Below are 57,671 nucleotides of genomic sequence, written 5' to 3' on the forward strand. Positions count from 1 at the left end.
TTTCCCGGCAAAAGTACGCTCAGGCAACTCTCGCATTGGCCGGCGCGGCGTAAATTCCCGATAATCCTCGCTTTCGATCATGAGCATTCTTCATCTGAAGTGCTTCTGAAGCCCCACCTGCCCTACTTTCACAGGATCCAACGATGACCGTCTACTTCATCGGCGCCGGCCCCGGCGACCCGGAATTGATCACTGTCAAAGGCCAGCGGTTGATCCGCAGTTGCCCGGTGATCATCTACGCAGGTTCGCTCGTGCCGACGGCGGTGCTGGAAGGTCATTGTGCTGAAACCGTGGTCAACAGCGCCGAACTGCACCTGGAACAGATCATCGAGCTGATCAAGACAGCCCACGCCAACGGTCAGGATGTGGCGCGGGTGCATTCAGGTGATCCGAGCCTGTATGGCGCCATTGGCGAGCAGATTCGTTATCTGCGCGAGCTGGATATTCCGTTCGAGATCATCCCCGGCGTAACCGCCACCGCCGCGTGCGCCGCACTGTTGGGCGCCGAACTGACCCTGCCGGACATCTCGCAAAGCGTGATCCTGACCCGTTATGCGGACAAGACTGCGATGCCTGCCGGCGAAGAGCTCGGCAACCTGGCGCAGCACGGGGCGACCATGGCGATTCATCTGGGGGTCAATCATCTGGAGAAGATCCTCGCCGAGCTGCTGCCGCATTACGGCGCGGATTGCCCGATCGCGGTGATTCACCGGGCGACGTGGCCGGATCAGGACTGGGTGGTCGGGACGCTGGAGGACATTGCCGAGAAGGTGGCGGCCAAAGGGTTTCGGCGTACGGCATTGATTTTGGTGGGTCGGGTGCTGGGCAGCGATCATTTCAGTGAATCTTCACTGTATCGCGCGGGGCATGCGCATCTTTACCGCCCATGACGGCTCTTTCGCGAGCAAGCCCGCTCCCACATTTGGAATGCGATCCAATGTGGGAGCGGGCTTGCCCGCGAAGGCGTCATTGAATCTCACGCATAAAAAAACGGCGCTCACGGGGCGCCGTTTTTTTGTCTCGCAGCGAACACCTTAGTAGTAGGCGTTTTCTTTCTGCGTGTGGTCGGTCACGTCGCGAACGCCCTTGAGCTCCGGAATGCGCTCGAGCAAGGTGCGCTCGATGCCTTCCTTCAGGGTCACGTCCGCCTGGCCGCAGCCCTGGCAACCGCCACCGAACTGCAGCACGGCAATGCCGTCTTCAACCACATCGATCAGGCTGACCTGACCGCCGTGGCTGGCCAGCCCCGGGTTGATTTCGGTTTGCAGGTAATAGTTGATGCGCTCGTTGATCGGGCTGTCGGCGTTGACCATCGGGACTTTGGCGTTCGGCGCCTTGATGGTCAGCTGGCCGCCCATGCGGTCGGTGGCGTAGTCGACGACGGCATCATCGAGGAACGCTTCGCTGAACGAGTCGATGTAGGCAGTGAAGCTTTTCAGCCCCAGCGCGGTGTCCTCAGGTTTCTCTTCGCCCGGCTTGCAATAGGCAATGCAGGTTTCGGCGTACTGGGTGCCAGGCTGGGTGATGAAAACGCGGATGCCGATGCCCGGGGTGTTCTGCTTGGACAGCAGATCGGCCAGGTAATCGTGGGCGGCGTCGGTAATGGTAATAGCGGTCATGGAAACTCCTCGCAGGCTTGAGGCGGAGTTTACGCCAATCGGCGCGCGGCACAAAGTCCCAGTATTTTCGTAGGAATAGTTCACAATCGCCTAATCCGCAGGTTTGCCGTCGATACGCGCTCTAAGCCATTGATAACTGCGCTTTTCCACCCAGTGATAACTCAGCCAGGAACCCACGCCAATCGCCACGGCACAGAGGATGAACATCAAATAGGGGTTGATCCCGAAGCGATGGGCCACAAATCCGCCAGCAGACAGCACCAGAACATGCATCAGATAAACCGAGTAGGAACAGTCTCCCAGCAGCTTGAGCACTCGGTTGTGTTCAACATGCCGCTCCAGCGCCATACACGCCATGACCAGCACCGCGCTCGGCGTCCCCCAGCTCAGCAGCCGGGGCGATGGCGGCAGATAATAGATCGCCAGTAACGCCGCGCCGATCCCCGTCAGCGGCATCCACAAGCCCTGTCCGATCCAGCCCTTGCGATACAGCATGCCGATACCGATCCCGAGCAGAAATTCATAGACGATATCCGAGCGATAAAACTCGCTGACCCAGCCAAACCCGGTCCAGGTCTGGCACACCGCAAACAGCAGCGCCGCGACCACCAGCAAACGGACTTGCAGTCGAAACAACAGTGCCCAGGCGAACAACACGTAGAACAGCATTTCGTAATTCAGCGTCCAGCCGACATTCAGGGTTGGGTAGATCCCGTAGCCGCCGGGGTTTTCGGTCGGGATGAACAGCAACGACAGCAGCAAATGACGCCAGTCCACCGTCTGATCCGGCAGCAGCGGCCGGGCAAACACCACCAGCAACGCCATCAGCACGGTGTAGAGCCAATACGCCGGGACAATACGGAACAGTCGATACAGCAGAAACCGCGCAGGCGGCAGCGACCTGCACTCAGTGGACAGGAAGATCACCAGCCCGCTGATCACGAAAAAGATATCGACACCCACGGCCCCCTTGTCGATGAACAACTGCCCTATCGGCCCGCGCGCCTCGAAGTCGAAGAAAATCTGCATGAAGTGATGGCAGACCACCGCCCACGCGGCGAGCGCTCGCAGGGCCTGCACTGAAATCAACATCGATGGTGCTCCCGATCCCTTACTTCACAGGATTGGGACAATCGCCATCGCTCAAACGATCAAAGATTCTCGTACCGGTTCATGTCCAGCACGCCCTCTTCCACCGGGTCGGTTTCATGGATGTACTGGCTAAGATCGTGAAAATAGAACCAGAACTGCGGATGACTGCGGCGAATGCCCCAACGTTCGACGATTTTCTCGAACTGCGGCGCATCCTTGGCGCTTTCCATGGCATCGACAAACGCCGGCACCTGATCTGCCGGGATGTTGAACATGAAATTCGGATAACTGCTGAGCACGCCCGGATAAATGGTCAGGGTGTCGAGCCCCGGCTGATAGCGCAGCGACTCGCCCAGCAGGAACGCCACGTTGCTGTGGGCCCGGTTACGCAGCAGGCTGTAGACCTCACGCTGGCCGCTGCGGGTTTCGATGCGCAGCATGCTGGCTTCCGGCAATTGATCGATCACCTTCAGCCCCGCCGCCGGACGCGCCGTCAGGCGGCTCAGCGCCTGCTCGGCGTTTTGCAGCGCCGGGTCGATGTTCGGCCGCGAACAGTAGGCATCCACGCAGCGGTTGATCGGATCGGGCCGTGCGTTGAGGTCACCGTAACGGGCAAGCAGCTGCATGGCGAAATCGTGTTTCGGGTCTTTCTCGTCGAGTTTCAGCGCGGTCGGTTTGTCGTCGTCGATAGACTCGTAATCCAGCCACATCTTGAACTGGCCGCTGCTCTGATACCAATCGTCGAGGTAATCCTCGCGGGAATCGGCCGGCATCAGGCGCAGGAAGTTCTGCTCGGCGCCGTTGCGGATCAGGTCGAAATACAAGCGGGTCTGCGCCTGATGAGAGACGTTGCCGAACACGTCGAAATTCACCGCCAACTGGTAATAGGTGCGTTCGAGCAACGGATAGTCGAACAGCCACATCGTCTGTGGCACCTCGCCAATCAGGCCCTTGGTCACCGAAGCGCTGTCGAAGTGGCGGAAGATACTCAAGAGTGCGTTGTCGTTGCCCGCCCACAGGGTCGACCAGCTCGGCGCCGGCAGTTCGGCGTAGCTGTCACGGCGCAAGGCTTCGTACTTGTTGCGCTTGTTGCGGTAGTCGTGCCACAGACTCAGGACACTGCCGACATCGTCGTTCTGCCCCGGCATGGCCAGCAATGGCGTGGCCTGGCCGCGATAGTTCGGGTCGGTGATGTACAGGTCATGTTCCGGGGCCTGGAACAGCGCCCAGAAGTTGTCGCGGATCACGTCGGTTGCGATCTGCCCACGGCACACCGGGCCGCGAATGAACGTGCGCACGAAATATTCGGCGTTATCGAGCATGAACTGATAACGCGCCTGCGCCGGAATCGCCTCGAAGGTGGCGAACGGATTGGCCCGGCTCTGCGGCCCGTAGCCCGGCAGCGCATGCACCTGCCAGTTGCCGTTGTAGAACAGGCTCTTGACCCGCGCCATCTTCGCCGCGCTCAGCGGATAGGTGATGTGGGTCTTGTGCACGATCACGCCCTGCACCGGCCACAGGCGGTAATACACCTGGGTGCCCGGATCGTCGTTCGGGCGACGGGTGGCAATCAGGTCGATCGGCTGACCGGTCGGCGTGCGTGAACGCACCCACTGGAAAAAATGCCCCGGCTCGCCGTCCTTGAAGTAGATGTGCGCCAGGAACCAGTGTTCGAACAGCCAGCGTCCGACCATGCTTTCACGCGCGCCGGGCTGATTCAGCAGGTTTTCCCACTGGACGATCTGCAGCGCCTCTTTAGCGCTAGGCGACAGGCCTTGCTCATCGATCGGCGCGCCGGACGCCAGCCAGCGTTGCAGCGTCTGGTATTGCTGGTCGGTCAGGCCGGTCACCGCCAGCGGCATGCCTTCTTTCGGATGGGCGCCGGCATAGCCGTCGAATTCGGCAGGCATCGCGCAAAGGTTCTCGCGGTTGAGGCCCAGCACGATTTCTTCCGGCAGTTTGGCGTTGGGTGTCAGCGGCGTTTTGTGTCCCAGCTCCAGCATGCGTGCCATCAGAGCGGCCTGGCTGCCTTGGGCGTCGAGCACCGAATAAAAGTCTTTTTGCTGCCAGGCGCGTTTGCCGAAGGCGTCATAGAACAACCGGGTGGTCGGTGCAGCTTGGGTGCGCTCGCCATCGTAGACCGGCATCTTGCTCGCGCCACGGGCCGCGCCTTCGCCGCTGCCAAGGTTCAACTGACAGGCAGAGTCGTAACACGCATGGCAGGCCACGCACTTCTCGGTGAAGATCGGCTGGATGTCTCGGGTGTAGGAGATAGAAGAAGAAACAGCGGGACTCTGCGCCGCCGCGCCAAAGCTTAAAAACAGCAATGCAATGCTGATGACGCGGTACGACATGTCCCTGATCCTGATCCTGAAGAAAAACGCCGCGATTCTACCGTTATGACGCCCGTACCAACATGAGCGATATTCATGCAAAAGCCGCGCATGCTCTAAATCGGCGCAGGTTTGTTATGATCCGGCCCCTTAGTCATGGTCTTTTTCGAGTAGCCCCAATGTCCGATCGCAGCGTCCGCCTTCAAGCTCTCAAGCAAGCTCTCAAAGAGCGCATCCTGATTCTCGACGGCGGCATGGGCACGATGATCCAGAGCTACAAGCTCGAAGAGCAGGATTATCGCGGCAAACGCTTCGCCGACTGGCCGAGCGACGTCAAGGGCAACAATGACCTTCTGGTCATTACCCGTCCCGACGTGATCGGCGGCATCGAGAAAGCCTACCTGGATGCCGGTGCCGACATCCTCGAGACCAACACCTTCAACGCCACCCAGATCTCCATGGCCGACTACGGCATGGAAGAACTGGTCTACGAACTCAACGTAGAGGGCGCCCGTCTGGCGCGCAAGGTCGCCGACGCGAAAACCCTCGAGACCCCGGACAAGCCGCGTTTCGTCGCCGGCGTGCTCGGCCCGACCAGCCGCACCTGCTCGCTGTCGCCGGACGTCAACAACCCGGGCTATCGCAACGTCACCTTCGATGAGCTGGTGGAAAACTACACCGAGGCCACCAAAGGCCTGATCGAGGGCGGCGCCGACCTGATCCTGATCGAAACCATCTTCGACACCCTCAACGCCAAAGCCGCGATTTTCGCCGTGCAAGGCGTGTTCGAAGAGCTGGGCTTCGAATTGCCGATCATGATTTCCGGCACCATCACCGACGCCTCCGGCCGTACCCTGTCGGGCCAGACCACCGAAGCGTTCTGGAACTCCGTGGCCCACGCCAAGCCGATTTCGGTCGGTCTGAACTGCGCCCTCGGCGCCCGTGAATTGCGTCCGTACCTGGAAGAGCTGTCGGACAAGGCCAGCACCCACGTCTCGGCGCACCCGAACGCCGGCCTGCCGAACGAATTCGGCGAGTACGATGAACTGCCGGTGGACACCGCCAAAGTCATCGAAGAATTCGCCCAGAGCGGTTTCCTCAACATCGTCGGCGGTTGCTGCGGCACCACCCCGGGCCACATCGAAGCCATCGCCAAAGCCGTCGCCGGCTACGCGCCACGGCAAATTCCGGACATTCCCAAGGCTTGCCGCCTGTCGGGCCTCGAGCCGTTCACCATCGACCGCAGCTCGCTGTTCGTCAACGTCGGCGAACGGACCAACATCACCGGCTCCGCGAAATTCGCCCGTCTGATCCGTGAAGACAACTACACCGAAGCCCTGGAAGTCGCCCTGCAGCAGGTCGAGGCCGGTGCCCAGGTGATCGACATCAACATGGACGAAGGGATGCTCGATTCGAAGAAGGCCATGGTGACCTTCCTCAATCTGATTGCCGGCGAGCCGGACATTTCCCGCGTACCGATCATGATCGACTCCTCGAAATGGGACGTGATCGAAGCCGGCCTCAAGTGCATTCAGGGCAAGGGCATCGTCAACTCGATCAGCATGAAAGAAGGCGTCGAGCAATTCATCCACCACGCCAAACTGTGCAAGCGCTACGGCGCGGCAGTTGTAGTGATGGCGTTCGACGAAGCCGGCCAGGCCGACACCGAAGCGCGCAAGAAAGAGATCTGCAAACGCTCCTACGACATTCTGGTCAACGAAGTCGGCTTCCCGCCGGAAGACATCATCTTCGACCCGAACATCTTCGCCGTGGCCACCGGCATCGAAGAACACAACAACTACGCTGTGGACTTCATCAACGCCTGTGCCTACATCCGTGACGAGCTGCCGTATGCCCTGAGTTCCGGCGGCGTGTCCAACGTGTCGTTCTCGTTCCGCGGCAACAACCCGGTGCGTGAAGCGATCCACTCGGTGTTCCTGCTGTACGCGATCCGCGCCGGCCTGACCATGGGTATCGTCAACGCCGGTCAGCTGGAAATCTACGACCAGATCCCGCAGGAACTGCGCGATGCCGTTGAAGACGTGATCCTCAACCGGACGCCGGAAGGCACCGACGCCCTCCTCGCCATCGCCGACAAGTACAAGGGCGACGGCAGCGTCAAGGAAGCCGAAACCGAAGAATGGCGCGGCTGGGACGTCAACAAGCGTCTGGAGCATGCGCTGGTCAAGGGCATCACCACCCACATCGTCGAAGACACCGAAGAATCCCGTCAGTCCTTCGCCCGCCCGATCGAAGTGATCGAAGGTCCGCTGATGTCCGGCATGAACATCGTCGGCGACCTGTTCGGCGCCGGCAAAATGTTCCTGCCGCAAGTGGTTAAATCCGCCCGCGTGATGAAACAGGCCGTGGCCCACCTGATCCCGTTCATCGAACTGGAAAAAGGCGACAAGCCGGAAGCCAAGGGCAAGATCCTCATGGCCACGGTAAAAGGTGACGTGCACGACATCGGCAAGAACATCGTCGGCGTGGTGCTGGGTTGCAACGGCTACGACATCGTCGACCTTGGCGTGATGGTGCCGGCAGAGAAGATCCTGCAGGTGGCCAAGGAGCAGAAATGCGACATCATCGGCCTGTCCGGCCTGATCACCCCGTCGCTGGATGAGATGGTCCACGTGGCCCGCGAGATGCAGCGCCAGGACTTCCACCTGCCGCTGATGATCGGCGGCGCGACTACCTCCAAAGCGCACACGGCGGTGAAGATCGAGCCCAAGTACAGCAACGACGCGGTGGTGTATGTCACCGACGCCTCCCGCGCCGTGGGCGTGGCGACGCAGCTGCTGTCCAAGGAACTGAAAGCCGGTTTCGTTCAGAAGACCCGCGAAGAGTACATCGACGTCCGCGAACGCACCGCCAACCGCAGCGCCCGCACCGAGCGCTTGAGCTATGCCGCCGCGATCGCCAAGAAACCGCAGTTCGACTGGGCCTCTTACACGCCGGTCAAACCAACCTTCACCGGCACCCGTGTGCTGGACAACATCGACCTCAACGTTCTCGCCGAGTACATCGACTGGACGCCGTTCTTCATCTCCTGGGACCTGGCCGGCAAGTTCCCGCGCATCCTCGAAGACGAAGTGGTCGGTGAAGCCGCCACCTCGCTGTACAAGGACGCCCGCGAGATGCTGACCAAGCTGATTGACGAGAAGCTGATCAGCGCCCGTGCCGTGTTCGGCTTCTGGCCGGCCAATCAGGTGCACGACGACGATATCGAACTGTACGGCGATGACGGCAAGCCAATGGCGCGCCTGCACCACCTGCGCCAGCAGATCATCAAGACCGACGGCAAGCCGAACTTCTCCCTGGCCGACTTCGTTGCGCCGAAGGACAGCGAAGTGACCGACTACGTCGGTGGTTTCATCACCACCGCCGGGATCGGCGCCGAAGAAGTGGCCAAGGCCTATCAGGACGCTGGCGACGACTACAACTCGATCATGGTCAAAGCCCTGGCCGACCGTCTGGCCGAAGCCTGCGCCGAGTGGCTGCACCAGCAGGTGCGTAAAGAGCACTGGGGTTACGCCAAGGATGAAGCCCTCGACAACGAGGCGCTGATCAAAGAGCAATACTCCGGCATCCGCCCGGCCCCAGGCTACCCGGCGTGTCCGGATCACACCGAGAAGGCCACGCTGTTCGCCCTGCTCGACCCTGAGGCCCAGGAAATGCGCGCCGGCCGCAGCGGCGTGTTCCTGACCGAGCACTACGCGATGTTCCCGGCGGCAGCGGTCAGCGGCTGGTACTTCGCCCATCCGCAGGCGCAATACTTCGCCGTGGGCAAGGTCGACAAGGATCAGGTGCAGAGCTACACCTCGCGCAAAGGCCAGGAACTGAGCCTGACCGAGCGCTGGCTGGCGCCTAACCTGGGTTACGACAACTAAGCAGAAGCCTGATCAAAAGACCGCAGCCTGCCCCGCAGGCTGCGGTCTTTTTTCATGGGTTGACTATGCTTGTCTGACACACACGGCAGACGAGGGATTTATGGACGATCCAGTCGACAACAAGCCACCCACCTTCTGGCAGATGCTGCACAGCGTCATGGCGGCGGCGTTCGGGGTGCAAAGTGGCAAGAACCGGGCAAGGGACTTCACCCATGGAAAGCCCAGCCACTTCATCTTTCTGGGCATTGCGTTCACGGCAGTGTTCGCCCTGACGCTGTTTGGCATCGTGCAACTGGTGGTGCATCTGGCAGGCGCTTGACCGGGCTCAGTGCATCAGGGTTTGAAAATCGAACGGGTAGCGGTACGAGGCCGGGCGGCCTTTCGCCGAGAGCTTGCGAAAGTGCACGCCGTAGTCCGGCAACGCGCCCATGGCCAGCATTCGGCGGGCATGCTCCTTGTCGATCAATTGCAACAAGGGAATCTGCCGGTCGCGACCACCGTACTGGTTCAAGTCGACACCCTGCGCATGATCGTGCACCTCTACCAACGCCCAGCCACCGAGAGTGAAATGGCCGCCGAGCAAGGCGCTCAAACGCCCGTCGACCAAGGCCTGCAACGCTGCGGGCGACGTATTGACCGCGCTGAACAGAACGTCTTTGCCAGGCACTTTCCCGATTTCTGAGACCGCTCGCATCGCACCGAAGGCCATTTCGTCGTTCGCGGCCCACACCAATGAGATCCCGGGGTAACGAACGAGCAACTGACGGGCCTGCTCATAGGCCCGCTGCTGCGTCCAGCCGCCGTAGACCAGTTGCCGCAAACGGACTTCAGGGTGCTCGGCCAGCGCCCGTTGCATGCCTTTCTCGCGCAACTGTGATGAGGGGGTGATCTTCAGGCCGGAGAACGCCAGCAATTCGATGCTGCTGCCGGGGGCGACAGGTGGATGCAGACGAATCAACTCCTTCATCAACAGATAACCGCCCTCCTCGTCATTGGGCACGAGGCTGCCGATCCGGTCGGCCCGGTCCCCGACCAGCGCTTGCTGATTGGGGGTCAGCGAGGTATTGACGATAAACAGCTTCACTCCGCTATGGTTGGCCATGCGCAGGATCTGTGGCGCGATGTATTGCTCATTGGCGAACATCAGGTAATCGGGGCGATCGGGCCCCTGCAGGGCTGTCCGCGCCTGGGCCAGGGTCAGCTCGGGCTGGCGCTCTGAATAGAGAATGCGCAGGTCGACTCCCAGATCCCGGGCGGCAGCCTGCATGAATTGCGAATAGCTGACCCAGAACGCTTCATGGGTGGAGCCCGGATTCAAAAACAACACAGATTCCGCCCGCGCGCCGGTCCCGAAGGCCAGGCTCAGCAACAGCAGACTAATGTGGAGAAACTTGAACATGAAGCATCCGGGCCCCGGAAAAAATGGCCGCGCATTATAGCCATTCAATCGCCGGCCATTAGCGCCTGATCCCGTTTTTTGTCCGACAATCGTCGGAAACAGGCCCGGAGGGGTCGTTTTATTGATGACTGACCCAGAACACCGCTGTGCCCACGACCAGAATGATCAGGAACAGAATGGCCCACGCATCGACACTGCTATCGCTTTTCCTTGCCTTGGTTGGATTGCTCATTGCATCGCCTCTTGTCGGTTTTATCGGTGATTGCAGAAAGACTCGACCACAGTTAAGACGATGATTGTCCGCACGACAAATGTGGGTTAGTTGACACTCGTTACTGTTAGGCGATTTGGTTCTTTACATATACTCAAACATCACTTTTGCGCATAACTGCAAACGGGTATATTGCCCCGGCTCCATTAAGGAGTGCGCGGCCGTGCGCGCGTAATTGCCGAGGCACCATCGGACTCCAGCAAGCGAAAACGCAGCGTTTTCCGAGTAGCCCAAAGCCTGAGAACAGGACTTATATGTACGTATACGACGAGTACGATCAGCGGATCATCGAGGACCGCGTCAAGCAGTTCCGTGATCAGACCCGACGCTATCTGGCAGGTGAGCTGAGCGAAGAAGAATTCCGCCCCCTGCGCCTGCAAAATGGCCTTTACATCCAGCGTTTCGCGCCGATGCTGCGGGTGGCGGTGCCTTACGGCCAACTGACCTCGCGTCAGGTGCGCATGATGGCGAAGATTGCCCGCGACTACGACAAGGGCTACGCCCACATCAGTACCCGCCAGAACGTGCAGTTCAACTGGCCGGCAGTCGAAGACATCCCGGACATCCTCGCGGAACTGGCCACCGTGCAGATGCACGCGATCCAGACCAGCGGTAACTGCCTGCGCAACGTCACCACCGACCAGTTCGCCGGTGTGGCGTTCGATGAGCTGATCGACCCGCGGCCATGGTGCGAAATCGTTCGTCAGTGGACCACGTTCCACCCGGAATTCGCCTACCTGCCGCGCAAATTCAAGATCGCCGTCAACGGCTCGACCTCCGACCGTGCGGCCATCGAAGTCCACGACATCGGACTTGAACCGGTGCACAACGCCGCTGGCGAGCTGGGCTTCCGCGTTCTGGTCGGTGGCGGTCTGGGCCGTACTCCGGTCGTTGGCGCGTTCATCAACGAGTTCCTGCCATGGCAGGACCTGTTGAGCTACCTCGACGCGATCCTGCGGGTCTACAACCGCTACGGCCGTCGCGACAACAAATACAAGGCGCGGATCAAGATCCTCGTAAAAGCGCTGACTCCAGAAGTCTTCGCGCAGAAAGTCGATGCCGAGATGGAACACCTGCGCGGCGGCCAGACCACGCTGACCGAAGCCGAAGTTCATCGCGTCGCCAAACACTTCGTCGACCCGGACTACAAGGCGCTGAGCAATCATGACGCCGAACTGGCCGCCCTCGACAAGGAACACCCGGGCTTCGCCCGCTGGCGCACCCGCAACACTCTGGCGCACAAGAAGCCGGGCTACGTGGCCGTGACCCTGTCCCTGAAGCCGACCGGCGTTGCACCGGGCGACATCACCGACAAGCAGCTCGATGCCGTCGCCGATCTGGCGGACCGCTACAGCTTCGGTCAACTGCGCACCTCCCACGAGCAGAACATCATTCTGGCCGATGTCGAGCAAAGCCAGCTGTTCACCCTGTGGGGCGAGTTGCGTGAAGGCGGTTTCGCCACGCCGAACATCGGCCTGCTGACCGACATCATCTGCTGCCCTGGCGGTGATTTCTGCTCCCTGGCCAACGCCAAGTCGATCCCGATCGCCGAATCGATCCAGCGCCGTTTCGATGATCTGGACTACCTGTTCGATATCGGTGAACTGGACCTGAACATCTCCGGCTGCATGAACGCCTGCGGTCACCACCACGTCGGCCACATCGGTATCCTCGGGGTGGACAAGAAAGGTGAAGAGTTCTATCAGGTCTCCCTCGGCGGCAGCGCCAGCCGTGATGCGAGCCTGGGCAAGATCCTCGGCCCGTCTTTCGCTCAGGAAGACATGCCGGACGTGATCTCCAAACTGATCGACGTGTACGTGGAACAGCGCACCGAAGACGAGCGCTTCATCGACACCTACCAGCGTATTGGCATCGACCTCTTCAAGGAACGCGTCTATGCAGCGAATCATTAAGAACAACGAGGTCGTCGACGAAACCTGGCACCTGCTGCCCAAGGATTTCAACATCGACGAGATCAGCAACTGCGACGACCTGATCGTCCCGCTGCAGCTGTGGCGTGAACACAGCCGCATGCTCAAGGCCCGCGACGGTGGTCTGGGTGTGTGGCTGGACGCCGACGAAGAAGCCGAGGAAATCGGTGACGACGTGAATGAGTTCCAGGTCATTGCCCTGAACTTCCCGGCGTTCACCGATGGCCGCAACTACTCCAACGCCCGCCTGCTGCGCGACCGTTACGGTTTCAAAGGCGAACTGCGAGCGATTGGCGACGTGCTGCGCGACCAGTTGTTCTACATGCGCCGCTGCGGTTTCGACGCCTTCGCCCTGCGCGCGGACAAAGACCCGTACGACGCCCTTGAAAGCCTCAAGGACTTCTCGGTGACCTATCAGGCCGCCACTGACGAACCGCTGCCGCTGTTCCGTCGCCGGTAAATCCCCGGGGCATAAAAAAACGCCGGTCATTCGACCGGCGTTTTTTATGCCCGCTTTACCAGAACCGTTGCTGGGTCAGCCGGCTCCACCAGTTCAACAGCACACGATCCAGCGAACCGCTGGCCGCCATGCCGATGCGCTCCTGCAGGCTTTTGCGCTCGGCGTAGTGCAGGTGATAGACCTCGGACTTTTTCGCCCGGTCCGCCAGGTACTCGTCACTGGTCTTGAGCTCGTCCACAAGTTGCTTGTCCAGCGCCGCGAGGCCGAGCCAGACTTCACCGGTGGCGACTTCGTCGATCGCCAGCTGTGGGCGATAACGGGCAACGAAGTTCTTGAACAGCTGATGGGTGATGTCCAGGTCTTCCTGGAATTTCTCCCGGCCCTTCTCGGTGTTTTCGCCAAACACGGTCAGGGTGCGTTTGTATTCGCCGGCTGTCAGCACTTCAAAATCGATATCATGCTTTTTCAGCAGGCGATTGACATTCGGCAACTGCGCAACCACGCCGATGGAACCAAGAATGGCGAACGGTGCGCTGATGATCTTCTCGCCAATGCACGCCATCATGTAGCCGCCGCTGGCCGCCACCTTGTCGATGCACACGGTCAACGGCACGCCGGCTTCGCGGATACGCGCCAGTTGCGACGACGCCAGGCCGTAGCTGTGCACCATACCGCCACCGCTTTCCAGACGCAGGACCACTTCGTCCTTGGGTGTGGCAAGCGTCAGCAACGCGGTGATTTCATGGCGCAGGCTCTCAGTGGCGGACGCCTTGATGTCACCGTCGAAATCCAGCACGAACACCCGGGATTTGCTTTCGGGATTCTTCTTCTGTTTCTTCTCGGATTTGGCCTCGCCCTTGCGCAGGGCCTTGAGCTGATCCTTGTCGAGCAGGCTTTGCTCCAGGCGTTCACGCAAGCCTTTATAGAAATCGTTGAGCTTGCTGACCTGCAACTGGCCCGCGGCTTTGCGCCGGCCCTTGCTGCGCAACGCTGCAAAACTCGCCAGCACCACCAATATGGCGATGACCAGTGTGACGGTCTTGGCCAGGAAACTGGCGTATTCAGTCAAAAACTCCACAGTGACTCCTTCAAACGATGCGCGGTCGTGAAACACACGCGGGAATTGGCTCCAGCATACCCATGCACCGGCCGGTCGGCCAGCCGTGAAACCTCTGGCAACAAGGCTGGAACGGGCATTTCAAACAAGCGTATGTTTTTTCATTGACAGCTCACCGTCATCCCCATAACCTCGCCACAACCTTCAACGTACCAGGATGACGCGGACGTGGGCAGCATCTACTTGATTCGACATGGCCAGGCCTCCTTCGGTGCAGACGACTATGACGTCCTGTCGCCGACCGGTGTTCGCCAGGCAGAAATCCTCGGCCGTCACCTGGCCGAACTCGGAATCAGCTTCGACCGCTGCCTGTCGGGCGATCTGCGTCGTCAGCAGCACACGGCCAACAGCGCGCTGGAACAGTTCGCGGCTGTCGGCCTGCCGGTTCCGGTTCTGGAAATCGATTCAGCCTTCAACGAATTCGACGCCGACGCCGTGATCCGCGCCCTGCTGCCGGCCATGCTGCCCGAAGAACCCGAAGCACTGGAGATCCTGCGCAACGCCGCACAGAACCGTGGCGAATTCCAGCGCATCTTCGCCCTGATCATCGAGCGCTGGCTCGCCGGCACCTACGACACACCCGGCCTGGAAAGCTGGCTGGGTTTCGTCGAGCGGGTCCAGGCCGGTCTGCACCGAATACTCGAACAAGCCGACAACACCCAGAAAATCGCGGTGTTCACTTCCGGCGGCACAATCACCGCCCTGCTCCACCTCATCACTCAAATACCTGCGCGACAGGCCTTTGAACTGAACTGGCAAATCGTCAACACCTCGCTCAACCAGCTGAAGTTTCGCGGTCGCGAGGTGGCGCTGGCTTCCTTCAACAGTCATGCACATCTGCAACTGCTGAAGGCCCCGGAACTCATCACGTTTCGCTGAGTCCGGATTACTGTGACCCTGCTGCAATCAACCAAAAAGGATCGAACCATGACCTCCGTAGCTGATGCCGTAAAAGCAATGCAAGCCAAGTTCAACCCAGCCGCCGCTGCCGGTCTGGATCTGGTCTTCGGTTTCAACATCACTGACGAAGACAAGCAATACGCCCTGATCGTCAAAGACGGCACCTGCGACATCCAGGAAGGCGAAAACCCGGACGCCAACTGCACGCTGGTGCTGGACAGCGAAACCCTCAAAGGCATCGTCAGCGGTGAAACCGACGGCATGCAGGCCTTCATGGGCGGCAAGCTGCGCGTTGAAGGCGACATGATGCTGTCGATGAAACTGTCCGAGCTGTTCCCGGCGTAAGTCGGCAGCCAGACTGCGAACAAATCCCGCCCCTGTGGCGGGATTTGTCGTTTCAGGCACTCGAACCGGCAAACGACGCTGCCAGCAACTCCTGTGTATACGGATGCCGCGCCGAGCCGAACAACTTGTCCGTTTCCCCTCGCTCCACCACCTCGCCGTCCTTCATCACGATCAGATCGTGGGCCAGTGCCCGCACCACCGCCAGGTCATGACTGATGAACAGATAGGTCAGGCCGTGCTCCTCCTGCAATCGCCGCAACAGTGCGACGATCTGTTTCTGCACCGTGCGATCCAGCGCCGAGGTCGGCTCGTCCAGCAGGATCAGATCCGGCTTGAGTACCAGCGCCCGGGCGATAGCGATGCGTTGCCGCTGCCCGCCGGAAAACTCGTGGGGATAGCGATGGCGTGTCGCCGGATCAAGGCCCACGTCGCGCAAGACATCGATCACGGCCTGTTCGCGCTCCCGCACGTTCAAGTCACTGTGCACCTGCAAGCCCTCGGCGATGATCTGCTCCACGCACAAACGCGGACTGAGGCTGCCGAACGGATCCTGAAACACCACTTGCAGACGCTTGCGCAACGGCCGCAATTGTTTGCCGCTCAAGCCCTCCAGCGCCTCGCCTGCGAAACGGATGCTGCCCTGGGCGTCGATCAGCCGCAGAATCGCCTGACCCAGCGTGGACTTGCCCGAACCGGACTCACCGACAATGCCCAGCGTCTTGCCCCGCTGCAGGTTCAGGTTGATGCCATTGACCGCGTGCAGATACGCCTTGGCCCGCAGCCATCCGCCACCCAGTGGAAAACGCACATTCAGATTGCGAACCTCAAGCAAATCCTCCGCGGCATCACGGCACAACGCCGCGCCACCGGGTTCGGCATTGAGCAACTCGATGCTGTAGGGATGCTGCGGTGCGCTGAACAATTGCTCGCAGCTTGCCTGTTCGACGATTTCGCCCGCGCGCATCACCGCCACTCGCTGGGCGATGGTGCGCACCAGATTCAGGTCGTGACTGATGATCAACAGTGCCATGCCCAACCGCTGTTGCAATTCCTTGAGCAGCAGCAGAATCTTGCGTTGCACCGTGACATCGAGGGCCGTGGTCGGCTCATCGGCGATCAGCAATTGCGGCTCGCAGGCCAGCGCCATGGCGATCATCACCCGCTGCCGCTGCCCGCCGGAGAGCTGATGCGGATACGCCTTCAGCCGTTCGCGCGGACGTTGAATGCCGACCAGTTCCAACAGTTCCAGAATCCGTTTGCGCGCCGCCGCGCCCGCCAGGCCTTTGTGCAGCGCCAGGCTTTCGCCGAGTTGCCGCTCGATGCTGTGCAACGGGTTGAGCGAACTCATCGGCTCCTGAAAAATCATCGCGATGCGGTTGCCGCGCAGTTGCCGCAAATAACGCTCGTGCACACCCAGCAACTCTTCACCGCCATAACGAATGCTGCCGTCGATCTGCGTGATGTTCGGGTCCAGCAGTTGCAGGATGCTGTGGGCCGTCACCGACTTGCCGGAGCCCGACTCGCCCACCAGCGCCAGGCATTCACCCGGACGGATGTCGAGATCGATACCGTGCACCACTTCCTGGCCTTTGAAGGCGACCCGCAGGTCGCGTATTTCGATCAAATGTTCACGCATATCAAGTCCTGGGGTCGAAGGCATCACGGCAGGCTTCGCCGATGAAGACGAGCAATGAAAGAATCAGCGCGAGCGCAAAGAACGCCGTCAGGCCCAGCCACGGCGCTTGCAGATTGTTCTTTCCCTGACCGATCAGTTCGCCCAGCGAAGCACTGCCGGCGGGCATGCCGAAGCCGAGAAAGTCCAGCGCCGACAACGTGGCAATTGCCCCGGTCAGAATGAACGGCAGGTACGTCAACGTCGCACTCATGGCATTGGGCAGAATGTGTCGCACGATCACCTGCGCATCGCCGACGCCCAGCGCCCGCGCTGCCTTCACGTACTCCAGGCCCCGGCTGCGCAGGAACTCGGCGCGCACCACGTCCACCAGGTTCAGCCAGGAAAACAGCGCCATGATCCCCAGCAGCCACCAGAAATTCGGCTCGACGAATCCGGACAGAATGATCAGCAGATACAACACCGGCAGCCCCGACCAGACCTCCAGCAAACGCTGCCCGATCAGATCGACCCAGGCGCCGTAATAACCTTGCAGGGCACCGGCTGCGATACCGATCAGCGCACTCGCGGCGGTCAATGACAAGGCAAACAGCAACGAAACCCGCGTACCAAAGATCACCCGTGCCAGCACATCCCGCGCCTGATCGTCGGTGCCCAGCCAGTTTTCGCCGGAAGGCGGGCTCGGTGCCGGTTGGGTCAGGTCGTAATTGACCGTGTCGAAACCGAACGGGATCGGCGCAAACCACATCCGTCCGCCCTGCCCCTCGATCAGTTCACGCACCTGGGCACTGCGGTAGTCGGGCTGGAACGGCAGCTCGCCGCCGAAATCCTGCTCGGTGTAGCGTTTGAACGCCGGGAAATACCACTCGCCCTGATACGTCACCAGCAACGGTTTGTCGTTGGCGACCAGCTCGCCGCCCAGGCTCAGGCCGAACAGTGCGAGAAACAGCCACAACGACCACCAGCCGCGCCGATGAGCCTTGAACCGCGCCCAGCGGCGCTGCCCGATGGGAGAAAGTGTCAGCATCAGGCAGCCCTCGCGGAAAAGTCGATACGCGGATCGACCAGCGTGTAACAAAGGTCGCCCAGCAGTTTTATCAAGAGCCCGAACAGAGTGAAGATGAACAGCGAACCGAACACCACCGGGTAATCCCGCGACACCGCCGCTTCGTAGCTCAGGCGGCCGAGGCCGTCGAGGGAGAAGATCACTTCGATCAAGAGCGAACCACCGAAAAACACCGTGACCAATGCCTGAGGCAATCCAGCCACCACCAACAGCATCGCGTTGCGAAACACATGCCCGTACAGCACCTGCCGCTCACTCAGGCCCTTGGCCCGGGCCGTGACCACGTACAGCCGCGAGATCTCGTTGAGAAAACTGTTTTTGGTCAGGATCGTCAGCGTCGCGAAACCGCCGATTACCAGCGCGCTGACCGGCAGCACCAGATGCCAGAAGTAGTCCGCCACCTTGCCCCACAGCGACAGCTCGGCGAAGTTGTCCGAGACCAGCCCGCGCACCGGAAACCAGTCCAGCGCCGTACCGCCGGCGAACACCACGATCAGCAGCAGCGCAAACAGAAAACCCGGCATCGCATAGCCGACGATGATCGCCGCGCTGCTCCAGACATCGAACGCCGAGCCGTTGTGCACCGCCTTACGGATGCCCAGCGGAATCGACACCAGATAAGTGATCAGCGTCGCCCACAAACCCAGCGACAGGGTCACCGGCAGCTTCTGCCAGATCAGTTCGGTCACCGACGCGCCTCGAAAAAAACTCTTGCCGAAGTCCAGTTGCGCGTAGCTCTTGAGCATCAGCCACAGACGCTCACCGGCACCTTTGTCGAAGCCGTACTGGCGCTCGATCTCGGCCACCAGTTTCGGGTCCAGGCCACGGGTTGCGCGGGACTCGCCGCCAATGGTTTCGACATGACTGGCACCCACCGCGGCACCGACACCAATCCCCTGCAATCGAGCGATGGCCTGCTCGACCGGGCCACCGGGTGCGGCCTGCACGATCACGAAGTTCACCAGCAGAATCGCCAGCAGGGTCGGCACGATCAGCAGCAGTCGTCGCAGGCTATAACCCCACATGTGCGTACTCCTTTTGCTGTTGCTGCATCTGCGTCGAGGTCAGCGCGGTCGGGCTGATTTCCCACCAGGTGTCGAGTCCGGCGTCGTACAGCGGCGCAATTGCCGGGCGACCGAAGCGGTTCCACCAGACCGTGGAAATCCCCGGCGGGTAGTAGTTGGGAATCCAGTAATAGCCCCACTGCAACACCCGGTCCAGAGCATGGGCATGGCGCAGAAGGCTCTCGCGGTTGTCGGCCTGCACCACGCCTTCAAGCAGCGCATCCACCGCCGGGTCGCGCAGCACCATGTAGTTGTTGGAGCCAGGATCGTCGGCGCCGTCGGAGCCGAAATAGTTGAACAGCTCGCGCCCCGGCGCCTGACTCACCGGGTAACCGACGACGATCATGTCGTAGTCGCGGCTGCGCACGCGGTTGGTGTATTGCGCGGTGTCGACCTGACGAATATCGAAGCCGATACCGATCTGCGCCAGGTTGCGCTTGAACGGCAGCAGCAGGCGTTCGAATCCTTTCTGGCCGTTGAGGAAGGTGAATCGCAACGGTTCGCCGGCGGCATTCACCAATTGATCGCCACGGGGTTTCCAGCCGGCGGCCTCCAGCAATTTCAGCGCCTGCAACTGTTGCGCACGGATGTTGCCACTGCCATCAGTGCGCGGCGCTTCGAACACCTGGCTGAACACCTCATCGGGAATCTTGCCGCGCCACGGTTCGAGGATTTTCAGTTCTTCGGCATCCGGCAGTTCGGTGGCCGACAATGCACTGTGGGAAAAGAAGCTGCGCTGGCGCAGGTACAGGCTGCGCATCATCTGCCGGTTGCTCCATTCGAAATCCCAGAGCATGGCGATCGCCTGCCGCACTCGGCGATCCTGAAACACCGGATTCTGCAAGTTGAACGCAAATCCCTGGGCACCTTGCGCGGCGCCGGGTGCGAGGTGTTCACGCAGCAACTTGCCCTGCTCCAGCGCTGCGCCGGCATAACCGATGGTGTAACTGGTGGCGGAGAACTCGCGGTTGTAATCGAAGCCGCCGGCCTTGAGCACTTGTCGTGACACGTCCGTGTCGGCAAAGAACTCCACGCTCAATTGATCGAAGTTGTAGAGCCCGCGAGTGATCGGCAGATCCCTGCCCCACCAGTCCTTGATCCGCTGAAACTTCACGCTGCGCCCGGCATCCACCGCGCTGACCTTGTACGGCCCGCTGCCCGGCGGAATCTCGAAGCCTGCGCCATCGGCGAAATTGCGTGTACGCCACCAATGCTCGGGCAACACCGGCAATGTCGCCAGATCCAGCGGCAAGGTTCGGCTCTCGTTGTTCTTGAACATGAAACGCACCTGGGTCGGCGACTCGACCTGCACCTCGGCGACATCACGAAATTGCTGGCGATATTTGAGGCTGCCCTGAGTGGTGAACAGCTCGAAGGTGTAACGCACGTCTTCGGCAGTGATCGGCGCGCCGTCCTCGAACCGTGCCTTGGGGTTGAGGTAAAAGCGCAGCCAGCGCCGGTCCGCGTCCAGCTCTATCCTCTGCGCGACCACACCGTAGACGCTGTAAGGCTCGTCCTTGCTGCGATAGGCCAGCGGCGCGTAGAGCCAGCCATCGATTTCGGCGACACCTGTGCCTTTGTCGATGTAGGGAATCAGGTGATCGAACGGACCGCTCTCCAGCGAAGAACGGCGCAAGGTTCCACCCTTGGGCGCGTCGGGGTTGGCGTAAGCCAGGTGCTGGAAATCCGCGGCGTATTTCGGCGCTTCGCCGTAGACCGTGAGGGCGTGTTGGGGCTGCGCAAATATCGCCGGGCTCAGCAGAAGACATACGCCCAGCAAAGTGAGTCTGGAAAACATGGGCAGATCCTTTAACCGCGTGCCTGCCTGTCTGTGATGTGCAACAGGCCGGCATTTTTTATAGGGCCGGTTTTAGAACGATGAGTTACTAAAACCGGCCATGTCTGGTCACTCTCAGAACTTGTAATTGACCCGCGTGTACAACGTGCGGCCAAACGGGTCGCCATATTTCGGGTCGTAGCCGCTCTGGAACGTGTAGGTCTGATTGCTGAAGGGCGGCTCGCGGTCGAACAGGTTTTTCACCCCGAGGGTCACCGCCAGAGTCTTGCGCCAGGTGTAGGTGCCGGCCACGTCCCAGACGTTGTACGAACCGACGTAATCGTGAGTCTCGCGATCCGAGTCGTGGTAACCGCTGGTGTAGCGGTTGGTCAGGCTCGCGCCGAACGGGCCATGACTCCAGCTGCCGGTCAGGCTGTGACGCCAGCGGGCCACCGCGCCCGCCGACGCGAAGACACCCCCGCGAAAATCCCCGAGCTTGTCGATGAAATCGCCCTTGAGCTGCTGCTGATACTCATAACGGCTGACATAAGTCCCTTGCAGGCCGATGCCGAAATCACCGAAGGACGTGCTCGGCAGGCGATAGTCGAAACTGACGTCGACGCCGTTGGTCTTGATCTTGCCGAGGTTGGCCAGACCGGTGACCACGTGATCGATAGAGCCGTCAGGCTTGCGGATCAAACGCTCCGGATACAGTTCCGGGTTCTCGAACACCGCCGATTCGGGGAATTCGGCGATCTGATTGGCGATGCTGATCCACCAGAAGTCCAGCCCGGTGGTCAGGCGATCAAACGGCTGATAAACAAAACCGACGGTGACGTTGCGCGCGGTTTCCGGGCTAAGGTCAGTATTGCCGCCCGTGGTGCGGTTGAACTGCTGGGCGCAGTCGCGGTTGGCAATGCCGCCATTGCTCGGATTGCCACCGGCACACAGGCGCGGGTCGTTGTAATTGGCGTTGGTGAAGGTGGTGAAGTTCGGGTTGTAGAGTTCGTACAGCGACGGCGCCCGGAAGCCTTCGCTGTAGGCGCCTCGCACCACCAGTTCCTTGAACGGCTGGAAGCGGAACGAGTATTTCGGATTGGTGGTGCTGCCGAAATCGCTGTACTTGTCGTGTCGCACGGCGGCGGACAATTCCAGGCTGTCGAACACCGGCACATTGACCTCGGCATATTGTGCCGAGACGCTGCGATCCCCTGACACACTGCCGTTCGGGTCGACGCCAAGGCTCTGCACATCCCCGGCAAATGCGGCGAAGTCCTGATGGAAATCTTCCTTGCGGTACTCGCCACCCAGCGCCAGCGCCGAAGGACCGGCGCCAAACCAGTCACCGATCTCGCGGCTGACTCGGCCATCAATCGCCTTCACCCGGCCCACGGCGGTTGCGTAATCACCGTCCACAGCGTTGGCCGCCAGCAATGCTGAACCGGCAGCCGTCTGCGGACCGAACGGGTTGATCACGCCGTTGGCGATCCCCTGGCTGACGGCACGGTCGTTCACGTATCCGCTGCGGATCGTGTTGACCACTTTGTTCTGGTTGTACGACGCGCCGAGGTTGTAATCCCATCCGACCAGCGTGCCGTCGAAGCTCAACAGCAGGCGCTGACCGGTGTTGTCATCCTCATGCTGACGGGCGCCGACCGTCGTTTCGCGCCAGTTCACGTCCACCGGTTGCGTCGGGTCGAGGGCGAAACCGCTCGGCCCTGGCGTGATGCCGTTACCCGGATAGAACGCAGTGCCGGGATTGACCTGATTGCCCATCAAAGTGCCAGGGCCGATCTGCGTCCGGTTTTCGTTGCGCGCCCAAAAGTATTCGAGGCTGACGTTGTGATCGTCCGACAGCTTGCCAGTGGCCTTGGCGAACGCGGAGGTCTTCTCGGTTTCCGGCACCAGATCCAGGTAATTCCACAGGCTCTGACGGCAAATACCGTTGCGCGACAGCAGCCCCGGCGCATTGCAACCGGAACCGGCCAATGGGTTGGTGGCGTTGCTGCCCTGGCTCCAATTGGCGGGCGACGCTGTGCCCGAGGTGTAATCCAGACCGCGCCCCGGCTGATAGTTGTAGGTGTAGGCGCGATCATCGGCCGCGAGGCGCTGCTGCTTGTCGTAGCTCACCACGCCGAAAACGTTGAAGCGATCGTCCTGCAAATCACCGAAACCCCAACTGCCGCTGAAGTTGCGGCTTTCACCGCCACCGGAATGAGTCGGCGTGTCGTAGCTGGTGCTGATCTGGCCTTCGGTGAGGCTGGTCTTGGTGATGAAGTTGATCACCCCACCGATGGCATCTGTGCCGTACAGCGCCGAGGCGCCGTCGCGCAGCACTTCCACCCGGTCGATGGCGGCGAACGGGATGGTGTTGAGGTCGACGCCGGAACCATTGATGGCGTTGGTCGCGTTATTGCTCAAGCGTCGACCGTTGAGCAGCACCAGGGTCTTGTTCGGGCCGATCCCGCGCAGGTCGGCGTAAGACGCCCCGCCACTGCTCGACCCCACCGAGCGCCCGGAACCGACGGAAGACTGGTTGGCCGAGATGCGGTTGACCAGCTCTTCAGTGGTGGTCACGCCCTGCTTCTGCAACTCCTCGACCCGCAGGATGGTGACCGGTACGGCGGTTTCGGCATCGACCCGGCGGATCGCGGTACCTGTGACTTCGACCCGCTGCAATTGGGTGGTCGGCTCGGTTGCCGTGCTGTCTGCAGCCACGGCCGGTAACGTGTTGATTGCCAGCAGCAAGGCCAGGCTTAAAGGGGATTTAACGGGTGAAAAATGGATCATGAACAGCCATCCCTGCGTTTTGGTTTATGCAGGGATGTGCGACGAGTGTCGGGGATTTATAGAGCCCGATTTAGACCGTTGAATGCTGACGTTATGCCAAAAGCAGCGTGATGACAGGCTTCATGCAATCGCCAGGGAGGGCCGCTTATCCCCCAAAGTGATAACTCACATCCAGCCACCACTGTCGCCCGTACGGGTCGTAGTTGCCGGTCGGGTAATACGGCCAGCCTGCGGAGTCGTCATGCTTGACCTGATTGAGCACGTTGTTCACGGTCAGCCCGACGCTCGCCCGCTCGTTCAAGCGATAGCGCGCACTGGCGTTGAACACCGTCCATGGTGACAGACGCCCGTCGCCCGCGCCGTTGGTGACCGAGCCATAGCGAATGCCCATCAGGGTCGCTGTGGCCTTCTGGTAATCCCAGGTCAGGCTGGCGTTGACCTTGCTGCGCCAGTCGTAGTTGGTGCGCGAGGTGCGCCAGTCCTGGGTCGGGGCTTCGTCCGACTCCTTGTAGTTATGCGAGAGCACCAGGGTGTAGCCCAGCGCCGAACTGAACGCACCGTACTGCCCGGCGCCCCAGCGGATGTTGCTCTTGAAGTCCAGGCCGCTGACCCGTTCGCTCGCCGCGTTGATCGCATTCACCCGTACCCGCTGCAACTGATTGGGATCGACGGCGGCATTGCCGGGATTGCGATCGACACGAGCGAGAGTCGATTGGCAGTTGGCCGAGTTGATGTCCTGGGTGCCATTGCGGCATTCGTTCTCTTGCTGCAACAGGCGGTTTTCGTCGACGGTGGTCAGCAGGTCATCGATCTCCACCCGCCAGAAGTCAGTGGAAAAATCGAAGTTGCGCGACGGCGACCAGACGAAGCCGTAGGTCCAGGATTTGCCGCGTTCGGATTGCAGATCCGCCGTGCCGCTCTGGGTGTAATCGACCCGCCCGCGATCACACGCGCCCTCCACGCCCTGGCTGCAACCGTAATAGTCGATCTGCGCCGGGTAGTAACCGTTGCTGTCGGACTGATAGATGTAGTTCAGGTCCGGGGCGCGGAAACTGGTGCCGTAACTGCCGCGCACCAGCAGGCTGGTCACCGGCCGCCATTCCAGGCCGAGGTTGTAGGTTTTCTGTTGTTCGGTGCGGCCGCTGAATTTGTATTGGTCCCAACGCCCTGCGGCTGTCGCCAGCACCGTGTCGGTGACCGGAATGCTGAATTCGCCACCGGCCGCGTATCGTTTGCGAGAGCCGCCGGAGCTTTGTGCCGGGGTCACGCCGTAGAAACTGCCGTCGTTGAGGCTGTCATCCGGGTCGATGCGGTATTCCTGTTTGCCCGCCTCCAGCACCCCGGCGAATCCCACCGGGCCAGCCGGCAGGTCAAACAGATCGCCATTGACCGAGGCGTTGTAACTGGTGGATACCGACTTGCTGCTCTGGGTCAGATTGCCGCGAAACTGCTCCCACTCCTGGGTTGTCAGTGGCCGGTCGAGGCGCGAGGCATCCGGCGCGAACACGGGGTAGCCGCCACGGGTACCGAGCTGCGGTCCGAGGTAGAAATCCTGGATCGACGACAGCGGCGTATAGCGTGTGGTGCGCACGCTTTTGTATTCCGAGCGATTGACCGCCAGATCATAGTGCCAGCCGGTGTCGGCGATTTTGTCCGAAAGCCCCAACGTGCCGGTCCATGAGGTGTCGCGCCACTTGCTGTTGTTGCTGGTACGCCCGCCGATTTCCTCTTCACCGAAACGCCGGTACCAGCGCTCCAGATTGCCGCTGTTCTGGTTGATGAAATCCGGCGAGGTGAAGCTCGGGCCGCGTGTGTTGTTCTGGATGTGATCGAGGCCGTACATCAGGTCGGCGAAGACCTGGCCGCTGTCGCTGAAATGCCAGGTGCCACGGGTGTAGCCGTCGTAGTTTTCCTTTTGCGTCTGGATCGTCCAGTAATCGTTGTACATCTGGTCGGTGCGGCAGCGCCCGGCGCTGTTGAACAGCTTGTTGTCGAACGTGCCCTGATACGCGCCGCAGCCCGGTCCCAGGTAACGGTTGTTGGTCAGATCGCGACGGTAACCGACATCCGCCAGCGGCCCGCTCTGCATGAAGCCGCGATCATCGGCCCAGATCGGGTCGCGGTTGGTCAGCTCAAGCCCGAACAAGCCATCGAAGTCGCCCCAACTGCCGCCGCCGCTAATCTGCAACCGCTGGTTGTCGCCGCCGCCGCGCTCACTGGTGCCGCCCTTGAGGTTGACATCGACACCATTCATCTTGTCCTTGAGGATGATATTCACCACCCCGGCAATCGCGTCCGAACCGTAGATCGCCGAGGCGCCGCTGCTGAGCACTTCAATGCGGTCGATGATCGCCGACGGAATGTTCGCAAGGTTGGTGAAGTTGACCTTGCCATCGTACGGCGTCGGGTAATCGGCGACCCGCCGGCCGTTGATCAGCACCAGCGTGTGGTTGGGGCCGAGGCCGCGCAGGTTGAGGGCGCTGGCGGCCGGCTGCCAGGTGTTGCCGTAGTCTTCGCCCTGGGTCATGCCGGTGTTCTGGGTTTGCGTGGCGAGCGCGTCGTAGACGTTCTTGTAGCCCCGCGCTTCCATTTCTTCGTGGGTGATGACGTTGACCGGCGTCGCACCATCGCTCTGCGCACGGGCGATCCGCGAGCCGGTGACCGTGACTTTTTCCATGCGGTAATCGGCGCTGCTGGCGGGCACCTCGGCGGCGGCTTTCACGGGCACCGCGCTCGGCACATCGGCCTGACGAATGCTCAAACCCTGAGTGCCCTGCTCGACTTGCAGACCGCTGCCGGATAACGCCTTTTCAACTGCCTGCCTGCCACCCAACGCACCCCGCACCGCACTGCTGCGCTTGCCCTGCACCAGATTCTGGCTGAAGGAAATCGGCACGCCGGTCTGACGCGAGATATCCAGCAGTACCTCGTCGAGCGCACCCGGGGCGATATCGAAAGTGAACACCTGAGCGGCGTCTTGCGCCAGAACGGCGCAAGGAGCGATGCCCATCGCCAGCGCGGCGGCCAGCGTCAGGCGGGTTGATTGTTGTTTGAATGAGAACATCGAAGGGCTTCCCTGTTGAAGGCGTCTGCAGGGAATGAGCAGCAGGCCGGCGCTTTTTATAGGGGGACGGATAGACCGGGAAGTTATGGTTTTATAACCGTGCTTCGATGCTCACCCAGTACGGGTTGTGCCAGGTCACGCGAATCGGCAGCGAGCGTTCGAGCAACTGCAACGTTCGGTCGCTGTCGTCCAGCGAATAGAGACCGCTGAGGTGCAGACCAGCAACGTCGGGACTCAGGTGCAGGATGCCGCGACGGTAGCGGCGCAGGCTGTCGATGACTTCGCTCAAGGGGCGGTCGCGCACTTCGAGTCGGCCCTGAACCCAGGCACTTTCCTGCCCCTTGCTGCGTTCCAGCACGAGGACTTCCCGGCCGTTGAACAACAGACTCTCGCCCGCCTCCACCACCTGCCGCGCACCGCTGGCAGTGACCACTTCGACTTGCGAATGCAGCATCACCAGCCGCGTCGAATCCTCTGCACGCTGCACCAGGAATTTCGTCCCGAGCGCACGCATCCGCCCATGCCCGGTTTCGACCACAAACGGCCGGGTCAGATTTTTCGCCACATCGATCAGCAGCTCACCGCTGCGCAGGTCCAGCAAACGCTCGAGACTGTTGAAGCGCGGCACCACGCGGCTGCGGGCGTTCAACGTCAGGGCGCTGCCGTCCTCGAGTGTGAATTGACGTCGCTCGCCGGTACCCGTCGACAACTCGCCAGCCTCGGGCAACCAGCCATAACGTCGCCCGAGCAACCCGGCCAGCACCGCGACGGCGAGTACGCTCAGGCTACCGCTGATGAATCGGCGACGACTGCTGGAGGGAGCATTCAGGCTGTGCAGCACGCTTTCACGGGGCAAACCCCGCAGGTTCGCATGGCGCAAAAGGTTCAGCCCGCCGCCCATCTGCTCGATGATCTGCTGATGCCGTGGATCCGCCGCACGCCAGGCTTCGAACGCTGCACGTTCCTGAAGGCTGACGTCCCCCGACTGCAGCAGCGCCATCCATTGCGCCGCTTCATCGATCAATGTTTCGTCCGGCCTCATGCCTGCATCGCCTGATAGCAACGCTTGAACGCCTCGACCATGTATTGCTGCACACGGCTGGTGGACACGCCGAGGCGTTCGCCGATTTCGCTGTAGGTCAGGCCATCGAGCTGATGGTAGAGAAACGCAGCCTTGGCCTTGGCCGACAAGCCGTTGAGCAAGCGATCCACCGCCAGCAGCGTTTCGATCACCAACTCCCTTTCCTCAGGCGACGGATGCACCGGCTCCGGTGCCAGCGCCAGGCTTTGCAGATAGGCACGCTCCAGATCCTGCCGGCGCCAGCCTTCATAGACCAGACGCCGGGCAATCGTGGTCAACAGCGCGCGGGGCTCGCGAATGGCCAGCGGATCGGGCAATGCCAGCACTCGCAGAAAGGTTTCCGAAGCAATGTCCTGTGCACTGTGCGGGCAGCCGAGGATACGGCTGACTGCGGCGCACAACCATCGGTAGTCCTTTTGGAACATTTGCCCGATGAGCTGGTAATGCGGGTTGTGACTCCCCATGCCTTACTCCCTGAAAACGGGCTCCACCCGCTGCGAAAATCCATGGATACGCCGGGATCGTCCGGCGTTGATCAGGGTTGCGACTGTGCAATAGCGTCGCCGACATTTGAAGTAATAAAAAAACAGGATAAGCAAACCATTGAGCATAAGACGTTTTATCGCCCCGGCAACATTGGCTGACACAACGTTGATCTCGATCAGTGGCGCGCGCCACGCCACTCTCTAACCTTGCGCCTCCATCGATAGCCACGGACGGCTCACCGGGAGCCTGCGGCTGATCCTTCAAGGAAGAGCAATCATGCGATCACTCAACATCATTCTTTTGTCTTCGGCGTTCAATGGTCTGACCCAACGTGCCTGGCTGGACCTGCGCCAGGCGGGCCATTCGCCCAGCGTGGTGCTGTTCACCGACGAAACCACCGTGTGCGAACAGATCGAAAACAGCGGCGCTGACCTGGTGATCTGCCCGTTCCTCAAGGACCGTGTCCCCCACGCGTTGTGGAGCAACCTGCAGCGTCCCGTGGTGATCATTCACCCCGGCATCGTCGGCGATCGCGGCGCCAGCGCGCTGGACTGGGCGATCATGCGCGAGCTGCCGTCCTGGGGCGTGACCGCCCTGCAAGCGGTGGAAGAAATGGACGCCGGCCCGGTCTGGGCCACCTGCGAATTCAACCTGCCGGCCGGTCTGCGCAAATCCGAGCTGTACAACGGCCGGGTCAGCGACGCAGCAATCCGTTGCATCCGCGAAGTGGTGGAAAAATTCATCGACGGCTTTGTCCCCATGCCTCTGGATTACGCCGATCCCAAGGTTCGCGGCTGCCTGCAACCGAACATGAAACAGGATGACCGTACCTTCAGCTGGCACGACTGCTCGCGCTTCATCAAGCGCTGCATCGACGCGGCGGACGGCCAGCCCGGCGTGCTCGCCAGCCTCGCCGGCGGACAGTATTACGTGTACGACGCCCACCTTGATCAACGCACCGGCATCCCCGGCGAGATCCTCGCGGTACACGACGACGCCGTGCTGGTAGCCACCGGTGATCACAGCCTGTGGATCGGCTCGTTGCGACGCAAACCGCAACCGGGCGAGGAAACCTTCAAGCGTCCGGCGCGGCATGTGCTGGCCGGGCAACTGGCGCACGTACCGGTACTGGACTGGTCGATTGCCAACGCTCCGTTCAGCGATGAGGCGTATCAACCGATCCGCTACCGCGAATCCGGGCAGGTCGGCGAGCTGACCCTGGAGTTCTACAACGGCGCCATGAGCACCGAGCAGTGCCAACGCATGGTCCAGGCCCTGCGCTGGGCCAAATCCCGCGATACGCACGTGCTGCTGATCAAGGGCGGACGCGGCAGCTTCTCCAACGGTGTGCACCTGAACGTGATTCAGGCCGCCGAAGATCCGGGTGCCGAAGCCTGGGCCAATATCCAGGCCATCGATGATGTGTGCGAAGAATTGCTCAGCGCACGGCAACTGGTGGTCAGCGGCGTCACCGGCAATGCCGGCGCGGGCGGTGTGATGCTCGCCCTGGCGGCTGACATCGTGTTCGCCCGCGCTGACATCGTGCTCAACCCGCATTACAAAAGCATGGGCCTGTACGGCTCGGAATACTGGACCTACAGCCTGCCCCGCGCCGTCGGCCCGGCCATGGCCGAACAATTGACCCAGGCCTGTCTGCCGGTCAGCGCTGCTCAAGCGTTGCAACTGGGCATGGTCCAGGAAATCGGCCCGCGCTGCCCGGACGAGTTTGGTTTGTGGTTGCTGCAACGGGCTAATTCGGTACTGACCGATCCGACGTATGCGGCGGTGCGTGAGCGCAAGCTGCGGGTCGATCACGAGTTGATTCGCCGGTGCCGCGAAAGCGAGCTGCAAGAGATGCAGGAAGACATGCTGTACAACCGCAATCAGTTTGCCGAGAAGTGCCGCAACTTCGTGTACAAGCGCAAGACTTGCTGTACGCCGGCGCGGTTGGTGGAGGATTGGGCGCGGGTTCGGGAGGCTGAGCTGGCCAGTTAGTCCGCGGCGTCTGCTTTTCCCCTCACCCTGACCCTCCCGAAACGTCGGACCGCCCGGAGGGAGAGGGGACTGACCGAGATGTCTTGCGCTATGCATCGACCTGAAAAATCGTGTCGATTATGGATTCAAAGCCGAACTTTCAGGTCGATGTATCTCGTCAATATCCCCGAATCGGTCCCCTCTCCCCCCGGGCGGTCCGACGTTTCGGGAGGGCTAGGGTGAGGGCGCTTTTGACTTACAATGCCGGCACCTCAACCTCCGGCCCGCCCATGGACATCGACCTCGCCCGCACCTTTCTGGAAATCGTCCGCCACGGCAGCCTCGCGGCGGCGGCCGAGAAGCTGTTCGTCACCCAGACCGCAATCACCGCCCGTGTGCAAAAACTCGAAAGCCAGTTGGGCAGCACGCTGTTCGTGCGCAACCGCGCCGGTGCGCGGCTGACCGCCAATGGCGAGGCCTTCGTGGTCTACGCCAATCAACTGGTGCAGACCTGGGAAGCCGCCCGCCGCGACCTGCCGCTGCCCGAGGGCTACGACAACGTGCTGCACATCGGTGGCGAGGTCAGCCTGTGCAACCCGTTGATGCTCAGCTGGGCCGCCGAACTGCGCGAGAAAATCCCCAGCCATGCCCTGCGCATGGACATCCGCGACGGCGAGAACCTGCTGCGTCAGCTCGAACTCGGCGTGCTCGATGCCGCGCTCGTCTACCAACCGGAATACTGGCCGGGCCTGCAGGTCGAGCAAGTGCTGGAAGAGAAACTGATTCTGGTCCGGACACCCAACCGCCCCGCCCCCTATGTGTACATCGATTGGGGCGAAGACTTCCGCCGCCAGCACGACGCCGCACTGCCGGAAAAAGCCAAGGCGGCCCTGAGCTTCAACCTCGGCCCGCTGGCACTGCAATACATTCTGGAGAACGGCGGCAGCGGCTATTTCCGTACCCGTGTCGTTCGCACCTACCTGGAAAGCGGCGCACTGGAAACCGTCACCAAAGCGCCGGAGTTTGGCTATCCCACCTACCTCGTATACTCCCGCGACCGCGACTCGGCGATCCTGCAGCAGGCGTTCGATCTGCTGCGCGAAGTGATCAAGGCCGATGACGACTGGTCGCAGCGCTGGAACCCGTTGAGCTGACGACCGCTATGCACCGGAGCATGGCAGTTGTGACCTCAAGGTAGACCCTGCACAAACGGCGGGATCGGCTAATCTGCCGGGATAACGACAATATCCGCAGGTGACCGCAGTGAGGCAGACCACCGAGGCATTTCGCAGCCGCTACCGTGCGGCGATTCATCCGCTGTACAACCCGTGGCTGCACGGTGCGTTCGTGCTGCTGTTCGGCATGCTGGCCATCGGCGCGTTCTGGAGCAGCGTGAAGCAGGTTCACCCGCTGGAATGGCTGACGGTGCCGCTGACGTTGCTGTTCTTCAACTTCGGCGTATATGTGGTGCACCGCCATCTCGGGCATCACAAGAAAGCCTTCGCCAAGATGTTCTACGCCCGCCATGCCGGCGACCATCACAGTTTCTTCACCCCCGGCCACATGACCTGGGACAGCGCCCGCGACTGGCGGGTGATCCTGTTTCCGGCGTGGCTGATCGTGGTGCACACACTGATGATCACCCTGCCCTTGTGGTGGCTGTTTGCGCAGGTCAACGCCAACGTGGCCGGGCTGTTCGGCGGCTGCATGGTACTGGGTTACCTGACCTACGAGGTGTTCCACGCCTGCGAACACTTGCCGGAAAAACATCCGCTGAGCCGCCTGCCCTGGATTCGCCAGATGCGTCGTCTGCACGAATTGCATCACCGGCGTGAACACATGCAGGAGCGCAATTTCAACATCGTCCTGCCGTTGATGGATTACCTGTTCGGCACCCTCTACCGGGAACCGGAACCCATCCCCCTCACCGATTCGAGAACGCCCATGACCCGCATGCAGCATCCGATCGATATCACCGGCGACGCGATTGCCGTACTCGCCTACGCCGCCACGGTCAGCCGTTGGCCTGAGTGGCATCCGTCCTCGCTGAAAATCGACGGTCCCGCCGGCCCGTTGCATGCCGGCGGGCGTTTCGAGGAAGACATTCATGCCGGCGGCCGCGAGGGGCATTTGAGCTGGGAGGTCACCGAGTATCTGCCAGGCCGGCGCTGGTGTGCCCGGGCACAGGGCGATCATGGACTGTCCCTGCTGCTGACTTATGAATGCTCGGCCGCAGGCGAAGGCACAGCCTTCGTGCGCACCCTGGAATACCGCTTCGACAGTCTGGGCATGCGCATCGCCAATCGGCTGTTGCTCAAACGCCGCATCGAACGCGAGTCGGCGGCCTCGATGCTGGCCCTGCGCGACATGGCCACCCGACATCTGGCACTCGCAGGAGCTCACGTGTGAAGCTGCGCCATCTGATCCTGCTGCTGGTGATTTTGATTCTGGCCTTCCTGTTGCTGATGCCGACCAACGTCGAGCCTGTGGCGTGGAAGCCGCAAGTCGCCCCATCATTGACTGATGGGATCTACGCGGACAACCAACGCCTCAAAAGCGCGAAACAGGTCGGCCCGGGCGGTATCGAAGGCCCCGAAGCGCTGCTGCTGGAGGATGACTTTCTGATCACCGGCCTGCATGACGGGCGCCTGCTGCGCACCAGTCTCGACGGCCAGCAGCGCCAGGTGCTCGCCGATACCGGCGGGCGTCCGCTGGGCCTGGCGCGACACCCCAACGGCTTGCTGGTGATTGCCGATGGGGTCAAGGGCTTGCTGTCCCTTGATGCCCAAGGACGGCTGACCGCGCTGACCACTGAAGCCAACGGCCTGAAGTTCGGCTTCACCGACGATGTGGCCATCGACAAGTCCGGGCATTACGCCTACTTCAGCGATGCAAGCAGTCGCTGGGGTTACGGCCATGACGGCGAGGCGATCATCGAGCATGGCGGTGACGGTCGCCTGCTGCGTTACGACTTCCAGACCGGCAAGACCAGCGTTCTGCTCGACAAGCTGGAGTTCGCCAACGGCGTCACCCTCGGCCCGGATGACGCCTATGTGCTGGTCAACGAAACCGGTGCCTACCGCATCAGCCGCTATTGGCTGACCGGCCCCAACGCCGGCACCCACGATCTGTTCATCGACAACCTGCCGGGGTTGCCGGACAACCTCGCGTTCAATGGCCGGGACCGCTTCTGGGTGGCGCTGTACACGCCGCGCAATCCGCTGCTCGATAGCACCGCCGGGCATCCGTTCGTACGCAAGATGATCGTGCGGGCGATGATGGTTCTGCCCAAACCGGTGGAGAAACGCGGCTTTGTCCTCGGGCTGGATCTGAACGGCAAGGTCATCGCCAATCTGCAGGATGCCAGCAACGGCAATTACTCGCCGATTACCACCGCTCGCGAGTATGGCGACTGGTTGTATTTCGGCTCGCTGAAAGCCACGCACATGGCGCGGATGCCGCTGGATGCAGCCTTGGAATGAAGCTTTGGAATGTGTGCTGAAACGAGGGGTGCCATCGCTGAAAATCCAGCGATGGCAGACGGTCAGTTGCTGGATCGATCAAATTTTTCCGGATCCTCATCTTCCGGCACATCCGTGATCTTGCGCTCCTCCTCAGGATGGCGAACGGTATGCGCCGGACTGTTGGGTTCGGGATGCGTGGGAACCGGGTCGAAAGCGCCCTGCTCTTCACTGGGGAACTTGTCGTTGGGGAGCTTGGGTTTGTTCATAAGGCACCTCGCAAAGAGTCGCTGCGTGAAGACTCTGTACATTCGAGGTGCCGTCGTGGCTGTCGTTCCAGTCGGGCACCATCGAAAATCAATGGTGCGACTGACGGTCAGGATCGAGCCTGCAATTGCTCGACGATCTTGTCTTTGACCTGCAGGCGTTTCTCTTTGAGTTTTTTCAGTGTGTCATCGCTGGGGGCGTCCGAGGTCGCCGTCTCGGCCTTGACGACTTCGGCGTCCGCCTGGGAATACTTGTTGATCAGTGCATCCAGATGTGGATCCGCGGTGCGTCGTTGCTGGATCTCTTCCTTTGTGAGTTTCAAGTCCTGTAACAAATCATGGGTCACCGGCATGGAACACCTCCGTCAGTTGATCGGCAGCCAACACGACCGATTGCGCTGGCCAGTTATCAGAATGGCCTTGGTTGTACCCTTCTGTCGACCACCTGTCAGACCAGCGGTGGCCGTTCGTCGCCTTGGGCACAAATGCGATAAAACCTTTGATCGGCACATTCCCTCCATTGAATAACGCTCACAAAAACCTGCGTGGAGAAACACCAATGGACGGATTCAAACTGCGTCATCTCTTTCTGGCAGTTGCCTTGAGTACCGGCATGGGCTCAGCCTTCGCCGCGACCGACAACGACTTTGTCGATAACGCGACAGCTGGCGGCATCGCCGAGATCGAAGCCGCTCGTCTCGCCCTGGAAAAGAGCCAGTCGGCGGACATCAAGGCATTCGCCAACATGATGATCACCGACCACGGCAAGGCCAACGATGAGCTGGCTACCATTGCCAAGGCCCACGACATCAAGGTTCCGGACTCCACCACCCTGGTGAAACAGGCCAAGGAAAAAATCCTCGACATGCGCGATGAATCCTTCGACGCCGCCTACGCCAACAATCAGGTGAAAGCCCACGAAGAAGCCATCGAGCTGTTCAAGAAAGAAGCCAACACCGTGACCGACGACCAGGTCAAGGGCGCCACCGAGCTCAAGGGCTTCGCGCAGAAAATGCTGCCTGGCCTGGAAAAACACCTGGCAGCCGCCAAGGAACTGCAGGCCAAACACCCCTCCAAATAAGCGCAAGACACGCAAAGAGGCCGCCTCCACTGGACGCGGCCTCTTTTGATTGGGTCATCCACAAGTGCGAAAAATCGGCGTTGCCGGCCACGCCAACTAGAGTTAACGGGGCTTTCCCTGCACCGGATCAAAAATATCCTCACAGAAACGAACAACTATTTCGAACGGCCAGGGTCATTCACTTCGCGCCGGTCATTTTCCGAAGAGCCGGCCCCCAATTCGCAATGGAGCACAACGCACATGGCAGCACTGCAGAACAGCACACTCGATGCGATGAAGAACAAACAGACACAACTGTTGAGCGAATGGGTCAACGGATTGCAGGCCAGCGGCACCACCCGCAACCTCAAGGAACATGACATACAGCAACAGACCAGCGAATTCCTGCAACTGGTGCTCAGTGGTCTGGAAAACGGTAACGGCACCAACATTGCCGCCCCCGGTTGGGAGGCCATCCGCCAGTTCCTCGAAAAGCTCTCCCACAGCCGCGCCCTGCTCGGTCAGGATTCGCAGCAAACCGCCAATTTCATTTTCTCGCTCAAAGGCCCGTTGTTCGCCCTGCTGCAGAACCATTATCAGGACCAGCCCGCCCTGCTCGCCGAACAGCTTTGGGAAATCTCCGAACTGTTCGATGCCTTCGGCCTTTACACGATCCGCACGTTCCAGAAGTCCCGTGAAGCGGTGATCAAGCGTCAGCAGGAAGAACTGCTGGAGCTGTCCACGCCGGTGGTCAAATTGTGGGACGGCGTACTGGCGCTGCCGATGATCGGCACCCTCGATTCGCAACGCACTCAGGTCGTCATGGAATCGCTGCTGCAACGCATCGTCGACACCGGTTCGGAAATCGCCATCATCGACATCACCGGCGTGCCGACCGTCGATACGCTGGTCGCCCAGCACCTGCTCAAGACCGTCACCGCGATCCGCCTGATGGGCGCCGACTGCATCATCAGCGGCGTGCGTCCGCAGATAGCCCAGACCATCGTGCACCTGGGCCTCGACCTGCAAGGCGTGGTGACCAAGGCCAATCTGGCCGATGCGCTGAAACTGGCCTTGACCCGTCTGGGCATCACCCTCACCAAGACGGTCTGAACAATGGAACGTATCCCGATTCTTCAGATGGGTGACTTCCTGCTGGTGACCATCCAGGTCGACATGCACGACCAGCTCGCCCTCACCCTGCAAGACGACCTGTCCGAGCGTATCAGCAAGACCTCCGCCCGGGGAGTGTTGATCGATATCTCGGCGCTGGACATGGTCGATTCGTTCATTGGCCGGATGATCGGCACCATTTCCGGCCTGTCGAAAATCATGGATGCCGAAACCATGCTCGTCGGCATGCAGCCGGCGGTCGCCATTACCCTGGTCGAGCTCGGTCTGTACCTGCCAGGCGTCAGTACCGCGCTGAATGTCGAGCGCGGCATGAAACTGCTGCAGGAACGAGTACGCCAGCAATGACCGTGCGCAGCAGCGGTACCCAACCGATCAACATCGAGCAGGACGTGGTGCTGGCCCGGCAACAGGCGCGCAAACTCGCCACCGAATGCGGCATGCGCCTGATCGACCTGACCAAACTGGTGACCGCCGTCAGCGAGCTGGCGCGCAACACCATGGTGTATGGAGGGGGTGGCGACATGGACTGGCAGATCCTCGATGACAACCACAAGGTCGGCCTGCGCCTGACCTTTCGCGATGAGGGCCCGGGCATTCCCGACATCAAACTGGCGATGACCGATGGCTGGACTTCCGGCAGCGGTCTGGGCCTGGGCCTGACCGGGGCCAAGCGACTGGTGGACGAATTCGAACTGGACACCGAGCCCGGCAAAGGCACCCGCATAACGATCACCCGATGGACATGAACATCAGCGGGTCATTGACCCAGGTGTTGGTGATCGAAGACAGCAGCCAGATCGGCCATGTCCGGCGTACGGCCCAGCGCCTGGCCGAGCAACACGGTTTTGGCGAAAGCGATGCCGGCCGCGTGGCGCTGGTGGCCACGGAGCTGGCGAGCAATGTGCTCAAGCATGCCGGACACGGCGAACTGCACCTGCGTCTGTTGCCGCGTCAGAGTGACGACGGCATCGAGATGATCGCGGTCGACCGGGCGCACGGCTTTGATCTGGATGCGTGCATGGCCGATGGCTTTTCCACCGGCGGTACTCAGGGCATCGGCCTGGGCGCCGTGGCACGCCAGGCCGATGTCTTTGATGTTTTTGCCGACCATCGCGGCGCGGTTCTGCTTGCTCGTTTATACCCGCGCAGCGACCGGCAGGTGGATATGCCGTATGGTGTCAGCCAGCACTCGCTGCACAACGACCCGGCTTGCGGTGATGTCTGGCATCTGGCATTCCACGGCGCTGACGTCAGTGCTCTGGTGGTCGACGGTCTGGGTCATGGCGAAGACGCCGAGTGTGCGGCCCGGGCCGGAGAAAAAGCCTTTGCCCTGAATCCGTTCGGTGCGCCGACGGTCCTGATGGAAGACATGCACCGCGAGATGATCGGAACCCGTGGCGGCGCTGTGGCATTCGCGCAGTTTCACGCCGATCGGGCCAGTCTGGCGTTCACCGGTGTCGGCAACATCGGTGCCTGTCTGATCGCCTCCGACAAGTCTCGCGGACTGGCCTCGCATCCGGGCATCGTCGGCGGCCAGTACCGAAAAGCCCAGCCTTTTGACTATGCTCACGTGAACGGACATCTATTGATCATGTATAGCGACGGCTTGCAGTCCCGCTGGAACCTTCAGGATTACCCCGGTCTGGTGCATCGCCATCCCGCCGTGATTGCCACCGTCCTGCACCGCGACTTCTGCCGCGGCCGCGACGATGTCACCGTACTGGTCGTTGCCCTGGAATCCGCCCATGACTGAGTCTCCGATCTTGACCAACGCCGAACAGGCAGAACTGATCGCACGATTGCAGAGCGAAACCGCAGCGCTGCGTGAAGAGCTCGACGAAACCAATCAGGGCGTGCTGGCCCTTTACGCCGAACTCGACACCCAGGCCGAACAACTGCGCCAGGCCTCGGACCTGAAAAGCCGCTTCCTGTCGTACATGAGTCACGAATTCCGCACGCCGCTGGGCTCGATCCTGAGCATCAACAGCCTGCTGGCCGACGAGCTCGACGGCCCGCTCAGCCCCGAGCAACACAAGCAGGTGGCCTTCGTCAGCACCGCAGCCCGCGAGCTCAGCGACATGGTTGACGACTTGCTCGATCTGGCGAAGATCGAGGCCGGTCGCATCAGCATTTCTCCGGCGTGGTTCGACATGTTCGACCTGTTCGCGGCTTTGCGCGGGATGTTCCGGCCGATTGTCGATGCCACGGCGGTGGACCTGATTTTCGAAGAACCAGTGGGCTTGCCGCGCCTGTACACCGATGACAAGAAACTGGCGCAGATCCTGCGCAACTTCATTTCCAACTCGCTGAAATTCACCACCCGTGGCGAAGTCCGGGTCTCGGCACGCCTGGAAGGTCAGGACAAAGTGCGATTTGCGGTCAGCGACACCGGCATCGGCATCGCCCCTGAATTGCACGGCACCCTGTTCGAAGACTTTTCGCAGGTCGATTCACCGCTGCAAAAACGCCTGCGCGGCACCGGTCTCGGCTTGTCGCTGTGCAAGCGCTTCGCCGAATTGCTCGGTGGAGAGGTGGGTGTCGAAAGTACACCGGGCGTGGGTTCGAGCTTTTTCGTGATCATTCCGTTGGCGATTGCCCAGGAGAACGTCGATGAAACATGACATCCGTCTGTTGATCGTCGATGACAACGTCGCCACCCGCTACGCCCTGCGCCGACGCCTGGAGCGCCACGGTTACGTAGTGCTCGAGGCCGGCACCGGCGGTGAGGGTCTGGCCCTGATCGCCAGTCAGTCGCTCGATGCGCTGATTCTCGACGTCAATCTGCCGGACATGAGCGGGTTCGACATCGTTCGTAAACTGCGCACCGACCCGGGCACCGCCCTGCTCCCGGTGATTCACGTGTCGGCCGCGTCGATCCAGACCGGCGACATCATCACCGGACTCGACGCCGGGGCCGATGCTTATCTGATTCACCCGGTCGATCCCGATGTGCTGCTGGCAACGTTGCGCACCCTGCTGCGGGTGCGCGACACGGAGAACGCCTTGCGCGAAAGCGAGGCGCGTTTCCGGGAGATTTTCGTCAACATCTCCGCGCCCATCGCGGTGCTCGACGCCGACCTGAAAGTCCACGAGTGCAACCACGCCTTCTCCCAACTGATCCAGGACAACCGCGACCCGCAGACCCTCAGCGAGTGCTTCGCCGAGGATCAGGGCGCGATCCTCGACGAACTGCGCCTGCGACTGGTGGATGGCGAGCGCTGGAAAGGCACGCTGAACATGCGCGTTCAGGGCGAGATACGCGAGACCGAATGGCAGATTTCGCCCTATCGGACCCCCAAACTGAGCCTGGTGTTCGTCGAAGACGTCACCGAGCACCGTCACCGCGAACGTTCGCACCTGGCGCAACTGGACGACACCACCACGCAACTGGCCAAGGAAGTCGCCGACCGGGTTCGCGTTGAATCGCAACTGCTGCAAGTACAGAAAATGGATGCGCTGGGCAAGCTCACCGGCGGCATCGCCCATGACTTCAACAACCTGCTGACCGGGATCATCACCAGCCTCGAGCTGATTCAGAAACGTGTTGCCGATGCCCGGACGGACAAGGTGCAGTTCTACGCCGAAGCGGCCCTGAGCTCGGCGAGGAGCGCGGCCTCGCTCACCCATCGTCTGCTGGCGTTTGCCCGTCAGCAACCGCTCGACACCCGTCCGGTAGACATCAACAAACACGTCCGCTCGCTCGAAGAATTGCTGGTGCGTACCATCGGCGAACGCATCGCCCTCAAGCTCGAATTGACCACCAAATCTGCCATCGCGCTGGTCGATCCGATCCAGCTCGAAAGTGCAGTGCTCAATCTGGTGATCAATGCCCGGGACGCATTGCCACGGGGCGGAAATATCTGGGTCAGCACTTACGCGGCGTATTCCCACGGCGACCCGAACCTCGCCGATGGTTCCTATGTGGCGCTATCGGTGCGCGATGACGGTACCGGCATCGAGCACAACGTGATCGACAAGGTGTTCGAGCCGTTCTTCACCACCAAACCGCTGGGCCAGGGCACCGGGCTGGGTCTGTCGACGATCTACGGTTTCGCCCGTCAGTCCGGTGGCGATGCGCACATCCGCAGCGTGGCGCGACGTGGCACCGAAGTGACGATCATGCTGCCGGCCACCAGCGATCCGACCGCTGTCGATCTGCCCCCGGTGACCATTGATCCGCAAGGCTCGGGCGAACATGTGTTGATCGTCGAAGACATGCCGACGGTACGCCTGTTCGTCACCGAAGTGCTGGAAGACGCCGGTTACCGCTGCACCCAGGCCGCCGATATCGAAACGGCGCTGGAGCGCTTGCAGAACGACTCGTCGATCGACCTCCTGCTGACCGACGTCGGTCTGCCACGCATGACCGGCCGCGAACTGGCGGACGTTGCACGGGACTGGCGCGAAGCATTGCCGATCCTGTTCATGACCGGTTACGCAGAAACCGCGATCAACCGGCAAGTGTTCCTCGGGGCCGGCATGGACATGCTGGTCAAGCCGTTCCAGATCAGCGAATTGCTGGACAAGGTACGCCGCACGCTCGACGGCACCTGATACACCGCCATCGCGGGCAAGCCCGCTCCCACAGTTTTTTGTGCCGTACACAACTTCGTGAACACATCAGACTCTGTGGGAGCGGGCTTGCCCGCGATGAGGCCCGCCCAGGCGACGCAGTTATCGGTTCAAGGCACGGGCGAGAAACGGCGCAGTCCGGCTCTTCTTGCTCGCCGCCACTTTCTGCGGTGTCCCGGCCACGACGATCTTGCCGCCCTGGTCTCCGGCACCCGGGCCGATGTCGATCACCCAGTCGCTCTGCGCCACCACGCGCATTTCATGCTCGACCACAATCACCGTGTGTCCTGCGCTCACCAGATTGTCCAGTTGTTCCAACAAGCGGTCGACATCTCGCGGATGCAAGCCGGTGGTAGGCTCGTCGAGCACATACAACGTTGCGCCGCGCTGATTGCGCTGCAGCTCGGTAGCCAGTTTGATCCGCTGTGCCTCACCCCCGGACAATTCGGTCGCCGGTTGCCCGAGGCGCAGATAACCAAGGCCGATATCGCGCAGCACTTCCAGTGAACGACGAATCGCCGGTTGCCCGGCAAACACCGTTACCGCCTCGTCCACGGTCAATTGCAGCACCTGCGCGATGCTCAAGCCCTGCCAGAGGATGGCCAACGTGTCGGGGTTGTAACGTGCGCCATGGCAGGTCGGGCACGGCGCGTAAACGCTGGGCATGAACAGCAACTCGACACTGACAAAACCCTCGCCCTCGCAAGTCGGGCAACGGCCCTTGGCAACGTTGAAGGAAAACTGCCCGGCGTCGTAACCCGCCGCTTTCGCCTCGTCGGTCGCGGCGAACAACTTGCGCACGTTGTCGAACAGCCCGGTGTAGGTCGCCAGATTCGAACGTGGGGTACGGCCGATGGGTTTCTGATCGACCTGCACCAGACGTTTGATCGACTCCAGCCCGGCGCTGACCTGGCCGGTGCTGGCAGTCGGGGTATCGTCTTCCAGATTGAGTTCCTCCGGCTCGGCATCACTGGCGCTGCGCCCGAGCTGCGCGCCGACCAGTTCCAGCAGCGCCTGGCTGACCAGACTCGATTTGCCGGAACCGGAGACGCCGGTGACCGAGGTGAAACAACCCAGCGGAAATTCGGCGCTGAGGTTATCGAGATTGTTGCGGGTAACGCCGTCGAGCTTCAGCCAGCCCGACGGTTTGCGCGCGGCGCGTGTGGTGCGTTGCTGTTCGGCGAACAGATAGGCGCGGGTCTGCGACTGCTCGATCGCTGCCAGCCCCGGCGGCGGGCCGCTGTAGAGAATCTGCCCGCCCTTTTCACCCGCCGCCGGGCCGACATCGATCAGCCAGTCGGCGCGGCGCATGGTGTCCAGATCGTGCTCGACCACAAACACGCTGTTGCCGTCGGCCTTCAGACGCTGCAACGCCTCGAACAGCGCCTCGCCGTCAGCCGGGTGCAGGCCCGCGGAAGGTTCGTCGAGCACATAGATCACGCCGAACAATTGCGAGCCCAGTTGGGTGGCCAGTCGCAGGCGTTGCAGCTCGCCTGACGACAGGGTCGGCGTGCTGCGCTCCAGCGACAGATAACCGAGGCCGAGATCGGTCAGGGTACTGACCCGCTCCAACAGGTCCTCGGCGATGCGCTGCGCCGCCAGGCGTTTTTCCAGCGACAGATTGGGGGTGTGACGCACGTCCGGTGCGTGGGTGTGGCCGATGGCGCCATGGGCTACGCGCTGTTGCCGGGCTTCGCGGGTCTGGCTGTGCGTCAGGGTTTCGCCGGGCTCATCGACCTGTTCCAGCCAGCTCGCGTCAGCTACCGGCTTCAAGACCTCAGCGACTTGCAGCAGCGGCATTCGCGACAACTCGCCGATGTCATGGCCGGCAAACGTCACCGACAGCGCCTCGCGTTTGAGGCGCTTGCCATCGCACAACGGGCACAGGCTGCCGAGCATGAATTGCGACACGCGCTTCTTCATCAGCGCACTTTGCGAATGGGTGAAGGTGTGCAGGATGTAGCGCCGGGCACCGGTGAACGTGCCTTGATAACTGGGCTCCATCTTGCGTTCGAGGGCGACGCGGGTTTCTTCCGGCGTCAGCCCGGCGTACACCGGAACCGTTGGCGTTTCCTCGGTGAAGAGGATCCAGTCGCGCTGCTTTTTCGGCAGCTTGCGCCAGGGTATGTCGACGTCGATGCCCATGGTCACCAGGATGTCGCGCAGGTTCTGACCCTGCCAGGCCAACGGCCAGGAGGCCACGGCGCGCTGGCGGATGGTCAGATTCGGATCCGGCACCATCAAGGCTTCGGTCACTTCATAAACCCGGCCCAGTCCATGGCATTGCGGACAGGCACCTTGTGGCGTATTCGGCGAGAAGTCCTCGGCGTACAGCATCGGCTGACCCGCCGGGTAACTGCCGGCGCGGGAGTACAGCATGCGGATCAGGCTCGACAGCGTGGTGACGCTGCCCACCGACGAGCGCGTGCTCGGCGTGCCGCGTTGTTGCTGCAGGGCCACGGCCGGCGGCAGGCCCTCAATGGAATCGACGTCCGGCACGCCGACCTGATCGATCAGCCGCCGCGCGTAGGGCGCCACCGATTCGAAATAGCGGCGCTGCGCTTCGGCATACAAGGTAGAAAACGCCAGCGACGACTTGCCCGAACCGGACACCCCGGTAAACACCACCAGCGCATCCCGGGGAATATCGACGTCAACGTTCTGCAGATTGTGTTCGCGGGCACCGCGCACTCGGACCATGCCGGCGGCGGAACTGGAGCTGCGCTTGGAAGTCATCGGCCAACCTTGGTCTGAAGAGAAATGGCTCAGGCACTCAGCACCGCACGGATCATTTGCAACAACGCCTCGGGCCCGTAGGGCTTGCCGAGCAAATGGGTGTCCGGACTGAGCTGGTGATTGCGCGAGATGATGTCGCGGGTGTGGCCGGAGGTGAACAGCACGGCCACCGGCGGCATTTGCACCTTGGCCCAGGCGGCGAGATCGGAACTTTTGATCAGCCCGGGCATGACCACGTCGGTAAAGATCAGGTCGACCCGGGCCCCCTCCAGCAGCATTTGCATGGCCGTGTCGCCATTGCCGGCGATCAGCACCCGGTAACCTTCCTCGCGCAACAGTTCGACAGCGGAGGTGCGCACCGCTTCGTTGTCTTCGACCACCAGAATGGTCTCGTTGCCGCCCGCCTGTTGACGTTGCGCGCCTGGCGTTTCATCGAGCATCGGTCGCAAGCTGCGCGGAAAATACAACTGCACCCGCGTGCCCTCGCCGACGTGGCTGTCGATCTCGACATGCCCGCCGCTCTGTTTGACGAAACCGAACACCATGCTCAAGCCCAGGCCCGTGCCCTGGCCGTCAGCCTTGGTGGTGAAGAACGGTTCGAAGACCTGCTCCAGCATGTGCGGGGCGATGCCGACGCCGCTGTCACTGACCGAAACCCGCACAAAATCCCCCGGCGCGATGCCCTTGCCGGCGCAGAACGTCCGATCCAGTGACGTATTGGCGGCGCCGAGCACGATCGTGCCCTCGCCTTTCATGGCATCCCGGGCGTTGATCGCCAGATTGAGAATGGCGTTTTCCAGTTGATTGCGGTCGACGTTGATGTGCCACGGTTCCTCGGGCAGTTGCACATCAATCTGAATGGTTTCCCCCAGTGCCCGTTGCAGCAATTCGCCGACACCTTCGAAGATCTGCCGTGGATCGCACACTGCCGGCGACAGCGGCTGGCGCCGGGCAAACGCCAGCAGTTGCGAGGACAGCTTGGCCCCGCGGTCCACCGCCGCCAGCGAGGCGCTGACCCGGCGTTGCACGTTGGCATTGTCCGGTTCATGACGGGCCAGCAGGTGCAGGTTGCCGGCGATCACTTGCAACAGGTTGTTGAAGTCGTGGGCCACGCCGCCCGTGAGGCCGCCGATGGCTTCGAGTTTCTGCGACTGACGCAATTGCTCTTCGGCGGTGAGGCGCGCCTCGACTTCATCCGCCACACGCTGTTCGAGGTTGCGGGTGAACTTGAGCAGGGATTCTTCGGCGGTCTTGCGCTCGTGAATGTCGATCAGCACGCCGGGGAAACGGAACGGCCGGCCCTGCTCGTCAAATTCGCAGGCGCCGCTGGCGAGTACCCACAGACAACTGCCATCGGCACGCACCACTCGGTATTCGGCGTTGTAGGGCTCGCCGGTACGTACCGAATTCTCCACGCACTCCCGTACCCAATTGCGATCGTCCGGGTGAATGTGCGCTTCGGCGATATGCTGCGGCAGGTTGGTCAGGTCTTGATCAGGCGGGTAGGAAAATGTCCGGGCGAATCGCTCGTCGGCCGACAGCACGTTGTTTCTGACGTCCCAGACAAACGAGCCGAGCAGCGCCCCGGCATTCAGCGCCAGCCGAACCCGTTCATTGTCGGCGCGGTAGGCGTCTTCGGCAGCCTGACGCAGACGTTCGGACAGCACCAGCTCGGTAGTCTCCACCACCATCGCCATGACGCCGGCCGGAACCCCGGCATCGTTGGCCACCGGGCTGTAATAAAGGTCGAGCCAGACATCCTCGGGCACGCCATCGCGCAACAGCACCAGCACCTTGTTGCGGTACTCCAGGGTGCCGCCCGCCAGGCAGGTGTCGACCACATGCCGATTGAAGTCGGCGACCTCCGGCCAGCCCAGCTCCACCGGCACGCCGAGCAGGTACGGGTGGCGGCCGCCGGCGAACCGCGAGTAGGCATCGTTGTAGATCATGTAGCCGGCACGGCCCCAGAGCATGACCATCGGCAACGGAGAAGCGAGCATCAACTGCACCGTGCTGCACAGGCTGGCCGGCCAGGATTCGAGAGGGCCCAGATCGGTCCCGCTCCAGTCGAACGCACGGATTCGCCCGGCCATCTCGCCCTGCCAGCCGTCACAACCGTGACTATCGGATAAAAACTGCATCGATTGACTCAATGTCCTGTGGTTTTCGACCGATTTCGCAACGCCCTCTGACGCCACGCCCGTGTGTTTCGAGCATCGAGAGGCCTCATTGGTTTCATTAGAGGTATAGCCGATTTCGGACCCGGCCAAGACTCAGACTTCGATCAGGTGTTTGAGCGGGTGGTAGCCGCTCTTCATCTTCGCAGCGACGTCGAGAATCGCCTTCTGGATGCCGTCCAGGTGCATGCAGGTCAGCTCGATGGCCGCGCTCTGATTACCGGCCTCGATAAACTCGATCAGGCGCAGATGCTCATCGTCGCGACAGGCTTGGTGGCTGTCGTCGTCCAGCGCGGCGGCGTACAGCGAAGCGCGGGAAATCAGCTTCTGGAACCAGTCGAGCAGCACCGGGTTGTTCAGGCTGCGGGCCAGTTTGAGGTGGAACTCGCCGAGCAGGTGAATCAGCCGTTCGTGGTCTCCGGCCGCGTGGGCCTCATCTTCCAGCAGCAGGTGTTCGCGCAGGTCCTGCATCGCGGCGGAATCCTTGCGCCGGCACAGCTCGGTGACGATGCCGATCTCGATCAGGCGCCGGGTTTCGAACAGCGAACGGATTTCTTCATCACTGGGCAACGACACCGACGCACCTTTATTGGGCTCGGTGGTAACCAGCCCGTCGGCCTCCAATTGCTTGAGTGCCGCGCGAACCGACGTGCGGCTGACATTGAACAATTCCGCCAGCGACGCCTCGCCCAGCTTCATCCCCGGACGCAGCGAACGCTTGCTGATCGCCTCGTAAACCCCTTGGTAGACGCGGTGGACCGTGGTTTCCGTTTTTTTCTCGGTCATTTGAAAACTCCTTCAATGCTGGCAACGCTGCCCGACGAACGACTCAGTCAGGTAAATGGGGGGTTGCGCCAGCAGATTAATCCGGGCACCTCTAAATTGCATTCATATATTGCATACAATAATTAGAGGATTGCACCATTACAGGTCAGCCAATAGCCATTGAAGTGCGCAACGTATCCACGCGGTATTCTGATGACCCTGGCGATCCGGCTGGCGGGCGAAACCGTGAACCACCTGCCGCCGTTCAAGCGTCGGGGTCAACACGGTGTTCCAGAGTTACGCGCTGTTTCCGCACATGAGTGTCGCGCAGAATATCGCCTTCGGCCTCGAGATGCTGGGTCTTCTTCGTCACCCACGATCAGAAAGAAGCGTTGACCCTGTCCGACCGGATCGCGGTGATGTATGCCGGCAAGATCCTGCAGATCGGCACCCCGACCGACATTTATGAGCGTCCGCAGCACCGGTGGCGCTGGAATGTCGGCGAATGATGGCGCTGAACATCGGCCAGTCACGGGAGATCATTTTTGGCGAGGTGTTGATGGCCCATGTGCGCGACGAGTTGATCGACCCGAAAACCCTGTACATCGATCAATTGGGGCTCGATGCGATCGGTCGCATGGGCGGGCATGGTTATGCGCGAACCCGGGATTATTTCGATCTGCCAACCCGCTCGTTGCAAGCGTGGACGGAAGCGCCGGGGGGTGGCGAGCGGTTCTGGCCACAGCGCTGATCAGTGGAAGTCGCGGCTCTGTATACGGATGCCGTTGAGCAGCGGAGTCAGATCACTCAGGCGTCCGGCGATCAGGTGCCGCACCTCGCCTTCGCGCTCCCAGCGGCCGTCAACCTTGAGCAGCTGCGAACCGACCAGCACCTGACGCTGGCGCTCGGCGAGATCGCGCCAGACCACCACATTGACGTTGCCGAACTCGTCTTCCAGGGTCACGAAAGTCACGCCGCTGGCAGTGCCCGGACGCTGGCGGCCGGTCACCAGCCCCGCCACGCTGACCGGTCGCCCGTGCTCGACCTCCAACAATTCCCGGGAACTGCGACAGCGCCGCGCCCGCAACTCGTTGCGCAACAGCGTCAGCGGGTGCGGCCCCAGCGTGGTGCCCAGCGTGGCGTAGTCCGTGAACAGGTCTTCGCTGACACTCGGCGTGGGCAGCCGCACATCCGGTTCTTCCTGACTCGGCAATCCGGCAAACAACCCGAGCTGTTTCTGCACCCCGGCCACCTCCCAGCGCGCACGATGGCGGTGACCGGCCAGGCCGCGCAACGCCCCGGCATCCGCCAGCAATGCCTGGGCCCGACTGTCGAGCCCGGCCCGTTCGCCCAGGTCGGCGACATCGGCAAACGCGCCCCTCGTCCGAGCGCTTTCAATGCTGCGCGCATCTTCCTCGCGAAAACCCTTGATCATCCGCAGGCCCATGCGGATCGCCGGTTGTGCGCCAACAATCGGCTCCAGACTGCAATCCCAGTCGCTGGCGCGCACGTCCACCGGGCGGATCTGCAAATGATGCCGGCGCGCATCCTGAAGAATCTGGTCCGGGCTGTAGAAACCCATCGGCCAGCTGTTGATCAGCGCACAGGCAAACGCCGCCGGTTCATGGCACTTGAGCCAGCAACTGGCATAGGTCAGCAAGGCAAAACTGGCGGCGTGGGACTCGGGAAAACCATAGCTGCCGAAACCCTTGATCTGCTCGAAGATCTGCGCGGCGAATTCCGGGCTGTAGCCGTTTTTCTTCATGCCGGCCGCCAGCCGTTCCTTGTGCGGTTCCAGCCCGCCGTGGCGTTTCCACGCCGCCATGGAACGGCGCAACTGGTCGGCCTCGCCGGGGCTGTAGTCGGCGGCGACGATGGCGATCTGCATCACCTGTTCCTGAAACAGCGGCACGCCGAGGGTGCGCTTGAGCACCACCTCCAGCTCCGGGGACGGATAGGTTTCCTTTTCTTCCTTGTTCCGGCGGCGCAGGTACGGATGCACCATCCCGCCCTGGATCGGCCCCGGCCGGACAATGGCCACTTCGATCACCAGGTCGTAGAAGGTTTGCGGGCGCAGGCGCGGCAGCATCGACATCTGTGCCCGGGACTCGATCTGGAACACGCCGATGGTGTCGGCGCGGCTGATCATGTCGTAGGTCGGGCGATCGTCAGGCGGGATGGTGGCCAGGCTCAGGTCCTGATGGCGATGGCGGCGCAGCAGGTCGAAGCAACGGCGAATCGCGCTGAGCATGCCAAGGGCGAGGATATCCACCTTGAGCAGCCCGACGGCGTCGAGATCGTCCTTGTCCCACTGGATGATCGTGCGGTCGGCCATGGCGGCGTTTTCCACCGGCACCAGGGTGTCCAGCGGTTGCTCGGAAATCACGAAACCGCCGGGGTGCTGCGACAGATGCCGGGGAAAACCGATCAGTTGCCCGGTCAGGCTCAGTACCCGGTGCAGGATCGGGCTGTCCGGGTCGAAGCCGTTTTCGCGCAGGCGTTCCACGGGCGGCGTTTCATCGCTCCAGTGGCCGCAGCAATCGGCCAGCGCATTGATCTGGTCCGGCGGCAAGCCCAGCGCCTTGGCCACGTCACGGATCGCGCCGGAAGCGTGATAGGTGCTGACCACCGCCGTCAGTGCCGCACGACGACGGCCATAACGACGAAACACGTATTGCAGGACTTCTTCCCGGCGCTCGTGCTCGAAATCCACGTCGATGTCCGGCGGCTCGTTGCGCTCCCTCGACATGAAACGCTCGAACAGCAGCGTGGTGCGGTCCGGGTCGATCTCGGTGATGCCCAAGGCAAAACACACCGCCGAGTTGGCCGCCGAGCCCCGGCCCTGGCAGAGGATTTTCTGCTCCCGGGCGAAGCGCACCACGTCGTGTACGGTGAGGAAGTAGCTTTCGTAGCCGAGCTCGGCGATCAACTTCAGCTCATCGTCGATCTGCTTGAGCACCTTGGGCTGTGCGCCTTTCGGCCAACGCCAGGCGATACCTTGTTCAGTCAGGTGGCGCAGCCAGGAGCTGGCGTTGTGCTCTTCAGGCACCAGTTCTTTGGGGTATTGATAGCGCAACTCACCCAGATCGAACGTGCAGCGGCGGGCCAGTTTCACCGACTCGTCCAGCAAGGTCTGCGGATACAACTCGCGCAACACATCGAGGCAGCGCAAATGCCGTTCGCCGTTGGGATGCAGACGCAATCCGGCTTCGGCCACCGGGACGTGGTGACGGATCGCAGTCATGGTGTCCTGCAAGGCTCGCCGGCCACGGGCGTGCATGTGCACATCACCACTGGCCACGGCGGGGATCTGCAGTTCATCCGCCAGGCTCAGCAACGCGGTCAACCGCTGCTGATCGTTCTGCCCGCGATGCAACTGCACCGCCAGCCACAGGCGTTCACCGAAGGTCTGCTTCAGCCAACGGCCCTCTTTCATGTCATCGACCGCCTCCGGCACCCACAACACCAGCAATCCGGGCAACGGCTCGCTGAAGTCCTCGCGCAGTATTTGATACTGGCCTTTCTGGGTGCGCCGTCGAGCCTGGGTGATCAAGCCGCACAGCGTTTGATAACCCTCGATGTTTTCGACCAGCAATACCAGTTTCGGGCCGTTTTCGATGCGCATCTCGCTGCCGATAATCAGCGGCAGCTCCACAGATTTTGCCGCTTGCCAGGCACGGACGATCCCGGCCAGGGTGCATTCATCGGTGATCGCCAGCGCCTGATAGCCATGTTTTTTCGCCCGCTGGAACAGTTCCAGCGCACTCGAAGCACCACGCTGAAAACTGAAGTTCGACAGACAGTGCAGCTCGGCATAACCCAGATTCACGCGAACCAGCCCTGCAGCCACAACGGGCCGCCCTCACCCACTGCCCGGTACGCCCAGCCTTGCTGGCCAGCGCGGTTCTGGATCAGGTAATAGTCGCGGCGCACGTCATCACCGTCCCACCAGCCGGACTCGATGCGTTCCGGCCCCATGAGGATGCGTGCCGAACCTTCGGGCACCGACTGCGGCTCGCCCAGCAACCAGCCCGGACGCTGCACGCCCGGCAATGCAGGGCAACGCTGTTTGTCATCAGCGTTCTGCCACGCGCACTCCGGGCGATGATCGGCCTGAAAGCGCAGGCCCTGCACCGCCTCATCCCCCAGCCGCGCACGCAGGCGTTCGCGCAATTGCTCCCAGGGCAAGGTCTGCTGCGGGCGCTCGTCGAACAGTTCCTGAAACTGCGGCACGAAACTCGGCAAGTCTTCGGCGCGCAGACGAAAACCGCGCACCGGGGCTTCGATCTGCACCTGCTCCAGTCGGCCACGGGCCAGTTCAAAGAGCATCGCCGGATCCCGCTCGGCGCTGAGCAGGCCGACCTTGATCAGCGTGTCCGGCAACCCGGCGTGTTCAAGGTGCAGATCGAAGCGCTGCACGCCGCTGTCGCGCCCGCACAAAAACGCCGCCAGATCGGATGTCAGGCGGCGCAACGGGAACAACAGCGCCTGATGGGACTGCACGTCGAAGTTGAGTTCGATGCGCACATCGAAACGATCCGGCGGCAGGTAGAACGCCAACGCCAGCGGCCGTGCGCCGAACAGCGTGTCCAGGTGCTTGAGCATCGGTGCCTCGAAACGCCGGGCCAGGGCCTGACGCGGCAGGCTCTGCACCTGATGGAGGTTGCGCAGGCCCATGCGCGACAACGCCGTGGCCACGCTCGGTTCAAGCCCGACGCGGTCGACCGGCAGTTGCCCGAGGTGATGGCGCAGAGCTTCACCGTCGGGCACTACCAACCCGTCATAGGCGTTGGCCAACACCCGCGCCGCCACCGGGTTGGGCGCGGCAACGATGCGGTGCCGAAAGCCCAGCTCCGTCAGTTCCGTGCGCAACCGTGCTTCGAACTGCGCCCAGGAACCGAACAGCCCGAGGCTCGACTCGATCTCGAACACCACGGTGCGCGGGTAATGCACGCTGACCTGAGCGCTGAAACGATAGGCCCAGGCGGCGAGAAACTGCTGCCAGTGCTCGACCTCGGCCGAATCGTAATCGACGGTGGCGAACCCTTTGCTCATGGCTTGCGCGGCGGTCATCGACTGACCCGGACGCAAGCCCAATGCCCGCGCTGCCGGGTTGACCGCTTGCAGCACCCGGCGCTGGGCCGGGCCGCTGAGCAGCGCCAACGGTTGCTCGGGATCGGGGCGCTGACGCAGCACGGCGTCGAGGGCCAATTGCGGGAACAGAATACAAACCCAGCGCATGGCGACCTCAATGCCCCACGGCGAAGGCAATCGGTGCGCTGCGCGCCAGTCCGCCCCGGCACTTGAGCACGCGCAATTGCGCCGGGCGCGCATCAATGGCGATACGCAACGCGGCTGGCGACGGGTTGACCGCTTCGCTCAAGGGCCGCCACGCGAACGCCAGGGTCTGGCCGGTTTCCGCCGCCACCTGCAAACGGCGCAAGGCGCGGTCATCGGCCTTGTGCGGCCAGCACAGCACCGCGCCGCAACTGCCCGAGCGCAGGCATTGTTCCGCCGCCCACAAGGCATCGCGTTCGCTGGCCCGGATCACCGACAACTGACGCAGATCGACCCCGGCATTGGCCCAGGCTTGCGGGTACGGCACGAACGGTGGCGCCACCAGCACGATGCGCTCGCCCGCCGCCGACAGCCGCGCCAAGGTCGGCCACACCAGTTGCAGCTCGCCGACACCGGGCCCGGCCAGGAGGATTTCGCTCAGCGCCGCTTCCGGCCAGCCGCCACTGGGCAAGGCCGCGTCCAGCGCGGCGTGCCCGGTGGGTTGCGGGCTGGCGGTCGGTGGCGCAGGCCGGCCCTTCCAGACCTGGCCGCCATTGAACAGCGTATCCAGCGCAACGACGGCCCCCATCAGCCTTGCCTCACCAGACCGCAGAACACGCCTTCAATGGCCAGGTCCTGATCGTCACGCACCACAATCGGCTGGTACGCCGGGTTGCGCGGCAGCAGGCGAACCTCATCGCCGACCCGCTCGAAGCGTTTGATGGTGACCTCGCCGTCGAGCCGCGCCACCACGATCTGCCCGTTGAGGGCCTCGGGGTTGCGCCGCACGCCGACCAGATCGCCGTCGAGAATGCCGTCCTCGATCATCGAGTCGCCCTGCACCCGCAGCATGTAGTCGGGCGTACGGGAGAACAGCGCGGGATCGAGCATCAGGCGATTGTGGATATCGGCATCGGCGCCGATGGGCGCACCGGCAGCTACCCGGCCGAGCACCGGTACGTCGAGCAGTTCCGGCCGCGGCGGCTGCCCGAGCAGGCGAATGCCCCGGGCCTGATGCGGATTGACCTCGATGAACCCGGCTTCGGTGAGCGCCAGCACATGCTTGCGCGCCACGCTGCGGGAGGCAAAACCAAAAGCCTCGCTGATTTCAGCGAGGCTTGGGGGCTGACCGTGTTCGGCGATGCGTTCGCGGATAAAGGTCAGGATGGCGGTACGGCGGGGAGTCAGAGTCATCATGGAGTACATTTGTACTCTTGTGGGAATTTCCTGACAAGCACCGCCAGTCAGCTCAAACCGTTCTACGCCTACACCGTCAACGCGGCGCGGACCATCGGCCTGGAGCAACAGATCGGCCCCCTGAGCCTGCTGCCCTTGAACAGCCACGCGATCCCCCTGCGACGGTCGTGGCCAGTGTCAATAAGTCTTTCTGAGCCCCGATTGATTGCGGTGAGCCTAAGGTTTGAGTTGCGCCAGGTACTGCCATGGATAGATCCCGCGTTGATGACCATCGCTGAACACCAGTTGCAGGCCGTAGCCCTGAGCGTTCAATTCGATGACCCGCACACGCGGGTCAACCATTGGCGGCGAACCCCGCAGGCGAAACGCCCGGCACTGCGAGCACGGGCACTGGCGGCGCAGTTCGGCATGGTCGAGCAACTGCTCGCGGCCATCCGGCCAGCTCAACCGCAAGCGGTGTTCACTTTGAGAATTACCGATCGCCAGCGGATTCATTGCAGCTGACTCAAGGCAATCCGCACGGCTTTTCGCACTTCCGGGTCGCCGTCGTCCTGCGCGGCCTGCAACGCTGCCACGGCGCCGCGATCATTCAACTCGCCCAGCGCCAGCGCCGCTTCCTTGCGCAGGTTGCTGATGCGATGGCCGAGGGTTTCGATCAAGGCGTCGAGGGCCGGTGCGTAACGCAAACGGCCGAGGCTGCGGGTGGCGCGCAGGCGCACTTGCCAGTAGTCGTCGGCCAAGGCTTCGATCAGCGCCGGCCCGGCGTCGGTGTGGCCGACCTTGCCGAGGGTGGTCGCGGCTTCTTCGCGTACTTGCCAAGCGTGGTCCTGCAAGGCCTGACGCAACGCAGGCAGCACGTCAGCGTCACTTGCCAGACCCAGGGCGCCGGTGGCGGCGCGGCGTACTTCGGTGTCCGGGTCATCACTCGCCAGGCGGGCCAAGGCCGGCAGTGCGTCGAGTTGCTTGAGCCAGCCGAGCACGCCGACGGCTTCGCGGCGCACACTCGCATCAGCATCGTTCAACGCCTGAATCGCGGCAGGCGCAGCGCCGGGGAAACGCAACTCGCGCAAGGCCCGGAACGCGGCAACCCGCACGCCGGTGTCGGCATGGGCGGTCCACGGCAGAATCACCCTGCCCGCCGCTTCGGTCTTGAGCAGGCTCAGGCTCTGCGCCGCAGCGGCTTGCACCGCCGGCGACGGATCCGTCAGCGCCTGGCACAGCGCTTCAACCACCGGCTCGTCTTCCCAGGCCTCCAATAGGCGCGCCGCTTCGGCACGCACTTCTTCGGCGGGGTCTTCAGCCAGTCGCTCGACCAGCCAGAGCAAGCCGTCCGGCTCTTCGAGGTCAGCCAGGTCGATCAGGGCAATCCGCCGCACACCGGCGTCATCGGCGGTCAGGCGCGGTTGCAGGGCGAGAATGTCGTCGTTATCGGTCACAGCAAAAAATGAGGTCACAGGGCAAATCTCGGCAAGGCGTTTTCAGGAGGCAAACCGAGCGGGTTGAGGCGCGGCAGCGGTCGGTCGTTGTCGTGGCGCAGCAGGTCGAGGCAGTGGCGCTTGAGGCGCGAGAACGCGTGGCTGGTGACCAGTTCGGTGGTGCGTGGGCGTGGGAAATCCAGGCGCAAGTCTTCGATGATCCGCCCCGGCCGCGCGCTCATCACCAGCAAGCGATCGGCGAGGAACAGCGCTTCGTCGATGTCATGGGTGACGAACACCACGGTGGTGCGAATTCGCGTCCAGATGTCCAGCAGCAGTTCCTGCATGTTCAGTCGGGTCAGCGCGTCCAGCGCACCGAAGGGTTCGTCCATCAGTAACAGCCGTGGCCGATTGACCAGTACCCGGGCGATCTCCACCCGTTGCTGCATGCCGCCGGACAGTTGATCCGGCCAGCGTTCGGCGAAACCTTCGAGGCCGACCAGTTTGAGGATGTCGTCGGCGGCGCGGTGGCGCTCGGCTTTGCCGATGCCGCGCATCTTCAGGCCGAAGGCAACGTTGTCGCGCACCGTGCGCCACGGGAACAAGGTGTGATGCTGGAACACCATGCCGCGTTGCGGTGACGGGCCGGACACTTCGGCGCCGTCGACTTTCAACTGCCCCCGGTGAGGTTGCAGATGCCCGGCCAGCGCGCCGAGCAAGGTCGATTTGCCGCAACCGGACGGGCCGAGAATGCACACGAACTGGCCCGGCTCGATCTGGCAGTCCAGGCCCTGCACCGCTTCGAACGCTTGCCGGCCTTCGCCGAGGACGATGGACAACTGGCGGATGTCGATCCGCCCTTCCGGGGTTTGCATCACGCTCATCAGGCTTTTCCTCGTGGTCGGTGCCAGGGCGTGAATAGTCCGCCCAGGCGTTTGATCAGCAGGCTGCTGCCCATGCCCAACACGCCGATCAGCAACATGCCGACCACGATGTCGGCGTAGTTCTGAATGGTGTAGGACTCCCAGGTGTAGTAACCGATGCCGAACTGGCCGGAGATCATTTCGGCGGTCACCAGACAGAACCACGAGGTGCCCATGCCGATCGCCAGCCCAGTGATGATGCTCGGTGCAGCACCCGGCAGGATCACTTCCAGCAGAATCGCCCGACGCCCCGCCCCGAGGCTTTTGGCCGAGGCGATCAGGCGCGGGTCGACGCCTTCGACGCCGTGCACGGTGTTGAGCAGGATCGGGAACAGCGCGCCGGTGAAGGTGATGAACACCATCGACAATTCCGACGACGGGAACATCAGGATCGCCAGTGGAATCCACGCCACGGCGGGGATCGGGCGCAGCACTTCCAGTGGCGGCAGCAGCAGGTCTTCGGCCCATTTCGACCGGCCGATGGCCAGGCCCAGGGCGATGCCGATCACCAGCGCCGCGAGGTAGCCGGCGAAGACCCGGCCGAGGCTGGCGCTCAGGTGCTGGATGAGCTTGCCGGAGTCGCCCAGGCCGAGGGCGGCTTGGATCACGGCCAGCGGGGTCGGGACGTTGGCGAAGGTGACCAGGCCGAGGTTCCAGTGGTAGCTGGCGGCTAGTTGCCAGAAGAGCAGGCAGAGGAGCAATGAGGCGGCTCTCGATGTCCAGCGTAGGGTGGGTGACTTCATGGATCGGGTTTCCAATTATGGAGCTGTGTTGTGGCTGAGATTTACCCCCTCACCCCAGCCCTCTCCCCCAAGGGGGCGAGGGGGAAAGGGAGCCGATCTTCAAGCCTTTCAAGACCTGAGTTCGGCTCGGTATTTCAGGTCGGCGTAGCTCCAGCAAACACCTCGGTCAGTCCCCTCTCCCTCCGGGCGGTCCGACGTTTCGGGAGGGTTAGGGTGAGGGAAAGCTTTTGATCTGCTGTTAGCGTGCGGCCACTGCCTGGGTCGTGGCATCGGTGAAGTCGAAGACCTTCCCACCCTGCGCCGAGGCAAATTGCTGCGCCTGCCCCTTCAACAAAAACGCGCTGAGCCGTCCCTTCGCATCACTGGCAAACCACGCCTGCTCCGCCAGCAACTTGATCCCGCTGTCACTCGCCTGCGCATACACCGCACGGATGTTCTTGCCCTCCGATTTCAGGCCGGCCAGCGCCGTGAACGCCTCTTCAGCCGAGGCATAACGCCGGACCTTGTCCTCCCCCCGCACCCAGATTTCCGCAACATGGCTGAAATCGCTGATGGTTTTTCCAGTCACCGTATCGACAGACTTCAGCGGCGTCTGCGCGTAGTTGGCCAGTTGCGCGGTGTAATCCAGACCGGAAGCCTTGAACGCTGCACGGATGTACTGATCGTCGATAAAGGTGTTCAGATCGAGTCCACGATCGGCTTTCTTCAGCAGCTTCAGCGTGTCGATGGCGGTGCCCACAGCCTGGCGATATTCCGGTTTCCAGCTCAGATCACGGGTCTGCACGCCGAGCGGGCCGTGGAACAGGTAATTGACCTCGGCATCGACGCCAGTGACCTTGGCAATCAGCTCGCTGTACTTCTCAGGTTCAGCGGCCAACAGTTGATTGGCCTCGATGCTTGCACGCAGGTAGGCGACGACGATTTCCGGGTACTGCTTCGCGTAGGCCTGATCCACCAGCGCACCGTGGAAGGTCGGCGCATTGGCCTGGGCGCCGTCGTAGATCTTGCGGGCGAAGCCACGGCTCGGGAACAGTTCGGCGAACGGCACGAAGTCGGCGTGAGCGTCGATCTTCCCGGCCTGCAACGCGGAACCTGCGACCTCCGGCGGCTGGGCGATGATGTTCACATCCTTCAACGGATCCCAACCCTGCTCTGCAACGGCACGCAGCAACATGCCGTGGGCGGTGGAGGCGAACGGCACGGAAATGGTCTTGCCCTTGAGTTCACTCAGTGACTGCACGCCCGACGCGCTCGGCACCACGATGCCGTTGCCGCTGCCCTTGATGCTGCCCGACAGCACGCTGATGAACAGGCTGTGTTTGCCGGCGGTTTCGAACGCCACGCCGTTGAACGCACCGGGGAAGTCGGCCATGGCGCCGAAGTCGAGTTTGCCGGCGACCATCTCGTTGGTCAGCGGTGCGCCGCTGGTGAAGTTCTTCCACTGCACGTCGTATTTGGCGTCTTTGTAGGCGCCGTCGTGAGGCAGGTATTTGTCGAGCAGGCCCAGCTCGCGAATCAACAGCCCGCCGGCGGCGCAGTTGATGGTGGTGTCCTGGGTGCCGATGGCGATGCGGATGGTTTCGGCCGAGGCCGACAGGGTGAACGAAGCCAGTACCAGACCGGCGATTGCTGCACGCAACATGGTTGAATCCC

General features: G+C 62.0%; 46 protein-coding genes and 2 pseudogenes (1 of these 48 running past the window's edge). 21 read left to right on the forward strand and 27 right to left on the reverse strand.

The window, feature by feature from the left end; genetic code table 11:
* On the forward strand, positions 1 to 53 hold the 3' portion of the coding sequence (locus tag ACSPX5_RS10615) for a cobalamin biosynthesis protein (protein WP_439821647.1). The gene continues 361 nt to the left of window position 1, outside the view; the window shows 53 of its 414 coding nt (coding positions 362-414); the start codon falls outside the window, past its left edge; it ends in the stop codon at positions 51 to 53.
* A 90-nt stretch (positions 54 to 143) separates the two neighbouring features.
* Positions 144 to 890 carry a precorrin-4 C(11)-methyltransferase gene (gene cobM / locus ACSPX5_RS10620; protein ID WP_439821648.1) on the forward strand — a complete coding sequence of 249 codons (747 nt, stop codon included), beginning with the start codon at positions 144 to 146 and terminating at the stop codon, positions 888 to 890.
* A gap of 144 nt (positions 891 to 1,034) precedes the next feature.
* Here the strand turns inward: cobM and nfuA are convergent, their stop codons facing one another.
* The 3 genes from nfuA to ACSPX5_RS10635 all read right to left on the reverse strand — a co-directional run bounded on the left by nfuA (position 1,035) and on the right by ACSPX5_RS10635 (position 5,065).
* Entirely contained in the window at positions 1,035 to 1,619 is a 585-nt protein-coding gene (nfuA, locus tag ACSPX5_RS10625) for a Fe-S biogenesis protein NfuA (RefSeq protein ID WP_007959519.1), read from the reverse strand.
* Between the two features lie 90 nt (positions 1,620 to 1,709).
* Positions 1,710 to 2,711, reverse strand: coding sequence for an acyltransferase family protein (locus ACSPX5_RS10630; protein ID WP_439821649.1), 1,002 nt, complete (start codon positions 2,709 to 2,711; stop codon positions 1,710 to 1,712).
* Positions 2,712 to 2,770: 59 nt separating this feature from the next.
* On the reverse strand, positions 2,771 to 5,065 hold the full coding sequence (locus ACSPX5_RS10635; RefSeq protein WP_439821650.1) for a fatty acid cis/trans isomerase: 2,295 nt from the start codon (positions 5,063 to 5,065) through the stop codon (positions 2,771 to 2,773).
* Between the two features lie 158 nt (positions 5,066 to 5,223).
* Between ACSPX5_RS10635 and metH the strand changes: the two genes are divergently transcribed.
* Both metH and ACSPX5_RS10645 read left to right on the forward strand, forming a co-directional pair.
* Positions 5,224 to 8,934, forward strand: a complete 3,711-nt coding sequence (metH, locus tag ACSPX5_RS10640; protein ID WP_439821651.1) for a methionine synthase — start codon at positions 5,224 to 5,226, stop codon at positions 8,932 to 8,934.
* A 100-nt stretch (positions 8,935 to 9,034) separates the two neighbouring features.
* On the forward strand, positions 9,035 to 9,253 hold the full coding sequence (locus ACSPX5_RS10645) for a DUF2970 domain-containing protein (protein WP_065257810.1): 219 nt from the start codon (positions 9,035 to 9,037) through the stop codon (positions 9,251 to 9,253).
* A 6-nt stretch (positions 9,254 to 9,259) separates the two neighbouring features.
* Here the strand turns inward: ACSPX5_RS10645 and ACSPX5_RS10650 are convergent, their stop codons facing one another.
* Entirely contained in the window at positions 9,260 to 10,333 is a 1,074-nt protein-coding gene (locus ACSPX5_RS10650) for an ABC transporter substrate-binding protein (protein ID WP_169430605.1), read from the reverse strand.
* Positions 10,334 to 10,858: 525 nt separating this feature from the next.
* Between ACSPX5_RS10650 and ACSPX5_RS10655 the strand changes: the two genes are divergently transcribed.
* Both ACSPX5_RS10655 and ACSPX5_RS10660 read left to right on the forward strand, forming a co-directional pair.
* The gene (locus ACSPX5_RS10655) at positions 10,859 to 12,517 is read left to right on the forward strand and encodes a nitrite/sulfite reductase (RefSeq protein ID WP_169430606.1); all 1,659 of its coding nucleotides are present in this window, start codon (positions 10,859 to 10,861) and stop codon (positions 12,515 to 12,517) included.
* Complete coding sequence (locus ACSPX5_RS10660) at positions 12,501 to 12,995, forward strand: DUF934 domain-containing protein (RefSeq protein WP_096819964.1); 495 nt, start codon at positions 12,501 to 12,503, stop codon at positions 12,993 to 12,995. The genes ACSPX5_RS10655 and ACSPX5_RS10660 overlap by 17 nt, the downstream gene beginning before the upstream one ends.
* Before the next feature lie 55 nt (positions 12,996 to 13,050).
* On the opposite strand, the gene sohB is transcribed toward ACSPX5_RS10660, so the two are convergent.
* On the reverse strand, positions 13,051 to 14,073 hold the full coding sequence (gene sohB, locus ACSPX5_RS10665) for a protease SohB (protein ID WP_439821652.1): 1,023 nt from the start codon (positions 14,071 to 14,073) through the stop codon (positions 13,051 to 13,053).
* 207 nt (positions 14,074 to 14,280) lie between these two features.
* On the opposite strand from sohB, the gene ACSPX5_RS10670 reads away from it, so the two are divergent.
* Both ACSPX5_RS10670 and ACSPX5_RS10675 read left to right on the forward strand, forming a co-directional pair.
* Positions 14,281 to 14,991, forward strand: a complete 711-nt coding sequence (locus tag ACSPX5_RS10670; RefSeq protein ID WP_169430609.1) for a histidine phosphatase family protein — start codon at positions 14,281 to 14,283, stop codon at positions 14,989 to 14,991.
* 48 nt (positions 14,992 to 15,039) lie between these two features.
* Positions 15,040 to 15,357: an SCP2 sterol-binding domain-containing protein gene (locus ACSPX5_RS10675; RefSeq protein WP_007959502.1), complete on the forward strand. Its 318-nt coding sequence runs from the start codon at positions 15,040 to 15,042 to the stop codon at positions 15,355 to 15,357.
* A gap of 52 nt (positions 15,358 to 15,409) precedes the next feature.
* Here ACSPX5_RS10675 and ACSPX5_RS10680 read toward each other — a convergent pair whose 3' ends face one another.
* The 8 genes from ACSPX5_RS10680 to ACSPX5_RS10715 all read right to left on the reverse strand — a co-directional run bounded on the left by ACSPX5_RS10680 (position 15,410) and on the right by ACSPX5_RS10715 (position 28,296).
* Entirely contained in the window at positions 15,410 to 16,993 is a 1,584-nt protein-coding gene (locus ACSPX5_RS10680) for an ABC transporter ATP-binding protein (RefSeq protein ID WP_439821653.1), read from the reverse strand.
* Position 16,994: 1 nt separating this feature from the next.
* Positions 16,995 to 18,017 carry an ABC transporter permease gene (locus ACSPX5_RS10685; protein ID WP_439821654.1) on the reverse strand — a complete coding sequence of 341 codons (1,023 nt, stop codon included), beginning with the start codon at positions 18,015 to 18,017 and terminating at the stop codon, positions 16,995 to 16,997.
* Positions 18,017 to 19,081, reverse strand: coding sequence for a microcin C ABC transporter permease YejB (locus ACSPX5_RS10690; RefSeq protein ID WP_439821655.1), 1,065 nt, complete (start codon positions 19,079 to 19,081; stop codon positions 18,017 to 18,019). Before ACSPX5_RS10690 ends, ACSPX5_RS10685 begins: the two co-directional genes overlap by 1 nt.
* On the reverse strand, positions 19,068 to 20,918 hold the full coding sequence (locus ACSPX5_RS10695) for an extracellular solute-binding protein (protein ID WP_439821656.1): 1,851 nt from the start codon (positions 20,916 to 20,918) through the stop codon (positions 19,068 to 19,070). Before ACSPX5_RS10695 ends, ACSPX5_RS10690 begins: the two co-directional genes overlap by 14 nt.
* 114 nt (positions 20,919 to 21,032) lie before the next feature.
* Complete coding sequence (locus ACSPX5_RS10700) at positions 21,033 to 23,687, reverse strand: TonB-dependent receptor (protein ID WP_439821657.1); 2,655 nt, start codon at positions 23,685 to 23,687, stop codon at positions 21,033 to 21,035.
* Positions 23,688 to 23,832: 145 nt separating this feature from the next.
* Positions 23,833 to 26,751, reverse strand: a complete 2,919-nt coding sequence (locus ACSPX5_RS10705; protein WP_439821658.1) for a TonB-dependent receptor domain-containing protein — start codon at positions 26,749 to 26,751, stop codon at positions 23,833 to 23,835.
* Between the two features lie 91 nt (positions 26,752 to 26,842).
* Positions 26,843 to 27,793, reverse strand: a complete 951-nt coding sequence (locus tag ACSPX5_RS10710) for a FecR family protein (RefSeq protein WP_323160592.1) — start codon at positions 27,791 to 27,793, stop codon at positions 26,843 to 26,845.
* Complete coding sequence (locus ACSPX5_RS10715) at positions 27,790 to 28,296, reverse strand: sigma-70 family RNA polymerase sigma factor (protein WP_439821659.1); 507 nt, start codon at positions 28,294 to 28,296, stop codon at positions 27,790 to 27,792. The genes ACSPX5_RS10710 and ACSPX5_RS10715 overlap by 4 nt, the downstream gene beginning before the upstream one ends.
* A 298-nt stretch (positions 28,297 to 28,594) precedes the next feature.
* On the opposite strand from ACSPX5_RS10715, the gene ACSPX5_RS10720 reads away from it, so the two are divergent.
* The 4 genes from ACSPX5_RS10720 (at position 28,595) to ACSPX5_RS10735 (ending at position 33,774) form a co-directional block, all read left to right on the forward strand.
* Positions 28,595 to 30,313, forward strand: a complete 1,719-nt coding sequence (locus ACSPX5_RS10720) for a hydrogenase maturation protein (protein WP_323160593.1) — start codon at positions 28,595 to 28,597, stop codon at positions 30,311 to 30,313.
* 269 nt (positions 30,314 to 30,582) lie between these two features.
* Complete coding sequence (locus ACSPX5_RS10725) at positions 30,583 to 31,446, forward strand: LysR family transcriptional regulator (protein WP_169432655.1); 864 nt, start codon at positions 30,583 to 30,585, stop codon at positions 31,444 to 31,446.
* 109 nt (positions 31,447 to 31,555) lie between these two features.
* A complete protein-coding gene (locus ACSPX5_RS10730) occupies positions 31,556 to 32,701 on the forward strand; it encodes a sterol desaturase/SRPBCC family protein (protein WP_439821660.1) in 1,146 nt (381 codons plus the stop codon).
* Positions 32,702 to 32,757: 56 nt separating this feature from the next.
* On the forward strand, positions 32,758 to 33,774 hold the full coding sequence (locus tag ACSPX5_RS10735; RefSeq protein ID WP_439822027.1) for an SMP-30/gluconolactonase/LRE family protein: 1,017 nt from the start codon (positions 32,758 to 32,760) through the stop codon (positions 33,772 to 33,774).
* A gap of 62 nt (positions 33,775 to 33,836) precedes the next feature.
* Here the strand turns inward: ACSPX5_RS10735 and ACSPX5_RS10740 are convergent, their stop codons facing one another.
* Both ACSPX5_RS10740 and ACSPX5_RS10745 read right to left on the reverse strand, forming a co-directional pair.
* The gene (locus ACSPX5_RS10740) at positions 33,837 to 34,022 is read right to left on the reverse strand and encodes a hypothetical protein (protein WP_323160595.1); all 186 of its coding nucleotides are present in this window, start codon (positions 34,020 to 34,022) and stop codon (positions 33,837 to 33,839) included.
* Positions 34,023 to 34,129: 107 nt separating this feature from the next.
* The gene (locus ACSPX5_RS10745; protein ID WP_039768852.1) at positions 34,130 to 34,372 is read right to left on the reverse strand and encodes a YdcH family protein; all 243 of its coding nucleotides are present in this window, start codon (positions 34,370 to 34,372) and stop codon (positions 34,130 to 34,132) included.
* 206 nt (positions 34,373 to 34,578) lie between these two features.
* Here ACSPX5_RS10745 and ACSPX5_RS10750 point away from each other — a divergent pair, with 206 nt between their 5' ends.
* From ACSPX5_RS10750 to ACSPX5_RS10780, 7 genes are all read left to right on the forward strand, one after another.
* A complete protein-coding gene (locus tag ACSPX5_RS10750; protein ID WP_169430622.1) occupies positions 34,579 to 35,100 on the forward strand; it encodes a DUF4142 domain-containing protein in 522 nt (173 codons plus the stop codon).
* Between the two features lie 240 nt (positions 35,101 to 35,340).
* Positions 35,341 to 36,192: an STAS domain-containing protein gene (locus tag ACSPX5_RS10755; RefSeq protein WP_169430623.1), complete on the forward strand. Its 852-nt coding sequence runs from the start codon at positions 35,341 to 35,343 to the stop codon at positions 36,190 to 36,192.
* 3 nt (positions 36,193 to 36,195) lie between these two features.
* Complete coding sequence (locus tag ACSPX5_RS10760) at positions 36,196 to 36,558, forward strand: STAS domain-containing protein (RefSeq protein ID WP_011334518.1); 363 nt, start codon at positions 36,196 to 36,198, stop codon at positions 36,556 to 36,558.
* Positions 36,555 to 36,959, forward strand: a complete 405-nt coding sequence (locus ACSPX5_RS10765) for an anti-sigma regulatory factor (RefSeq protein WP_039768856.1) — start codon at positions 36,555 to 36,557, stop codon at positions 36,957 to 36,959. Before ACSPX5_RS10760 ends, ACSPX5_RS10765 begins: the two co-directional genes overlap by 4 nt.
* On the forward strand, positions 36,956 to 37,966 hold the full coding sequence (locus ACSPX5_RS10770) for an ATP-binding protein (RefSeq protein WP_169432656.1): 1,011 nt from the start codon (positions 36,956 to 36,958) through the stop codon (positions 37,964 to 37,966). Before ACSPX5_RS10765 ends, ACSPX5_RS10770 begins: the two co-directional genes overlap by 4 nt.
* Positions 37,959 to 38,834 (forward strand): sensor histidine kinase, encoded by an 876-nt coding sequence (locus ACSPX5_RS10775; protein WP_169430624.1) that lies wholly within the window; start codon positions 37,959 to 37,961, stop codon positions 38,832 to 38,834. The genes ACSPX5_RS10770 and ACSPX5_RS10775 overlap by 8 nt, the downstream gene beginning before the upstream one ends.
* Complete coding sequence (locus ACSPX5_RS10780) at positions 38,824 to 40,767, forward strand: response regulator (RefSeq protein ID WP_439821661.1); 1,944 nt, start codon at positions 38,824 to 38,826, stop codon at positions 40,765 to 40,767. Before ACSPX5_RS10775 ends, ACSPX5_RS10780 begins: the two co-directional genes overlap by 11 nt.
* Before the next feature lie 120 nt (positions 40,768 to 40,887).
* On the opposite strand, the gene ACSPX5_RS10785 is transcribed toward ACSPX5_RS10780, so the two are convergent.
* The 3 genes from ACSPX5_RS10785 to ACSPX5_RS10795 all read right to left on the reverse strand — a co-directional run bounded on the left by ACSPX5_RS10785 (position 40,888) and on the right by ACSPX5_RS10795 (position 46,484).
* Complete coding sequence (locus ACSPX5_RS10785) at positions 40,888 to 43,521, reverse strand: excinuclease ABC subunit A (protein ID WP_439821662.1); 2,634 nt, start codon at positions 43,519 to 43,521, stop codon at positions 40,888 to 40,890.
* Between the two features lie 29 nt (positions 43,522 to 43,550).
* Positions 43,551 to 45,662, reverse strand: coding sequence for an ATP-binding protein (locus tag ACSPX5_RS10790; protein ID WP_439821663.1), 2,112 nt, complete (start codon positions 45,660 to 45,662; stop codon positions 43,551 to 43,553).
* A gap of 132 nt (positions 45,663 to 45,794) precedes the next feature.
* A complete protein-coding gene (locus ACSPX5_RS10795) occupies positions 45,795 to 46,484 on the reverse strand; it encodes a GntR family transcriptional regulator (RefSeq protein WP_439821664.1) in 690 nt (229 codons plus the stop codon).
* A gap of 137 nt (positions 46,485 to 46,621) precedes the next feature.
* Between ACSPX5_RS10795 and ACSPX5_RS10800 the strand changes: the two are divergent.
* Positions 46,622 to 46,951 (forward strand): annotated as a pseudogene (locus ACSPX5_RS10800) (spermidine/putrescine ABC transporter ATP-binding protein); the annotation flags it as partial.
* Positions 46,942 to 47,214, forward strand: a pseudogene (locus ACSPX5_RS10805) (flavin reductase family protein); the annotation flags it as partial. The pseudogenes ACSPX5_RS10800 and ACSPX5_RS10805, both read left to right, overlap by 10 nt.
* On the opposite strand, the gene ACSPX5_RS10810 reads toward ACSPX5_RS10805, so the two are convergent.
* The 9 genes from ACSPX5_RS10810 to ACSPX5_RS10850 all read right to left on the reverse strand — a co-directional run bounded on the left by ACSPX5_RS10810 (position 47,215) and on the right by ACSPX5_RS10850 (position 57,660).
* Positions 47,215 to 50,313: an error-prone DNA polymerase gene (locus ACSPX5_RS10810; protein WP_439821665.1), complete on the reverse strand. Its 3,099-nt coding sequence runs from the start codon at positions 50,311 to 50,313 to the stop codon at positions 47,215 to 47,217.
* Positions 50,289 to 51,704 carry a Y-family DNA polymerase gene (locus ACSPX5_RS10815; RefSeq protein ID WP_439821666.1) on the reverse strand — a complete coding sequence of 472 codons (1,416 nt, stop codon included), beginning with the start codon at positions 51,702 to 51,704 and terminating at the stop codon, positions 50,289 to 50,291. The genes ACSPX5_RS10810 and ACSPX5_RS10815 overlap by 25 nt, the downstream gene beginning before the upstream one ends.
* 7 nt (positions 51,705 to 51,711) lie before the next feature.
* A complete protein-coding gene (gene imuA / locus ACSPX5_RS10820; protein WP_439821667.1) occupies positions 51,712 to 52,329 on the reverse strand; it encodes a translesion DNA synthesis-associated protein ImuA in 618 nt (205 codons plus the stop codon).
* Positions 52,329 to 52,946: a transcriptional repressor LexA gene (gene lexA / locus ACSPX5_RS10825; protein WP_439821668.1), complete on the reverse strand. Its 618-nt coding sequence runs from the start codon at positions 52,944 to 52,946 to the stop codon at positions 52,329 to 52,331. Before lexA ends, imuA begins: the two co-directional genes overlap by 1 nt.
* Before the next feature lie 207 nt (positions 52,947 to 53,153).
* A complete protein-coding gene (locus tag ACSPX5_RS10830) occupies positions 53,154 to 53,432 on the reverse strand; it encodes a DUF971 domain-containing protein (protein ID WP_439821669.1) in 279 nt (92 codons plus the stop codon).
* Positions 53,429 to 54,391, reverse strand: coding sequence for a HEAT repeat domain-containing protein (locus tag ACSPX5_RS10835; protein WP_439821670.1), 963 nt, complete (start codon positions 54,389 to 54,391; stop codon positions 53,429 to 53,431). Before ACSPX5_RS10835 ends, ACSPX5_RS10830 begins: the two co-directional genes overlap by 4 nt.
* Entirely contained in the window at positions 54,388 to 55,236 is an 849-nt protein-coding gene (locus ACSPX5_RS10840; protein ID WP_439821671.1) for an ABC transporter ATP-binding protein, read from the reverse strand. Before ACSPX5_RS10840 ends, ACSPX5_RS10835 begins: the two co-directional genes overlap by 4 nt.
* On the reverse strand, positions 55,236 to 56,018 hold the full coding sequence (locus tag ACSPX5_RS10845; RefSeq protein WP_439821672.1) for an ABC transporter permease: 783 nt from the start codon (positions 56,016 to 56,018) through the stop codon (positions 55,236 to 55,238). The genes ACSPX5_RS10840 and ACSPX5_RS10845 overlap by 1 nt, the downstream gene beginning before the upstream one ends.
* Before the next feature lie 238 nt (positions 56,019 to 56,256).
* Positions 56,257 to 57,660 (reverse strand): ABC transporter substrate-binding protein, encoded by a 1,404-nt coding sequence (locus ACSPX5_RS10850; RefSeq protein WP_439821673.1) that lies wholly within the window; start codon positions 57,658 to 57,660, stop codon positions 56,257 to 56,259.
* Positions 57,661 to 57,671: the final 11 nt, after the last annotated feature.

Source organism: Pseudomonas sp. HLG18 (genome assembly GCF_051903985.1).
Classification (GTDB): domain Bacteria; phylum Pseudomonadota; class Gammaproteobacteria; order Pseudomonadales; family Pseudomonadaceae; genus Aquipseudomonas; species Aquipseudomonas fluorescens_BT.

Excerpts from the sequence above, each read along its gene's own strand:
- ACSPX5_RS10685 (WP_439821654.1), bottom strand. The coding sequence starts at position 18,017 with ATGCTGACACTTTCTCCCATCGGGCAGCGCCGCTGGGCGCGGTTCAAG.
- ACSPX5_RS10725 (WP_169432655.1), top strand. The coding sequence starts at position 30,583 with ATGGACATCGACCTCGCCCGCACCTTTCTGGAAATCGTCCGCCACGGC.
- ACSPX5_RS10635 (WP_439821650.1), bottom strand. The coding sequence starts at position 5,065 with ATGTCGTACCGCGTCATCAGCATTGCATTGCTGTTTTTAAGCTTTGGC.
- ACSPX5_RS10740 (WP_323160595.1), bottom strand. The coding sequence starts at position 34,022 with ATGAACAAACCCAAGCTCCCCAACGACAAGTTCCCCAGTGAAGAGCAG.
- ACSPX5_RS10845 (WP_439821672.1), bottom strand. The coding sequence starts at position 56,018 with ATGAAGTCACCCACCCTACGCTGGACATCGAGAGCCGCCTCATTGCTC.
- ACSPX5_RS10735 (WP_439822027.1), top strand. The coding sequence starts at position 32,758 with ATGCCGACCAACGTCGAGCCTGTGGCGTGGAAGCCGCAAGTCGCCCCA.
- metH (WP_439821651.1), top strand. The coding sequence starts at position 5,224 with ATGTCCGATCGCAGCGTCCGCCTTCAAGCTCTCAAGCAAGCTCTCAAA.
- cobM (WP_439821648.1), top strand. The coding sequence starts at position 144 with ATGACCGTCTACTTCATCGGCGCCGGCCCCGGCGACCCGGAATTGATC.
- ACSPX5_RS10700 (WP_439821657.1), bottom strand. The coding sequence starts at position 23,687 with ATGATCCATTTTTCACCCGTTAAATCCCCTTTAAGCCTGGCCTTGCTG.
- ACSPX5_RS10750 (WP_169430622.1), top strand. The coding sequence starts at position 34,579 with ATGGACGGATTCAAACTGCGTCATCTCTTTCTGGCAGTTGCCTTGAGT.
- ACSPX5_RS10815 (WP_439821666.1), bottom strand. The coding sequence starts at position 51,704 with ATGCGCTGGGTTTGTATTCTGTTCCCGCAATTGGCCCTCGACGCCGTG.
- ACSPX5_RS10755 (WP_169430623.1), top strand. The coding sequence starts at position 35,341 with ATGGCAGCACTGCAGAACAGCACACTCGATGCGATGAAGAACAAACAG.
- ACSPX5_RS10705 (WP_439821658.1), bottom strand. The coding sequence starts at position 26,751 with ATGTTCTCATTCAAACAACAATCAACCCGCCTGACGCTGGCCGCCGCG.
- ACSPX5_RS10680 (WP_439821653.1), bottom strand. The coding sequence starts at position 16,993 with ATGCGTGAACATTTGATCGAAATACGCGACCTGCGGGTCGCCTTCAAA.
- ACSPX5_RS10770 (WP_169432656.1), top strand. The coding sequence starts at position 36,956 with ATGAACATCAGCGGGTCATTGACCCAGGTGTTGGTGATCGAAGACAGC.
- ACSPX5_RS10660 (WP_096819964.1), top strand. The coding sequence starts at position 12,501 with ATGCAGCGAATCATTAAGAACAACGAGGTCGTCGACGAAACCTGGCAC.
- imuA (WP_439821667.1), bottom strand. The coding sequence starts at position 52,329 with ATGGGGGCCGTCGTTGCGCTGGATACGCTGTTCAATGGCGGCCAGGTC.
- lexA (WP_439821668.1), bottom strand. The coding sequence starts at position 52,946 with ATGTACTCCATGATGACTCTGACTCCCCGCCGTACCGCCATCCTGACC.
- ACSPX5_RS10790 (WP_439821663.1), bottom strand. The coding sequence starts at position 45,662 with ATGCAGTTTTTATCCGATAGTCACGGTTGTGACGGCTGGCAGGGCGAG.
- nfuA (WP_007959519.1), bottom strand. The coding sequence starts at position 1,619 with ATGACCGCTATTACCATTACCGACGCCGCCCACGATTACCTGGCCGAT.
- ACSPX5_RS10645 (WP_065257810.1), top strand. The coding sequence starts at position 9,035 with ATGGACGATCCAGTCGACAACAAGCCACCCACCTTCTGGCAGATGCTG.
- ACSPX5_RS10695 (WP_439821656.1), bottom strand. The coding sequence starts at position 20,918 with ATGTTTTCCAGACTCACTTTGCTGGGCGTATGTCTTCTGCTGAGCCCG.
- ACSPX5_RS10710 (WP_323160592.1), bottom strand. The coding sequence starts at position 27,793 with ATGAGGCCGGACGAAACATTGATCGATGAAGCGGCGCAATGGATGGCG.
- ACSPX5_RS10650 (WP_169430605.1), bottom strand. The coding sequence starts at position 10,333 with ATGTTCAAGTTTCTCCACATTAGTCTGCTGTTGCTGAGCCTGGCCTTC.
- ACSPX5_RS10630 (WP_439821649.1), bottom strand. The coding sequence starts at position 2,711 with ATGTTGATTTCAGTGCAGGCCCTGCGAGCGCTCGCCGCGTGGGCGGTG.
- ACSPX5_RS10775 (WP_169430624.1), top strand. The coding sequence starts at position 37,959 with ATGACTGAGTCTCCGATCTTGACCAACGCCGAACAGGCAGAACTGATC.
- ACSPX5_RS10720 (WP_323160593.1), top strand. The coding sequence starts at position 28,595 with ATGCGATCACTCAACATCATTCTTTTGTCTTCGGCGTTCAATGGTCTG.
- ACSPX5_RS10780 (WP_439821661.1), top strand. The coding sequence starts at position 38,824 with ATGAAACATGACATCCGTCTGTTGATCGTCGATGACAACGTCGCCACC.
- ACSPX5_RS10830 (WP_439821669.1), bottom strand. The coding sequence starts at position 53,432 with ATGAATCCGCTGGCGATCGGTAATTCTCAAAGTGAACACCGCTTGCGG.
- ACSPX5_RS10715 (WP_439821659.1), bottom strand. The coding sequence starts at position 28,296 with ATGGGGAGTCACAACCCGCATTACCAGCTCATCGGGCAAATGTTCCAA.
- ACSPX5_RS10745 (WP_039768852.1), bottom strand. The coding sequence starts at position 34,372 with ATGCCGGTGACCCATGATTTGTTACAGGACTTGAAACTCACAAAGGAA.
- ACSPX5_RS10690 (WP_439821655.1), bottom strand. The coding sequence starts at position 19,081 with ATGTGGGGTTATAGCCTGCGACGACTGCTGCTGATCGTGCCGACCCTG.
- ACSPX5_RS10765 (WP_039768856.1), top strand. The coding sequence starts at position 36,555 with ATGACCGTGCGCAGCAGCGGTACCCAACCGATCAACATCGAGCAGGAC.
- ACSPX5_RS10850 (WP_439821673.1), bottom strand. The coding sequence starts at position 57,660 with ATGTTGCGTGCAGCAATCGCCGGTCTGGTACTGGCTTCGTTCACCCTG.
- ACSPX5_RS10840 (WP_439821671.1), bottom strand. The coding sequence starts at position 55,236 with ATGAGCGTGATGCAAACCCCGGAAGGGCGGATCGACATCCGCCAGTTG.
- ACSPX5_RS10760 (WP_011334518.1), top strand. The coding sequence starts at position 36,196 with ATGGAACGTATCCCGATTCTTCAGATGGGTGACTTCCTGCTGGTGACC.
- ACSPX5_RS10675 (WP_007959502.1), top strand. The coding sequence starts at position 15,040 with ATGACCTCCGTAGCTGATGCCGTAAAAGCAATGCAAGCCAAGTTCAAC.
- ACSPX5_RS10655 (WP_169430606.1), top strand. The coding sequence starts at position 10,859 with ATGTACGTATACGACGAGTACGATCAGCGGATCATCGAGGACCGCGTC.
- ACSPX5_RS10785 (WP_439821662.1), bottom strand. The coding sequence starts at position 43,521 with ATGACTTCCAAGCGCAGCTCCAGTTCCGCCGCCGGCATGGTCCGAGTG.
- ACSPX5_RS10795 (WP_439821664.1), bottom strand. The coding sequence starts at position 46,484 with ATGACCGAGAAAAAAACGGAAACCACGGTCCACCGCGTCTACCAAGGG.